The following is a 52,788-nucleotide window of genomic DNA, read 5'->3' on the forward strand; positions in this document are numbered from 1 at the left end:
CCGCTCGTCCATGATGCCAGTCTCTCGCCAAACCATCGCCGGTCCTCCGGCGAGGGAGAAAACTGTCACCTATGCTATCGGTCCATTCTGTTACCTATCTATCCGGGTCGGACACCGCCACCTTCTCCCCGTATAGTGACGGGGAGAAGGAGACTGGCCGCCGTGCCGCACTGGCTCCTTCGACGTTGGCGAAATCATCGGTGACGGCGTTCTTTCTCCCCGTCACTATACAGGGAGAAATGCCCGGCAGGGCAATGAGGGGCGGCGCTGGCCTACGATGTGAAACAGCTAAAGCACACCATAAGCGGCCACGCGCATGCCTGAATGGGCGTGCTTAAAACCTACTGGACCGCGCCTACCAGCACTTGCTGGCCACCGCGGATCGAAACCCAGCGGCCGGTGTTGTCGATCGCTTGCCGCTTGAGGAAGCGGTAGCCGGTGGCGTCCCAGATCTTGACCTTGTCGGTAAGATTGTCGAGGACGTAATCGCCCTTGTCTGTGCGCACCGTCAGCACGGCATGGCCTTCGCCGTCCGGCTTGCGCACGACGGTGATCAGGAGATCGGCCAGCGACACGCCCGAGCGGGAGAGCTGGCGACGCTTTTCCAGCACATAGTCCTCGCAGTCGCCGACGCCCTTGTCGGGATAGGCCCAGACTTCGTCCTTGCCGTAAATGTCGTAGTCGCTCATCGGCTTGACGGCGGCGTTGACCCTTGACGTCACGTTGATCAGCTTGCGCATGAACGCGTCGGTCATCTCGGCCGGGTTGAGATTGCTTGGCCGGATCGAGCATTCGCCTGGATGGGACTTGCAGAAATCATAGTGGCCGATCGGCTGCGAGGTCATGCCGCCGGTCGCCATGGCGCCGCCCGCCGATGCCGGCGCCGCCCAGCATCCCAAAACCGCAAGCCCTGTTGCCGCACACAAGCGCAGCGTCCGTGCCATCGCTGAGGAAGTCATTGTCCCCGTTCGCCCTTGTTGTTAACGAAAGGTTAAAGGGGATTTACAGTCCGTGTCAATTATGGGGGGAGCGAGATTCATCGGCATGGTTACCCGCGCCCGCCCAACAGCGTCTATTGTGCAACAGAACGCCTCTGGCGTGCAAAGTCGCCCTGCTGTTGCAGGCAATGCACGCCACAGCTGTATCGAGCCTCAGCCCTTGGCGGAGCGAACCAGCCTCGGCTTGACCGCCACGCGGTTCTGGCGGCCGTAGCTGGTGATGAAATCGACGATGCGCGGCACGATCTCGGAGCGGAAGCGCGAACCGTTGAAGACGCCGTAATGGCCGACGGCCGGCTGCATGTAGTGGGCATGCCGGTCGGCCGGAATGTTGGGGCAGAGGTCGTGCGCGGCCTGGGTCTGACCGAGCCCGGAAATGTCGTCGTTCTCGCCTTCGACCGTGAACAGCGCGACGTTGCGGATCGCCTTGGTGTCGACGATTTCGCCGCGATGCATCATCTCGCCCTTGGGCAGAGCATGGCGCACGAACACCGTGTCGACGGTCTGCAGATAGAACTCCGCCGTCAGGTCCATCACCGCCAGATATTCGTCGTAGAAATCGCGGTGCTTCTCGGCATTGTCGCCGTCATGCTTGACTAGGTGCATGAAGAAGTCCTTGTGGGCGATGATGTGGCGGTCGAGGTTCATGCTCATGAAGCCCGACAGCTGCAGGAAGCCCGGATAGACCTCGCGGCCGAAGCCCGGCACCGGCCACGGTGCGTTCATGATCACATTGTCGCGGAACCAGTCGATGCCCTTTTCCTTGGCCAGAAGGTTGACCGCGGTCGGGTTGCGGCGGGTGTCGATCGGCCCGCCCATCAACGTCATGGTCGAGGGCACGAAGGGATCGCCGCGCTTTTCCATCAGCGCCACCGCCGCCAGCACCGGCACCGAAGGCTGGCACACCGCCATCACATGGGTGTCCGGCCCCAGCGCATGCAGCATGGCGATGATGTAGTCGATGTAATCGTCGAGGTCGAAATGGCCGTCCGTCACCGGCACCATGCGGGCATCGACCCAGTCGGTGATGTGCACGTCGGCATAGGGCAACATCGCCTCGACCGTGCCGCGCAGCAGCGTCGCGTAATGGCCCGACATCGGCGCCACGATCACAAGCTTCGGGTCGGCCTTGCGCCCGGCAGGCACGGACCGTTCGAAGCGGGTTAGGTTGCAGAACGGCCGCGACCACACCGTCCTTTCGTTGACCTCGACGCTCTTCCAGTCGACCACGGTCTTGGTCAGGTCGAAATGCGGCTTGCCGTAACGGCGCGTCGTGCGCTCGAACAGTTCGGCGGTCGCAGCCACAGAGCGGCCCCATGGCGTGTGCGAAAACGGATTGAGCGGATTGGTGTAGAATAGCCGCACCGCATCGGCATAGAGCCGCGCGGGCTGCAGGGCGGCATGGTTCATTTCATAGAGCTGGTAGAACATCAGGTACTCCGCAGCTGTCGTGACTGAAGGACGACGAGCAGCGCCGAGCCTTGAATGTCTCGCGCGGAGGTTAACAAGATATTGCTGCGATGCAATACGTCACGTGGCGTGACATATGCCATTCTTTGGTCCAAGGCCTTGAGAATCCGCTTTGAACGGAGGCAGCCGGCTCAATGTGCAGCTGCGAAGCGCGCAGCTGTTGGATTATACGGGCAGGATGCGCCCGGCCCGGATGGGCCGGACTTGGACAGATTTAGACGCGCGCCATGCAGACGGAGGTATGGCCCGAGCCGATGAAGCCGAGCTGGCCGGCGGCGCCCTTCGACAGGTCGAGCACGCGTCCCTTGATGAACGGGCCACGGTCGTTGATGCGCACGATGACGCTGCGGCCATTGTTCTGGTTGGTCACCTTCAGCCTGGTGCCGAAGGGCAGGCTGCGATGCGCGGCGGTCATTGCCGACGGGTTCATGCGCTCGCCATTGGCGGTCCGGGAGTGCAGCGCGTACCAGGAAGCACGGCCGCATTGGGCGGCGGCGGAGGAGGCGGATGCGCCGACCATCAGGCCAGCCGCGATCGTTACCGCGACAAGCGCGGTTTGGTTCTTCTTGTTCATTTAGGGAGGCTCCTTTTACAGACCCCAGCCGTTAAGTGTCGAATAAGGCAGGAAATGCGGCAGGTATCTGGCGGTTCCGTGGCGCTGACACACGTTTGGAGTCACTGGGAAACAGTTTGTCAGGGGTTTTTCGCGATGCGCTGGGGTATTTCAGGCGGCTTTCGCGACGATCTTGCAGATACCTTCAGCAAGATAAGGCGTTATTATACAAGTAAAAACACGCGCGACTGGACCTCTTCCTTTCGCTCTTTCATCACGGCCATGGCACAGTTGACGATCGACTTGGGAAAGGAATCTCGGCGATGAGACTGTTCAGATATCTGCTGGCCCTGATTGTGCTGGCTATCGGCGCGCTGTGGTCGCTGCAGGGCATCGGCGTGGTCGGCGGCAGCTTCATGACCGGCCAGCCGCAATGGCTCTATATCGGCATCGTCACCATACTGGTCGGCCTGCTGGGCCTGGCGTGGGCGAGCCGCTCGCCGAGGTGAGCTTCGACGAAAGCTCGACCCCCACTCCGTCGAGCTTCGCTCGCCACCTCTCCCCCGATCGACGGGGGAGAGGAAAGGCGCGAGCTTATACTGGGAGGCTCCTTTCCTCTCCCTCCGGAGGGGGGAGAGGTGGCTCGGCGAAGCCGAGACGGAGTGGGGGAAGCCGCTGGTCAATCGCGCCGCCGCCGCAAGACAGCCCCTACCCGAACAGCTGATCCAAAATCCTGCCTTCCAGGCGGGCGAGCTCGACGGAGCCGCGCCGGCGCGGCCGCGCCACCGGCACCTCGAGGTCGAGCGCGATCCGACCCTCGTCGATCACCACCACCCGGTCGGCAAGCGCAACCGCCTCGGCGACATCATGCGTGACCAGCACGGCGGTGAATTTCTGCTCCAGCCAGATGCGCTCCAGAAGCTGCTGCATTTCGATCCGGGTCAGCGCGTCGAGCGCGCCGAGCGGCTCATCCAGCGCCAGGATCTGCGGCTGGCCGATCAGCGCGCGCGCCAGCGCCACGCGCTGCTTCTGGCCGCCGGACAGCACAGAGGGCCACTCATCGGCGCGGTCGGCAAGGCCGACTTCGCCCAGAATAGCGAGCGCGCGCCGCCTGGCTTCCGCGCCGGCGGCAATGCCGGTCAGCCCGACCTCGACGTTTTTGACCACGCTGGCCCAGGGCAGGAGCCGAGGTTCCTGGAACATGAAGCGCGTGCGGTTCTCTTCCCCGGAGCCGGTCTTTGCTTCCGTCCCGAATGTCAGGGATCCGGCGGTTGGCCGGTCGAGCCCGGCCAGCAGCCGCAAAAGCGTGCTCTTGCCGCAGCCGCTCTTGCCGATGACGGCAACGAACTGTCGGACCGGCACGTCGAGATCGATGCCGTTGAGCACGACCTTGTCGCCAAAACGCTTTTCCACGCCCTTGAAGGCGAAGGCGCGCGGGCTTTCGACTGACACCGCCGGCCGCGTCGGTATCGGCGTGGCGACCAAGGAGCGGACGGCGGCGAGGCTGGCGGCGGGCATCGATACCTCAGGCGTTCTGGAAGGCGGGATGCCAGCCGAGCGACAGCCGCTCGAGCAGGCGGGCAAGGCTGTCGGCAAGCTTGCCGAGCAGCGCATAGATCAGGATCGACAGCACGACGACGTCGATCAGCAGGAATTCGCGCGCCTGCATGGCCATGTAGCCGAGGCCGGAACTGGCCGAGATGGTTTCGGCGACGATCAGCGTCAGCCACATGATGCCCAAGGCATAGCGCAGGCCGACGAAGATCGCCGGCAGCGCACCGGGCAGGATGACCTGAAAAAACAGCGCGCGCCGGTCCATGCCGTAGACCCGGCCCATCTCGACAAGCTGCGGGTCGACGCTCTGGATGCCGAGCAGCGTGTTGACATAGATCGGGAAGAACACGCCGAGCGCCACCAGGAAGAGTTTTGCTTCCTCGTCGATGCCGAACCACAGGATGACCAGCGGGATCAGCGCCAGATGCGGAATGTTGCGGATCATCTGCAGCGTCGTGTCGGTCAGGCCGCGGCTCAGCGCCGACAACCCATTGGCAAGGCCGAGCGCAAAGCCGATCGAGCCGCCGATGGCGAAGCCGGCCAGCGCGCGCAGCGTGCTGACGCCGATGTTTTCGATCAGCTCGCCAGACAGCGTTAACCGCCAGAAGGCCTCGGCCACCGCACTCGGCGCCGGCAGCACATTGGCCGGCATGACGCCCACGCGGCTGGCGGCTTCCCAGCCAACAATCACCGACGCCGGCAACACCCAGCCTATGCCGTTCTTGCGGATGCGCTCAGCAAAGCTCATGACGAGGCCTGCAGGCGGTTGGCGCCGTGGAAGCCGACCGCGAACTCGTTGGCGATGTTCTCATGCGCACGCGCCCGTTTGGTGCCGAGGCCGAGACGCGGGAACAAAAGCTCGGCAACGCGGTAGGCTTCCTCGAGATGCGGGTAGCCGGAGCCGATGATGGTGTCGATGCCGATCGCCTGATACTCGCGGATGCGCTCGACGATCTGCTCTGGCGAGCCGACCAGCGCGGTGCCGGCGCCGCCGCGCACCAGCCCGACGCCGGCCCACAGATTGGGCGACACCACCAGCCGGTCGCGGCGGCCGCCATGCAGTTCTGCCATGCGCCGCTGGCCGACCGAATCCATCTCCTTGGTGAAGCGGGCCTGAGCGTTTTCGATCTGCGCATCGGTGACGTGGCTGATCAGCCGGTCGGCGGCGCGCCAGGCCTCTTCCTCGGTCTCGCGCACGATGAAATGCAGCCTGATGCCGAAACGCAGTTTTCTGCCGCGCCGTTCGGCTTTCCTACGCGCAGCAGCCAGCTTTTCGGCGACCTGCGCCGGCGGCTCGCCCCAGGTCAGATACATGTCGACCAGGTCGGCGGCGAGCTCCTGGCCTGCATCCGACGAGCCGCCGAAATAGAGCGGCGGCCGCTCTTGGCTCGGCAGAAGGTCAAGCCGGCCATTGTCGACGCGGTAGTATTTGCCGTTGAAATTGACGCTCTGGCCCGACACCAGCGCACGCCAGATGGTCAGGAATTCCTGCGCCTGGGCATAGCGCTCGTCATGCGGCAGGAAGACGCCGTCGCCGGCGAGTTCGGTCGGATTGCCGCCGACCACGACATTGAGCAGCAGCCGGCCATTGCTCAGCCGGTCGAGCGCCGCCGTCTGGCGCGCCGCGAAGGTCGGCAGTGTCACGCCGGGCCGCAGCGCCACCAGGATTTTGAGCTTTTCCGTCAGGGCCGCAAGGCCAGAGGCGGTGATCCAGGAATCCTCGCAGTTCTGCCCGGTCGGCAGCAGCACGCCGGGAAAGCCGAGCCGGTCGACCGCTTGCGCGATCTCCTTGAAATAGGCGAACTCCGGCGGCCGCTGCTGCTGCTCGGAACCGAGATAGGAGCCGTCGCCATGCGTCGGGATGAACCAGAAGAAATCGAGTGGCCCGGCTTGCGGATTGGCTTGAGCGGTCATGGCGAAATCCTTGAAGCGGAAACGGCAAAGGCGCCGGACGTTTCCGCCCGTCGCCGCGCGAGAAAAATCAATTGCCCGGTGCGGTCCACACGGCGTCGGAAATGCGAACCGCGTTCGGGATCAGCTTGAGCTTGTAGAAGCGGTCGGCGGTCGCCTGCTGGCCGGCGATGATCTCGTCGGTGATCGGGAAGATGCCGAACTTGGTGCGGTTGGCGGCGATCGTCTGCGCGTCGAGCGGCACGCCGGTCACTTCGTGCAGGGCGGCGGCCACCTTGTCGCGGTTCGCGTCCGCCCATTTCGCCGCGACGCCGAGCGCCGCTATCGTCGTGGTGATGGCCTCCGGATGCGCCTTGGCAAAATCCTTGTTGGCGAGGAAATAGGTGTTCACCTTGAGCACCTCGCTGGAGCGCGCCAGCACGCGCGGCTGGTAGCGCGTCTCGGCGATGGCGAAGAACGGATCCCAGACAGCCCAGGCATCGATCTGGTCGCTGGCGAAGGCTGCCGCAGCATCGGCCGGGCTGAGGTAGACCGGCGTGATCTGGTCGAAGGGGATGCTTGCCTTTTCGAGCGCCGCGACAAGCAGATTGTGGGCGCTGGTACCCTTGCCGACGCCGATCCGCTTGCCCTTGAGATCGGCGAGCGACTGGATCGGCGATGCCGGCTTGACGAAGATCGCTTCGCCGTCACCGTTTGCCGGAAGTGCGGCGGCATAGACGATGTTGGCGCCGGCCGACTGGCCGAAGATCGGCGGCGCGTCCCCGGTCCAGCCGACATCGATGGCGCCGACATTGAGCGCTTCGACCAGCGGCGGGCCGGCGGTGAATTCGACCCATTTCACCGCGACACCCTTGTCGCTCAGCGCCTTCTCGATCACCTGCTGCTGCCGGGCGATGACCGGCAGGCCGGTCTTCTGGTAGCCGATGTTGAGCTGCTTCAGCTCCTGCGCCGAGGCGCTAAACGACAATGCGGCGCTCGCCGCCAAAAGGCCGAGGCCGAAAACGCGTCTGGTCAGGCTGAACATGATCCCTCGCTGCGAATAGGCGCCCGGAAAACCCGCGCGGCCGGTTGATTGAGGAATTAGGTTAGGTAGGTCTATAAATTTAGTAGAGAAACGATTTTGCGAGTTGAATCCGAGAAGAGGAACCATTTTCCATGCTTGGGCGCGAAGGAACGCGATGCTCGATCAGCCTCGCTGCTTTCGTGTGCCAATCACCACCCCTCACTGCGACCAGTACTGCCAGGCCCAGTAAAACCCTTCGTCGCGCGGCGGCAGGCGGTCGCGCTCGGCGTCGAGCGGCACTGGCGCCGGTGATTTCGGCTGCGGCTCAAGCCGAGGGTTCTCCCTCCAGGCAAGCAGCCAGTTGCCGAGATGGGCGAACAGCACGGCGGTGGATTGGGTCATGACATCACTCCTTCTGTCCTGCGAAGCGAAAGCGGCCAGTCAAACTGGCGGGCTCTGTAGTCATTCGCGTCCCGCCCACGGAACCAGCTGACGCTCGATCCGGCGGATGATGAATTCCAGCACGAAGGCTATTGTCGCGATCACCAGAATGCCCATCACCACGACATCGGTGACCAGGAACTGCGCCGCCGACTGGATCATGAAGCCGAGGCCGCGTGTCGCCGCCACCAGTTCGGCGGCGACCAACGTCGACCAGCCGGCGCCGAGCGCGATGCGCAGGCCGGTCAGGATCGACGGCAGCGCGCTGGGCAGGATGACGTGGCGCACCACTTGCGCCCGCGTCGCGCCGAGTGAGCGCGCCGCATTGATGCGCTCCTTTGAGACGCCGCGCACGCCCGAAGCCGTCGACAGCGCCACCGGCGCCAGCATGGCGAAGGCGATCACCAGGATTTTTGACGGCTCGCCGATGCCGAACCAGATGATGACCAGCGGCAGATAGGCGAGCGGCGGGATCGGCCGCAGGAATTCGAGCAGCGGATCGAAGATACCGCGCCCGACCGTCGAGATGCCGATGGCCAGCCCGACCGGCACGCCGATGACGATGGCCGCGAGCAGCGCTGCGAACACACGACCAAGGCTGGCGATGATGTGCTGGATGAGTGTGGCGTCGACGAAGCCGTCACGGGCAACGGCAATGAACTTCGCCCACACGGCGGCGGGCGACGGCAGGAATACTGGCGACACGAGTTGCAGGCGGGCGGACAGCGCCCATGCCGCCAGCACGACCAGAATGGTAACGGCGCTGATCACGCGCGATGAAACCGCGCGCCGCTTCCGCGCCGGCCGCGACCACGGGACCGAGATGGCATCGGTCTCGTCGGTCCCAGGGGTTTGCCGCTCGCTGTAGGAGGTGACGCTCATGCCGCCTCTCCCTCGAAGATCGCGTCCGTCAGGTCCGCGCGCGCCGCGGCAAAGGCAGGATCGGCCTTGATGCCTCTGATCGGCTCGCCCGCGGCATAGCGTCGGCTGAAGCCGGTCTCGAACGTCCGCACCACGCGGCCCGGCCCGGGCGCCAGCACGACGATGCGTGTGGCCAGCACCAACGCCTCCTCGATGCCGTGCGTGACCATCAGCACGCCGACCTGGGCTGCCGTCCACAAATCGAGCAGCGTCGTCTGCATACGCTCGCGCGTCAGCGCATCGAGCGCGCCCAGCGGTTCGTCGAGCAGCAAAAATTCCGGTTCGGCGGCGAGCGCGCGGGCCAGGCCGACGCGCTGGCGCATGCCGCCGGACAATTCCCAGATGCGCTTGTCGCCGGCGCCGTCGAGCTTGACCAGCGCCAGCAATTCGTCGGCGCGGCGCGCCCGCTTCGCCTGAGGCACGCCGCGCAGCCTGAGCGCGAAGGCGACGTTTTCACGCGCTGTCAACCAGGGAAACAAAGCATCGTTCTGGAACACCACGGCGCGGTCCGGGCCTGGGCCGGTGATCGGCCTACCGCCGATCGTGGCGACCCCGCGCGCCGGCTCGACCAGGCCGGCGGCGACGTTGAGCAGCGAGGTCTTGCCGCAGCCGGAGCGGCCGACCAGCACGACGAAATCACCCTTGGCGACATCGATCGACACCCGCTCGACGGCCGGCGCTGCCTGGCCGTCATAGTGAACCGAGACCTTGTCCAGGATGAGATGGGGGTCCAGAACGAGATGAGGCATGGGATAGCTCCGGAAGAGATCCGCCTGCCCCGAAACCGCTCCTCGTTCGGCGGTTCCGGGACAGGCAACACGCGGCGTCAGGGAAGAAGAAACCGCGCGTGTTCAGAGCAATTCCAGGAAAAGTGTGAAGCGGTTTTCCCTTGGGAGTTGCGTGAAAACGAAGATCAGTTCGAAGCCAGGGCTTCGGTCACGTATTTCGACGACACATATTTCGAATAGTCAGGCAGCACGGCGTCGATCTTGCCCTGCTGATTGAGGAAAGCCGAAGCCGCCTCGATCGCCTTGACCGTGCCGCCACCAAGGAACTTGTCGGAAGCCTGCTCTTCCAGCGTCGGGAAGACGTAGCCCTTCAACTGCGGCACCTCTTCCAGCTTGGCGCCGGTGATCTTGGCGATCTTGGCCGCTTCCGGCGACGACACCGACCAGGCGTCGGGCTTGGCCAGGAACTGGGCGTAGGACTCGCCGGTCACCTTGACGAAGTCGCGCACGGCTTCCGGGTTCTTCTCGGCAAAGTCGGTGCGCACGATCCAGGCGTCGAAGGTCGGCGCGCCCCAGGCGGCAACCTGCGAGGAATCCAGCACCACCTTGCCTGTCGTCTTGATCTGGCCGAGCGCCGGATCCCAGACATAGGCCGCGTCGATGTCGCCGCGGGCGAAGGCGGCGGCGATTTCCGGCGGCCTGAGATTAAGGATCTCGACCGACTTCGGGTCGACGTTTTCGTGCTTCAGCGCCGCGAGCAGGCTGTAATGCGTGGTCGACACGAACGGCACTGCCACCTTCTTGCCGGCGAGGTCGGCGATCTTCTCGATGCCGGACCCGTTGCGGGCGACCAGCGCTTCGGATTCGCCGATCAGGCCGACGACGAAGATGGTCTGGATCGGCAGTTCGCGGCTGGCGGCTGCCGCCAGCGGGCTCGAGCCGACATAGCCGATGTCGACCGAACCGGAAGCGACAGAGGCGATGACGTCGGCGCCGGAATCGAACTTGCGCCAGTCGATCGTGGCCTTGGTCGCCTTTTCATAGGCGCCGTCGGCCTGCGCTACTTTCGAAGGTTCGACCACCGTCTGGTAGCCGATGGTGATCTTGAGGTCCTGCGCCTGGGCCGGGCCAAGGAAGGCCGCACCCGCCAAGGCTGCCGACGACAGCAGAATAATGCGTCGAGAAATGCTGGACATGAAAGGCTCCATAAAAAGAGAAAAACCGGATGCCTGTTCATAGTCAGCTAATTCTATCGGGTTTGTAGAGTTAAATCCTTCCAAGCAAGACGCGCTTGTTAGAAAAAAGCCACCGGCTGATGCGGGCAGGGAGACATTGATGGTCGGCAGGCCACGTTGAGCGATGGCGGGACAGTGCCGGATTTTCACCGGCTTCCAATAGGCATCGTTCCGCGGCGTGATGTTGCGGACCGACAGCCGCCAACGCATTGTGATTCTCCACGCGCGATCGTGTAAATGCGGCCAAACCACAAAGCCGGTCGTTTCGGCCGGCCGCCAAGAGGCAGCCTTTTCATGCTGGTACGCCTGACCATGATCGGCAGCGGGGCGACGCCCGCCACGCGCAACGGGTCGTTCCCCGTCGACGAGGCGCTGGAGCCGCAATCCCTGGCGCTTGCAGCAACGATGGCCCTGCGCCGCGCCGACCGGGTCTGGACAAGCCCGGCGCTGCGCGCCCGCCAGACCGCCGGGGCGATGGCCCTGCAGCCCTCGGTCGAGCCATTGCTGGCTGAGCAGGATTTTGGCCACTGGGCCGGCAAGAGTTTCGAGGAAATCCAGGCGCTAGAACCGGAAGGCATCGCGGCCTGGTTCGGCGACACTGAGGCCGCCCCGCATGGCGGCGAGTCGATGGCCGATGTGGCGCGGCGCACCGCGCGCCTCATGGATGGCCTGATCCAGACGAGCGGCCACACCATCGCGGTGACGCATGCCAGCGTCATCCGCGCGGCAATCGTCCACGTCCTCGGAGCGCCGCTTTCGGCCTGCCGCAGGATCGATGTCGAGCCGCTGAGCCTCACCGATTTCCGCAGCGACGGAAGCCGCTGGATGTTGCGCTCGACCGGCGTGCCGGTGGCCGCCAAGGTCGTCCGGTCACAGAGCGGCAAGGTGGCGTCCTGACATTGGAGGGTGGCGAGCCGGTTTGTGCAGCTGGTGTTTCCGTCGATCCGCCGGCTGCGACCGAAAATTCCCGGCAAACCCCCGAATGCCGCAAATCCATACTGCAAATGGCAGGTGATTTGAAAACGCGTTCCGCGTGTTCAGAGGTAAGTATAGTAATCTTATCGACATTAGGAACTGGAGCAGCCAACGGTCGCGACAATCGCTTGCTGCTGGCTGTGACCTTAACGGCACAAAGCCTCGTTAAAGTGACCTCCGCAGCGTGAAAACGAAGCAAAATCAAGGTTTCTCGGCTTGTACATCATGTCACTAGAATTTATGTGTCAAAGCAGCTTGCACGCGGCGGGGAGGCACGTCAGGCGTTTCGCAACCGATGGTTCTGAACCATCGCCTGACAGGGAAACGTTCGCTTTATGCTCACCAAAAAAGGCAAGTACGGCCTCAAGGCGCTGGTCCATCTGGCGCAACTGCCGGTCGGTCAGCTCGCCTTCGTCGGCGACATCGCCAGCGGCAACAACATTCCAAAAAAGTTCCTCGACGCCATTCTGGGCGAATTGCGCAATGCCGGTTTCGTCCAGAGCCGCAAGGGCAAGGAAGGCGGCTACCGCCTGGCGCGCCCGGCCGACGAGATCAAGGTCGGCCATGTCGTGCGGGTGCTTGACGGACCGCTCGCGCCCATCCCTTGCGCCAGCCGCACCCAGTATCAGCGCTGTGAAGACTGCAATGAGGCGACATGCCAAGTCCGACATCTGATGCTCGAGGTTCGGCAGGCCATCGCCGAGGTGCTCGACCAGCGCTCGCTGGCCGAGATGCGCGACATCGGCCTCGACGACCTCACGGTCGCGAGGGACGAGCTTGCGCCGACGCAGAAGGTCCTCGCCTGATCCTCAGCGTGCTCGCATGAGTGTCGGGCGCACCAATTCGAGCATCCCCAGTTCGATCATAATCGTCGGCGGCGGCGCCAGCGGCGTCGTGCTTGCCGCGCATCTCCTGAAATCGGCCAATCCGGACCTGCGCGTCACGCTGATCGAAAAGCGTCCGCATTTCGGCCAGGGCATCGCCTATTCGACGCTGCTGTCGGCGCACGTGCTGAATGTCAGCGCCGCCGGCATGAGCGCCTATGCCGACGATCCCGGCAATTTCTGGCGCTGGCTGCAGGCCCGCGGCCTGGTAAGCCAGGAGCAGACGCCGCAGACACCATTCTACGCGCCGCGCAGCGTCTATGCCCGCTATCTCAAGGAACTGCTGGACGAGCTCGAAGCCCGCGAAAAGGAAACCGGCCGTCTCAGGCTGATCCGCGAGGAGAGCCTGTCGATTTCGCCGACTTCCTCCGGCGTCGAGGTGGTGCTGGCCAACGGCACCAGCGTCGTTGCGCATCTGGCGGTGCTAGCCACTGGCCATGACGAACAGCCCGGCGCCGGCCAGGGCCACGCCATCCGCATGGGCACAGAGGCCGACACCGCGCTCGATCCCGACGCCAAAGTGCTGGTGCTGGGCACCGGCCTCAGCATGGTCGACGCCTTCCTGTCGCTCGAGCAGCGCGGCCACAAAGGCGAGATCGTTGCCGTGTCGCGGCGCGGCCTGCTGCCGTCGCCGCACCGCAAGGGCAACCCGATCAAGCTCGATGTCGCCGACATTCCGCTCGGCACCCAATTGTCCTATTTCGTCGGCTGGTTCCGCGACCTGATCCGCGAAAACCAGAGAGCCGGCATCGACTGGCGCGACGTCGTCGATGGTCTGCGGCCCTTCAACCAGAAGATCTGGCAGAACTGGCCGTCCTCGGCCAAGCGCCGCTTCGTCGAGCACACCAAGGCCTGGTGGGACATCCACCGCCATCGGCTGGCGCCGGAGGTGCATGCCCGCGTCACCGAGGCGGTGCGCACCGGCCGTATCCGTCCCGTTGCCGGTCGCGTCGTCGGCATCGAGGCCGGCGATGGCTTCACCATCGACATCCAGACCCGCCACACCCAGGCGCTGGAGACGCTGGAGGTCGCCCGCATCTACGATTGCACCGGCATCGCCAGGGACATTTCGACGACGTCGAACAGCGTCGTGCGCTCGCTGGTCGACCGCGGCCTGGCGCGGCCCGACCCGCTGCGGCTTGGTCTCGATGTCTCGGCCAAATGCGAGATCATCGCCGGCGACGGTGCGGTCTCGGCCAAGATCCTCGCCGTCGGCCCGCTGACCCGCGGCACCTTCTTCGAGATCGACGCCATCCCGGATATTCGCGTCCAGTGCGCGCGGCTGAGCAAGCAATTGCTGGGTTAGAGCAATTCCTAAATCTGACGGACCGTATTCGGTTCGACCCGCGAGCGCCTTCCACGATCGCACCATGGGCTATCCGGCGGCAGGCAAAAGAATGGCCGGTGCGGGGGATGCTTGGGTTGGAAGCGCACCGCACCGGCCATCGCGGGATTAGGCTTGGATTTGGGATCGTCCCCCCGCTATTGGCCAAGTTACATACATATTAGTCATAGCTCAATTAGGACTGAAGTCCCTACCGTCGGGGAACGCCTGGACACCATTCCGGGAAAAGGTGTGAAGCGCTTCCCCGGGAAAAGCGCGTAGCGTTTACCCAGGGGACCGCGCCCAAAGAGAGAGCGCTCAGCCGCCCAATGCCTCGCACACCAGGCGCGCGGTTTCGGCGCCGGAAAAATTCTGCTGGCCGGTGATCAGATTGCCGTCGCGTATGGCGAAACCGCGCCATAGTCCGGCCTGGACATAATTGGCGCCGATCGCCTCGAGCTCATCCTCGATCCGCCACGGCATCAGATGCTTGCCGCGTTCGAGCGCGCCCATCGCCCAGGTCGCCTCGTCGGCGAAATCCTCCTCGGCATTGGCAAAGCCGGTCACCGTCTTGCCGGCTGCGAGCAGCGTTCCGTCAGCGCGCCTGGCATAGCGCAGCAGCGCGGTGCCGTGGCACAGAGCCGCCGCGACTTTGCCGGCTTCGTGGAAGGCGACGAAAATCTGCTGCAGCGTCGTTGCGCGGTCGTAGCTGAACATCGGCGCCTGACCACCGGCGACGACGATGGCGTCGAAACTGTCGACATCGATCTCCGCCACCGGCCGCGTGGTCTCGACCAGCGCGGCGAGCTTCGGGCTGGCAATGAAACCGAGCGAAATGAGATCGGTTTCGGAATAGCCTGAAGCGTCGCGCGGGTCGCTCAGCGCGTCGGCTTCGCATTTGCCGCCATCGGGCGAAAAGATCTCGACGGCATAGCCGCGTTCGGTGAAGGCAAACCACGGGTGGGTAAGCTCGCTCCACCAGAAGCCGACCGGCCAGCCGGTCGTGGTCGAGATGGCCGGATTGGCGATGACGATCGCCACCCGCTTCGGGCTCTTGGCATTGACCGGATTGGGATCCCGAACACTCATTCTCGCTCCTCCTTCGATATTGCCGACAAGCTGCCGGGCCGCAACCCAGCCATCTGGCCGGGCAAATTCCGCTTTCGCCGCCGCAAGGCCTTGCCTAAAATCGGCGCATGACCCAACGCGGAAGACTCTATGGCTGCCCGGTCGAGTTCGCGCTCGACGCGCTCGGCGGCAAGTGGAAAACGGTGATCATCGCGCGCATCAAGCAAGGGCCGCTGCGCTATTCCGAACTGCGGCGGATGATCCCGTCGCTTTCCGACAAGATGCTGACGCAGCGCCTGGCCGATCTGGTCGAGATCGGCTTCGTCGTGCTCGAGACGTCGTCCGACGGCAAGGCGCGCTACGCCTTGACCGGACGCGGCCACGATCTCGCTGGAGCCCTGCAGGCGCTCTATGACTGGGGCAGCGTGCATGGCCGCGCCGAAGGCGTGCGCTTCCGCACCGACATCGACGCCGCCGCCTGACATCAGCCTATTTCCCGCCGAGCGCGCCGCAAAAGCCGGCGACGTCGGTGATGACGGCTTCGCCGAGGAAACGCAGCGTCGCCATGGAACGGTCGCGGGCTTCGCGGTTGCCGAAGCCGCAGGCATCCTCGATCACCACGGCGACAAAACCATTGTCGGTCGCCTGGCGCACGGTCGGCTCGATGCCGATCTCCATGGCGATGCCGGCAAGCGCCACGGCGCGCACGCCGCAATCGTTGAGCGCAAAGCCAAGTGAGGTGGAATCGAAGGCCGACATGGTCAGCTTGTCGAACACCGCCTCGTCGGCGCGCGGCGCAAGTTCGGGCACGATCCCGGTCGCCTCGGCATCGCGCAGAAACCACGGCTCGACGGCATCGGGGCTGTCGCGCCGCTGCCAGGCCATGGCGGTGCGCAATTGCGTCGCCCCCATCCATTTCAGCGGCAGCGACAGATGGCGGGTGAACGCCACCCGCATGCCGGCCGAGCGTGCCGCTTCAAGCACGACACCGGTGCGCTCGATGATATCGGCCGCGCCGGCCACCTGGCGGCAGATGCCGACCTGCATGTCGTAGACGACCAGCGCCATGCGATGGGGGTCACACCATTCCGCCAGGCTGGTCGGGATCTCGATGCCTTCGTTTGAGCGAATCATGCGGCCGTCCGGTCCCAGGGTTGCGTCACGTCGACTGTCGGATCGAACAGATATTCGAGCGGCAGGGGCGCGGAGTCAAAGGCCAGGAAAACCCATTCCAGCAGGCCTGCTTTGGACAGCGGAAAATCGTCGGTATAGCGGCGGGCTTCCTCGACGCTGTCGAGCTCGAAGACGATGATGACGCCGCCGACATCGGCGCGCGCATAGTTCTCGCGCACGATGCCGGCCTTCCACAGCCGCCAGACATTCGACACCTCGTCGCGCAGATAGGGTTTTAGATCGTCAAGGGTGACGCCGGGCTTGAAGTTGTCGTAAGCGATGATCTTCATCGGACATGTCCTTGCATTGGCCCCGCAGCCTTTCGGCTAGCATGCCGGAATCGGCGGCGGCAACGAACGAGATGGTGCGTTGAGATCGAGGCCCAGGCCGCGATTGAGGCGTAATCTCCCCCTCGAGGGACCCCTCGAGGGGGAGATGGCCGGCAGGCAGAGGGGGTCGGTTCGACCGGACTCGGCCTACCTGCTGCAGAAGGAGGTTAGCGCTCCACGCGAAGCGACCCCCTCTGTCGCCTTCGGCGACATCTCCCCCTCGAGGGGGGAGATCAGCCGCTTGGAATTCCGTTCCTCCTCTGGCCAGTTGATTGGCACGATCTACCTTCTTTCCGCCTGCAAACGGCTGGAAAAGAAGCTACGCTGCCGCTCTGCCGGCTGAATCAAAGAAGTAGAGCATGATGTCGTCCGAAAACCGCTCCACACTTTTCGGCATCATGCTCTTGGCGGTCGCTTGATCAAGGGAGCATCTAGATGAGCGAGCACAGCAAAGCTGCTTCAGGCAGCACAACCTCGGACGGCCAAATGTCCCGGCTGCGCCCACCTTATGCCTCGGTGCTCGACCTTATCGGCCAGACCCCGGTGGTCGAGCTGACCAAATTCGACACCGGAAAATGCCGGCTGTTCATCAAGCTTGAAAGCCAGAATCCCGGCGGCTCGATCAAGGACCGCATCGCGCTGTCGATGATCGCGGCGGCCGAGAGAGAGGGCAAGCTCAAGCGCGGCGGCACCATCGTCGAGGCGACGGCCGGCAATACCGGCCTCGGCCTTGCCCAGGTCGGCATCCCCAAGGGCTACCGCATCATCCTCGTCGTGCCCGACAAGATGTCGCGCGAGAAAATCCAGCATCTGCGCGCGCTCGGCGCCGAAGTGCGCATGACACGTTCCGACGTCGGCAAGGGTCATCCCGAATATTATCAGGACATGGCCGAGAAGATCGCCGCGGAAACGCCCGGCGCTTTCTACGCCAACCAGTTCGCCAACCCGGCCAACCCTCTGGCACACGAGACCACCACCGGCCCGGAAATCTTTTCACAGCTCGACGGCAATCTCGACGCCGTGGTCGTCGGCGTCGGCTCCGGCGGCACGCTGACCGGGCTTGGCCGTTACTTCGCCAAGGTGTCGCCGAAGACCGAGATGGTGTTGGCCGATCCTGTGGGATCGGTGCTGGCGCCGCTGATCAAGACCGGCAAGATGGAAGAGGCGGGAAGCTGGACCGTCGAAGGCATTGGCGAGGATTTCGTGCCGCCCAATGCCGATCTCTCACTGGTCAAGAAGGCGTATTCAATCCCCGACAAGCAGAGCATGCTGGCCGTGCGCGACCTCCTCTCCAAGGAAGGCATCCTCGCCGGTTCCTCCTCGGGCACGTTGCTGTCGGCGGCGCTGCGCTATTGCCGCGAGCAGACTGTTGCGAAGCGCGTCGTCACCTTCGTCTGTGACAGCGGCAACAAATATCTGTCGAAAGTGTTCGACGATTTCTGGCTGGCCGAACAGGGGCTGGCCGAACAGGAGCAGCATGGCGATCTGCGCGACCTCGTCATGCGCTCGCACCGCACCGGCGACACCGTCTATGTCGGCCCTGATGAAAGCCTGCTCAACGCCTATGGCCGCATGCGCCGCTCCGATGTCTCGCAGCTGCCGGTGCTGGATGACGGCAAGCTCGTCGGCATCGTCGACGAGAGCGACATCCTGGCCAAGGTCGACGGCCCCTATGACGGCCGCTGGGACCGCTTCAACGGCCCGGTGCGCACGGCGATGACCTCCAATCTGCACACGCTGCAGGCCAGCCAGACGCTGGATGCGCTGCTGCCGGTGTTCGACCGCAACGAGGTCGCCATTATCTTCGATGGCGACGAGTTCGTCGGCCTGATAACCCGTATCGACCTGATCAATCATTTGAGGCGCGCACGATGACCGCACACACCCCGACGGGCAAAAACCGCCTGGCTTTCTCGACCCGCACTATCCATGGCGGCCAGAGCCACGACCCGCTGACCGGCGCGGTGATGGTGCCGATCTATGCGACGTCGACTTACGGCCAGCAGTCGCCCGGCGTGCACAAGGGTTTTGAATATGCCCGCAGCCAGAACCCGACGCGCTTCGCCTTCGAGCGTGCGGTGGCCGATCTCGAAAGCGGCAGCAATGCCTTCGCTTTCGCCTCCGGCCTGGCGGCGATCTCGACCGTGCTCGAACTGCTCGACAGCGGCGCCCATATCGTCGCCACTGACGACATCTATGGCGGCTCGTTCCGGCTGATGGAGCGGGTGCGCAAGCGCTCGGCCAATCTGCAGGTGAGCTTCGTTGACTTCACCGATCTCGCCGCCGTGGAAGCGGCGATCCGCCCCGAGACAAAACTGCTCTGGGTCGAAACCCCGACCAATCCGCTGCTGCGCATCGTCGATCTCGAAGGCGTTGCAGCCCTTGCCAAACGCAAGGGCGTTTTGACGGTCGCCGACAACACCTTTTGCAGCCCGTACATCCAGCGGCCGCTGGAACTCGGCATCGACATCGTCGTGCATTCGACGACAAAGTATCTGAACGGCCATTCCGACATGGTCGGCGGTGTCGCCATCGTCGGCGACAACAAGGATCTCGCCGCCCAGCTGAAATTCCTGCAGAACGCCATCGGCGCCATCTCGGGCCCGTTCGACAGCTTTCTGGCCCTGCGCGGCATCAAGACGCTGGCGCTCAGGATGGAGCGCCATTCGTCGAACGGCCTGAAAATCGCGCAATGGTTGGAAGCGCGCAAGGATGTCCGCCGCGTCATCTATCCCGGCCTGCCCAGCCATCCGCAGCATGCGATCGCCAAAAGGCAGATGCATGCCTTCGGCGGCATGATCTCCGTCGACCTCGATCGCGATCTCGCCGGCACCAAACGCTTCCTTGAACGCACGCAATTGTTCACCCTGGCCGAAAGTCTCGGCGGCGTCGAAAGCCTGATCGAGCATCCGGCCCTGATGACGCATGGCTCTATCCCGGCGGAAAAGCGCGGGGAGATCGGCATCACGGATTCGCTGGTGCGGTTGTCCGCCGGTATCGAGGACGGCGACGATCTGATCGCGGATCTGGAGCAGGCGCTAAGGGGGTAGGCAGCTCTCTGTTTGGTTGCTGGGAACCCGTTGAAGCCGTTGTTTAGGCGTCGTCCGTAGCCAGACGCAAGTCCGCCAGTGAGATCATCAGCGTCATCGGGTCAAGCGGCGAGGGATTGAAGCCGAGCTTTGTGTAAAAGGCCCGCGCGTCCTCAGAAATCGCGTGGACCAGGATGCCTCGTATACCAAGGGTGTCTGCTGCATTCATCACCCGGCGCGCAGCGTCCTGCATGAGCGCCATGCCCAATCCCTGACGCTGATGTGAGGCATCGATGGCAAGGCGAGCAAGAATGGCCACAGGGATTGGATCCGGCATGTTGCGCCTGAAACGACCTGACGCGTAGCTGGCGGCAACGCCGCCCGACGCAAGTGCGTAGTAGGCAACAACTGTATTGCCGTCTCGGCAGGCGACGAACGTACGTGTCGCGCCGCTGTCCTGATTAGCCTGCGCTCGGCGTTTTAGCCAGTCGTCCAGAACCGGCACACCGGACGAAAACGAGGACAGGTCATGGATGCGGTCCAGGGGCTCTGGCGGTCGCAGCGTCATTACAGCGTAGCGCATTCCTTGGATGTTCGAAAATCGATCCGACTCATTCGTCCGTCTCCCAGGGCAAGCGCGAGTTCATCAGCCTGGACAAGCGCTTATCAGGCTTGGCCGGTGCATCGAGCAAAGCGAGGAATTCCGCATAGGCTTCCGGCGAGACTTTGATGAGGGTGCGGTCGAGCAGCGTATCCTCGGCCATGCGGCGCGCTGCATCGAGGATGAAATCCGTTCGCGTTTTTCCAAGCGCGCGCGCAGCCTCGTCGATCAGGCCACGCTCTTCGGGCTTGATGCGAATGTTCAGCGTGCTTCGCTTGGAAGCTTCGGTTGGAGATTCGTGCTTCATCGTTTCAGGGTAGCAGACTGTAATGACGTTGTCATTATAGTTTCAACTCTGCCCGTCAACACAATCGGAAGTCTTTGCTTATCCCTTCGCCGCCATGTCCCGCCCGGGCCTGTCAGCCGACGAAATTCAGGATCCAGTGAACACCGTATCTGTCGGTCAGAAGACCAAAGCGTGTGCCCCAGGGCATGGTTGCAAGGGGCGCCCGCACGCGGCCGCCTTCGGCGAGCCGGCTGAACAGCCGCTCGATCTCGTCCAGGCTTTCGCAATCGATGGAAACGGAAAATCCGTCGCCCTGGATATAGCCGGCGCGCGAAGGCGTGTCGGACGCCATCAGCATCGGCATGCCCTGTCGTGAAAGCTGGGAATGCATCACCGGCGCGTCAGGCGATTTGGACGGCTGGCCGGTTTCATCCGGATAAGCGTTGAGCATCAGCTCGAGGCAGCGTTCTTTCGGCGGCGAGCTTGGTGCTTCGTTTGCGATGTCCGGAGGTGTCATGCGCGTCATCGTGCTGACGTCATTGCATTTCCGACCCGAGGGGATCGGCCTAAGTCACGGCATTCTCCCTGAACAACGCCTCAATCAGTGGGCACGCTGGCAACGTGCCATCCCCGCACTGCTTGACGACATCCTTGAGTACAAGTTCCATGCGCTTCAGATCGGCAATCTTCGCGCGCACGTCCTCAAGGTGGGTCGCCGCAACCGCACGAGCGTCCGCGCAGGGTTGGTCCCGTTCGTCCACAAGCCGGAGCAGCGCGCGGATTTCGTCAAGTGAGAAGCCCAGTTCGCGCGCTCTCAGAACAAAGCGAATGCGTCGCTCGTGTGTCGTGTCGTAGTTTCGATAGCCGCTTTGCGTGCGCGGCGGCTCTGGTAGGAGGCCGACCTTCTCGTAGTATCGCACCGTCTCCAGATTGGTTCCTGTTCGCCGGGCCACTTCGGCCCTTTGCATACCCTTCACCAAGGCGTGATCGCGCATCTCGAAATTTCTCTTGAGCCTGTAGTCGCTACAGACCGCACATTACTCCGGGCACTGGATTTCGGCAATCAGCGAAGGACGCCATGGAAACTTCAGCTTTTGGAAAGACCCGGTCGGCGTCCGCCGATGAGGTCTCGGGCGGCAGCCAAGCTGCACGGCAACGCCTTGTCATCGTTGGCGGCATACTCGGCGCACTCGCGGCGTCTTCGTGCTGCATCGTGCCACTGATCTTGTTCAGTCTTGGGGTCGGTGGCGCCTGGATCGGCAACCTCACCGCGCTCGCGCCATACAAACCGCTATTCGTGACGGCAACGGTTGGCGTCCTCGGCTATGGCTTCTACCTCGTCTACTGGGCTCCCGCGCGAGCCTGCGCAGATGGTGCCGCCTGCGCTCGCCCAATACCCAGCCGGTTCGTCAAACTCGCGCTCTGGTCAGCGACGGCACTTGTCACCGCCGCTTTTGCCTTCGACTACGTCGCGCCCATTCTTCTCGGCGCCTAACAAGGAGATTTGTCCCATGCAGAACCTTTTGAGCGCCCTGTTGATCGGCGGAATAACCGTGACTGCCTCCGCCGCCGCCGCCGCCGAGCGCACCGTCACCTTTGGCGTCGACAACATGACCTGCGGCTCTTGCCCCTACATCGTGAAGGCCTCCATGACGTCGGTAGGTGGCGTCCGCGATGTCGCCATCTCATTAGAGGCGAAGACCGTGACCGTGACCTTTGACGACACGAGGACGACGGCCGAGGCCATAGGCGCCGCCAGCACAAATGCAGGTTACCCGGCTCATCTCCAACAGGGAAGTTGACGGCCTTCCGCGACCTCCCGAACCGGCCGCACTTCAATGAAGGTTTGACCTGATGAGCGACTGCTGTGCACCTAAACCCGCTCCCGATGTTGGTTCAGCAGCCGGTCTGCCCGAGTTTACTGTACGACCAGGCGTGATGTTTCCCGATTGGTCGGTTGTGGCGTCCCCCGTGGTCCGGAGCGCGCTGCTTGCCATGATCGGTTCGGATCACATCCTGCACGGCTGGAGCGGCTACTCAGCCGCCGTGGATCGGGTACGCGCCGCGCTGATCCAGTTCTATGCCGACAATGGCCGGGCGCCGACACTGTTAGCGCTTGCGGCGGAAGTCGGGTTGACCGAAATGGCGTTGCATCCGCTCCTCGATGACCTCAGCGAACGCGACCTTGCGGTTCTCGAGGGTGGCCTGATCGTCGGCGCCTATCCATTCGCCAGCCAGGACACCGGCCACCAGATCAGGTTGGATGGTAACTCCGTCAACGCGATGTGCGCAGTCGACGCGCTTGGCGTCGGCGCAATGCTTGATCGAGACGTTGAGATCATTTCCCGTTGCTGGCACTGCGGTTCGCCAATAAAGGTGTCCACGCGAGACCGTGGCCGGACACTCGACGAAGTCAGCCCTCGGTCAGCGGTCGTTTGGCTGAGCGTGCGCTACGAGGGCGGCTGTGCCGCAAATTCGCTCTGTTCGATGACAGCCTTCTTTTGCAGCGACAACCATCTCGCGGCTTGGCGAAGCAAACGACCCGCCGATGAACCGGGATTTCGGCTTTCCATCGAAGAGGCGCTGGAGGCTGGTCGGGCGATCTTCGGACCGAGCCTGACCGGACTGCGTTCGCAAGGCGATGCCGTCTCCAGTGCAGCCAAAAGTGGTGCCTCGAAACTCACCACTTTCGGCCGTCGCACCCCGAAGAGCAATGTCTATGACCTTGCCGTCATCGGGGCCGGCTCGGCCGGCTTCTCCGCTGCCATCGCCGCCGCTGATCAAGGAGCGCAGGTGGCGCTGATCGGCAGCGGGATCATTGGAGGTACATGCGTCAACGTCGGCTGCGTTCCATCAAAGACCCTTATCCGGGCTGCGGAGACGCTTCACAACGCACGCGCCGCCGCGCGATTTGCAGGCGTCGCTGCTGACGCTGAGGTCGCCGACTGGAGGGCGACCGTCCGTCAAAAGGACGATCTGGTCGGACACTTGCGACAAACGAAGTACGCAGACCTGCTTCCGGCCTACAACGGCATCGCCTATCGCGAGGGGTCGGCGCGCCTCGTCCTCGGCGGAGTGGATGTTGGCGGCACGAGGATCGCGGCGGATCGGGTCATCATCGCGACCGGAGCGCGGCCGACTATCCCGAGCATCCCAGGTATTGAAGCTGTGCCCTGTCTCACCAGCACGTCAGCTTTGGAGCTTCATGATCTGCCGAGAACGCTGCTCGTCGTCGGCGGGGGCTACATCGGCGCCGAACTGGCTCAGTTGTTCGCGCGGGCCGGTGTCAAGATGACGCTCGTCTTTCGCTCACGGCTGTTGCCCGAGGCCGAGCCTGAGATCAGCCGGGCACTGACGGGATACTTTGAAGACGAGGGGATCAACATCGTCTCTGCCGTCGCCTACCGTTCGATCCACACGACAGAGGCCGGTGTTGCACTGTCGGTTGAGCGCGATGGGCAGATTGTGACACTCGACGCCGAGCAAGTTCTCGTCACCACTGGGCGCACGCCCAACACGGAGGCACTCGACCTCACTGGGAACGGTGTCGCTATCACGGCAAACGGTGGCATTGCCGTTGATGACCGCATGCGGACCACCCGCCCCGGCATCTATGCCGGTGGCGACGTGACGGGCCACGATCAGTTCGTCTACATGGCCGCCTATGGCGCCAAGCTCGCTGCCAAGAACGCTCTCAACGGCGACAGCCTGCGGTACGACAATGCAGCGATGCCGGCTGTCGTGTTCTGCGATCCGCAAGTCGCCAGCGTCGGCCTAACCGAAGCCGCCGCGCGCGCCGCAGGACATCATGTCCGGGTCTCGACCATTGCCCTCGACCAAGTGCCGCGTGCGTTGGCCGCACGGGATACCCGAGGGCTCATCAAGCTGGTCGCCGAGGGCGCGACGGGTCGGCTGCTCGGGGCTCACATACTGGCACCCGAGGGCGCTGACAGCATTCAGACCGCAGCCTTGGCGATTACCTGCCGCCTTACGGTCCGGCAGCTCGCCGACACGATCTTTCCTTACCTGACCACGGTTGAAGGTTTGAAGCTCGCCGCTTTGTCGTTCGACAAGGACGTGGCGAGGCTGTCCTGCTGCGCGGGCTGAGGTTCCGTCGAGCCGGCGCATACCGGTCACCCAGCAACCACGCAATGGCCTGTAGGCCGACGAAGTTGAGGATCCACTGAACCCCGTGTATCTGTCGGTCAGGAGGCCGAAGCGTAGGCCCAGGGGATGGTTGCAAGGGGCGCCCGTACGCGCCCGCCTTCGGCAAGCCGGCTGAACAGACGCTCGATCCGCCCGTTAACACAATCGGAAGCCTTTGCTTAACCCTTCGCCGCTATGTCCCGCCCGGGGAGGCATGGCGAGAGTGAGTGTGATGGACAACAGCCCGGAAAAGCGCAACGAATGGCGTGCCATTTTTTATGTGCAGGCCCGCGTGGCCATCCTGTTTGTCCCGGTCGTCGCCAGCCTTCTGGTCATTGCCGCACTTGCCGGCAACGACCGCCATCCCGATGCCATCGACCGCACCGTCACCGGTTCGGTGAAATAGACGCAACTGTCGGCTCGGAGCGACTCTCGGCGCCGCCTCAGAAAAACTTCGGGATCGGGCCGTTCTGCGGCGTCACGTCGCCGTCGAGGTCAATGAACAGCTCGTCGACAAAGCACCAGGCCCAGCCTTCCGGCGGGTCGTAGCCCTCGATGACCGGGTGCTTGGTGGCGTGAAAATGCTTGGTGGCGTGGCGGTTGGGCGAGTCGTCGCAGCAGCCGACATGGCCGCAGGTGCGGCAGAGTCTGAGATGCACCCACATCGAGCCGCTCTTCAGGCACTCCTCGCAACCGAGCGCGCTTGGCGTCACCGTCTTGATGTCGCGCGTGTGCTTGCATTCATCCATTATGCTCTCCTGGCCAGTTCGGGCGCTGCTGCGCTGGGTCGCGCGAGATAGGCGTGCAAGGCCGCCACCACCTGGGCGCCTTCGCCGACGGCGGCCGCCACCCGTTTGACCGAGCCGGAGCGCACGTCGCCGATGGCGAACACGCCGCTGCGGCTCGTTTCCATCAGACCCGACGCGACGTCGGCGCCGGTGCGCACGAAACCCTTGGCGTCCAGCGCCACATTGCACTCGGCCAGCCAGTCGGTGTTCGGGTCGGCGCCGATGAACAGGAAGAGATGCTGGATCGGGCGGCTCTCGACCTCGCCGGTCGCCCCGTTGCGCCAGCGCAATCGGGCAAGATTGCCGCCTTCGCCTTCCAGCGCCTCGATCTCGGTCTCGGCCAGCACCTCGATATTGGGCTGCGCCTCGATGCGCTCGACCAGATAGCGCGACATGGTTTCCCTAAGGCCGCCGCGGCGCGCCAGCATCGTCACCTTGCGCACCTGGCTGGCGAGATAGACTGCCGCCTGCCCGGCCGAATTGCCGGCGCCGACCAGCGCCACCTCTTGCCCGGCGCACAGCCGTGCCTCTATCGGCGAGGCCCAGTAATGCACCGACGTGCCTTCGAATTCGGCCAGATTGGCGATATCGAGGCGGCGGTAGCGCGCGCCGCTGGCGATCACCACCGTGCGTGAGCGCACGGTTTCGCCGTCGCCGACGGCGAGCGTGTAGCCCTCGCTTGCCGCGCCGAGCAGCTTCGCCTCGTCGGGGATCACTATTTCGACGCCGAATTTCTGCGCCTGGTTGTAGGCGCGCGCCATCAGCGCCATGCCGGTAATGCCTGTGGGGAAACCCAGATAGTTTTCGATGCGCGCGGAGGCGCCGGCCTGGCCGCCGAAGGCGCGGCAGTCGAGCACGATGGTGGACAGCCCTTCCGACGCCGCATAGACCGCCGCCGCCAGTCCCGCCGGCCCGGCGCCGACAATGGCGACGTCATAGACCATGTCTGAGTCGATCGGCCGCAGCAGGCCGATGCAGCGGGCGAGTTCGGTCTCGCCGGGATTGTGCATCAGCTTGCCGTTGGGGCAGAGCACAATCGGCAGATGGTGCGGGTCGACATGAAAATGCTCGATCAGTGTTTTCGCGCACGGATCGCTGTCGGAATCCAGCGCCCGGTGCGGCTGGCCGCTGCGGCGCAGAAACCCCTGCAGCCGCAGCGTGTCGCCATTGCCGGCGGGACCGATGACGATCGGCCCGCTGCTGCCGCTTTCCAGGAGACCGACGCGACGCAGGATCAGCGCCCGCATGATCCGCTCGCCGAGACTGGCTTCCTGCACCATCAGGTCGCGCAGCCGCTGCGAGGGAATGACGAAGGCCTCGACCGGCTCGATCGCCTCGGCATTGACCAGCGACGGCCGGCTCGACAACTGCGCCAGCTCGCCGATGAAATTGCCGGGCCCATGGGTGACGATGGTCTCGCGCCGGCCGGGCCCGACATCCTGGGTGATGTCGACCGTGCCGGACAGGATGACGATCAGCCCCGGCGCCACAGCGCCGGCGGTGACGATATGCTCGCCGGCGGCATAGGAACTCGCCTCGCCGAACCGGCGCATGCGCTCGATATCGGCGTCAGCCAGGATGGGAAACATCTGGTCGCGGCGGGCGACGGTGATCGGCTGGGCGGATGGGGCCATGGGTGCGAGCGTAGCGCCACGGCCGCCGGGTTTGAAGCGGTTTGTTGGGTGCCTGACCAGGAGGGGAGGTGGTCCGCCTTCAGTTTGGCATTCGTCGTGTTCGGGCGAGCACCCCCCTTGCCGCAGCGAAGACCAACGGAGCAGAACCGTCGCAACGCTGGCCACTGATCGTCAGACCGAAGTCCTACGCCAATACGACTGAAGGCCCTGTGCAGGAACAAAGGCTTACAGCTGCCGTTGCCCTTCCGAGAAACATTCGGGAGGAAGAAATGGCTGACGGACCAACTGTCGTGAATGCAGGAGGGGGCGCAGGAACGGCAATAGCGATTGTTGTTGCAATCGTCGCAATCCTTGCCCTGCTTTTCGTCACCGGCGTCATCAATCTCAATGGTGGTGATGGAAATGACATCAACGTGAAAATCGACGTGCCCAAGGTTGAGGCGCCTGCCTCAACGCCAAAGCCAGCGGCTCCAGCCCCGGCTCCCGCCAACGGCGGTTGAGCCGATCGGCTGCGGCTCCAGCGCGGCGCGGGAGGAGCGCTGGAGCCAGTTTTCATTAGGGAACAAGACAATGGACGACCCACACAACAGCGTATTGGAAGCCCGGTGGCTTCTTGCCGTGCCTGCTTCGGCGATCTTTGCGGTCTTGTTGGCCGGCCTGATACTGACCTGAAACAATTTTTCAACGCCGATTGGCGCGCCTGGCGAGCCGGCCCATCAGCTTCAAAGAATTTTGGTCACCAGATTGTCCAGCCTGGAGTTCTCGCGGTAAGCCAATCGCACCACAGCGGCCCCCAAGACCCCGGTAACGGCGCCGCCGATTACGTCGGTCAGGTAGTGGGTGCCGATGTAAATTCTCGACCAGCAAATCAGGAATGCCATGATCATGAATGCCAGCGTCCGGCGCGGCAGAGCTTGCATCGCAAAGGCCGCGACGATCGCAACAGATGCCGTCGCGTGGTCGGAGGGGAACGACCAGTCGGCGCTGGGCGCGATCAACAGATGCGTCACGCCGGCATCGTAGGGCCGTATCCTGTGCACGAACAGAAGGATGAACTGGTTGATCGCCAGCCCGAGCAAGAACGCCAGACCGGCCGACAGGGCCGCGTGACGAACATGGTAGCGGTCGGCCTTCGTCCACCATTGCACAACCACAGCCAACACCATGAGCGGAACGCCGATTTGTGAGGCGCCAGTCATTGCTTTATCCAGAACCGGGTGAAGCCCAGCTGCGGCGTTGATCCAGTGGGTGAGAGTTGCATCCATTCTTTGTCGCTTCCGTTGTTGTCGATCGCGAGGTGAATTGTGAAGGCAGTCGACGAACGCCGCATCCATCAGATTTTTGAAGTCAGCGTCTGGCTGAAGGGTGCGCACGCCCTGATCGAATGCCTTGGCGGTGTCCTGCTTTATCTCGTCACCACGGACACCATTGCCTCGTGGGTCAATGCATTCACCCAAGAGGAGTTGATCGAAGATCCGAACGATTTCATAGCTGGCTATCTGTCGCAGATGGCAAGCCATTTTTCGATCGCCAGCAAGGAGTTCTACGCCTTCTACCTGCTCAGCCACGGCCTGATAAAGCTGCTCTTGGTCATAGGCCTTTTGCGAGGCAAACTGTGGTCGTATCCGGCCTCCCTCGCCGCGCTCGGCGCATTCATGGTCTACCAAGTCTACCGCTATTCCTACACCCACTCACCGGGCCTGCTCGTACTGACCGTCTTCGATGCGGTCGTCATGGTGCTGATCTGGCACGAATGGGGCACAATGCGGCGGCACGAGCCTGCATAGCGACGGATTATCGCCCTAGGCTCTGTTCAATGCGCTGGACCGCAGACCAGCATGGCCCAAGCGGAGCCGACACACCAACGGCCGCTAGCTGATGCGGATGCGTCGCAAAGCCCCGCGCTGCAAGGCAAACAGTGCCCCGACCAGCGCGACATTTATCAGGGCGAGCCCGAGCAGCACGGTTAGCAATCCGCGCTCGCCGGTATGTTGCAAGAGCAGCGCGCCGACGGATGGCGCCGCGGCTTGAGCGATCAAGCTCGGCATGGCGAGCCGGCCCATCAGCTTCGCATAGCCGGTGGCGCCAAACAGGGCGAGCGGCAGCGTGCCGCGCGCGATCGATTCCAGGCCGATGCCGGCGCCATAGAAAACCAGAGCTACCGGCAGGACCGGCAGACCGGTCCAGAGCGTCGCCACACCTATGACCACGAACGTCACCGAGGCGAGTTTGGTCCAGATCGGATGATGGTAGCGCGCGATGGCCATCTCGATGGCGCGGGCGCCGACCTGGGAAGGACCGACCAGTGCGCCAAGGCCGACCGCCGCGCCGAGCGCCAGTCCAGTCGACTGTAGCACGGTCAGCAGATGCACCGACAGGGTAGACGATATGACGGCCGACAGCGTGATGCTTGCCGCCAGCGTGGCCATCAGGGGCAGGCTGCGCGGCGCCAGACCGGTTTCCGGCACGGCAGCCGTGTGGGCAGACGCTTCGGCGGGAACGCCGCGCGGCAGGACAAGCAGATAGACGGGCAATGCCACCAGAAGCTGGATTGCCGCATAGACCAGGCATACGCCGCGCCAGCCGAACGCATCGAGCAGAAAGGCGGAAATCGGCCAGCACACCGTGCTGGCGAACCCACCGAACAAAGTGAGGCTGGTGATGGTCGAACGGGCGCTGCGCCCGTACAGGCGTCCGAGCGTGCCGAAGGCGGCATCATAAAGGCCGGCGCCCATGCCAAAACCCATGATCAACCAGCCGGCGACGAAGACGGAAAGGGTCGGCGACGCGGCCACTACCGCCTGGCCGATGCCAAGGCAAACGGCGCTGAAGGCGAGCGTCATGCGCCCGCCGTGTCGTTCGATTGCCGCACCGACATGCGGCGATATCAGGCCCGCGACCAAAAGCCCGAGCGACAGGCTGCCTATCACCCAGGGAAATGGCCAGCCGGTCTGAGCCGAGACGGCGGGCGCGATGACGGCCGGTAGATAGTAGGAAGAACCCCACGCCATGATCTGCGTGAGGCCGAGCGCCGAAACGATAACACGTCGACTTGGGATCACAGGCGTTTCCACTCAGGCATGCCCCCGAAAAGTGAGTGGAGCGGCCAATGTCGGTGCCTTCACGAGCCCATCAAAGCCCGCTATTTCTGATCCCTCAAAAGGAAAGACCTGATGCGCATCGCCGTGTTTGATGAGAATGAAGCAAGGCTTCATGTGCGAGCCCTTGCCGAGCTGCTGACCCAGAGCGTCGAGGACGGCGCGCTCGTTGGCTTCGTGCTTCCTTTCGATGAGCCTCAGGCGCTGACACATTGGGAGGGTGTTTTCCGTTCGGTGAGGGAAGGCGAACGGCTCCTCATCTGCGCCGATATCGACGGCTGTGTCGTCGGCACGGTTCAACTCTATCTGTCGCCGGAGCCGAACGCGCCACACCGGGCCGAAGTCTACAAGCTTCTCGTTCATCGCGACTTCCAGCGGCAAGGCATCGGTCTCGCTCTTATGCAGTCTGTCGAGCGTGAGGCCATGGCTAGAAAACGCTCTTTGCTCCTCCTCGATACGGTCGAGGGCGGGGCCAGCGAGCGACTCTACAGGCGGCTCAACTGGCATGAGGTCGGCTCTGTCCCGCATCACTTTGTTGACCCGCATGGCCAGCCGAAAGTCTCTATCTATTTCATGAAGCATCTGTCGCTTTAGGCCGGTAGGCGACCTTCTCCCGTCTTCTTTCACGAAGTCTCGAACAGGATTGTCGAGGAGAGGCAGCACGGCTTCGGGCAGCGAGCTCACGCGGCAACGCCGCAACCGCACCCACCCCTACCGACGGCTTTTGCTTCGACATCGGCGACGCAGCAGCCATCCGCCTCCTTTGCGGCCGGACCGCCGCAACAGCCTTTGGACGCAGCGCCAAGTGCAGAAGACGGCACCGTACAGACGCCGGTTTCCGGCAGCACGAGTTGCACTGCATCGGCGGAAACCATGTCGCCGGCAAGAGCGGCGGCGACGGAGCGGACCTGCTCATAACCCGTTAGCAGCAGGAAGGTCGGCGCCCGACCATAGCTCTTGATGCCGACCGTGTAGAAATCGGGCTCGGGATGGCTGAGCTCACGGTGGCCATGCGGCGGCACATCACCGCAGGAATGCACGTTGGGATCGATGAACGGCCCCAGCGCCTTGACGCCTTCAAGCCACGGATCGAGGTCGAGGCGAAGCTCCCTGGTTAGCGAGAGGTCGGGCCGCTGCCCGGTTGCGGCGATGATGCGGTCGACAGGGCCGACTTGGCGCAGACCGCCTGCGGTCTCGCCTTCGACGATCAGGCGATTTTCATGCGCGCGGATGGCGACGGTCGCAAATCCTGTCACCAGCGAGACGCGGCCGCTTTCCGCCAGTTCGCGAACATCGGCGCCAAGCTCGCCGCGCGCCGGCAAAGCATCGGCATCGCCGCCGCCATAGATGCGCACGAGGTCGGTGCCGCGCGTTACCCAGATGAACGCCGTGCCGGGCTCGGCATCGGCCAGTCTGGCGAGGTCGAGCAAAGCATTGGCGGCCGAGTGGCCCGAGCCGGCAACCAGCGTGGTGCGGCCGGAATAAAGAGCGCGGTCACGGCCGAGAATATCGGGGATTCCATAGGCGATACGGCCGGCATTCTCTGCCTCGCCCTCGGCCGCGATTCCGCCAGCGCCGAGCGGATTTGGCATCTGCCAGGTGCCGGATGCATCGATGACGGCGCGGGCGCTGTCTCGCCTTGTGCCATTGGCCGTTTCGACCACCAGCATGAAGGGCCGCGTGCCGCGCGCCTTGCTTAGCACCTTGTCGGCGCCCCAGCGCGAGATGCCAACGACGCGGGCGCCGGTTTCGATTGCCGGCGCCAGTTCCGGCAGTTTGGCAAGTGGCTCCAGGTAATGCTCGACAAGCTCGCCGGCGGTGGGGAATGCCTCTGGCGCCGGCATGCGCCAGTCATGGGCTTCGAGCAATTTTCTCGCTGCCTGGTCGATGCAGTAGCGCCAAGGCGTGAACACCCTGACATGGCCCCAATCCCGCAGGTTGGACGCAACGCTGCTGCCGGACTCATAGACCTTCACCGGCAGGCCCTGTTCCAACAGATGGACCGCTGCCGCCAAGCCAACCGGACCGGCGCCGATGACGGCAATGGGTAGATCGCTTTGAGAGGTCATTTCTATACCTTCCATCATTCCGGGATTATCGAAATACCAAGCAAAAAATTATGCCGCTGCCTCGCCTTCGGCCGGATTGCAGGCGGCATCGGCACAGCATTCGTCGACGAGGAAACCGATCATATCCTGCATGATGGGATAGTTGGCGCGGCAGATCAGCGTCGTCGCCTGTCGTTCCTGAGTCACCAGGCCGGTCAGGATCAGCCGGTGCAGATGATGCGACAGCGTCGAGGCGGCGATGCCGAGACTTTCCTGCAGATAGCCAACCGGCCTCCCCGCGGCGCCGGCCCGGACTAGCGTGCGATAGAGATTCAGCCGCGTCGGATTGCCGAGGGCTTCGAGCTGCTTTGCTGCTTGTTCGAGTTTCATGGAAATACCATTAGACCCAAGGCTTCGTGGTGTCAACGCTATTTCGAATAATGTCGAATTACCCAACACCGCCAACATCAAGCGGCAACGGCTTGGTGGCCACGGCCTCTTCCACAGTCGGTCCCCAAACGACGAGTATGAGACCAATAAGGATGATCATGCCTCCAACTACAACGAGCGGCGTGACCGCTTCGCCAAGCAGCACATGTGCCGTCAGCATGCCGAAAATCGGCATCAAGAGGATGAACGGGGCAATTTGATCAACGCGGTGCCGGCGAAGCAGGCCATACCAGATCGAATATGCGGCGACGAAACCTCCCAGCGCCAAGACCGCCACCGCACCCCATTGAGATAGCGTGGCCTGGAGCATAGCCGCCTGCTGCCCGCTTTCCAGAACTAGCGACATGATCAGCAGTTGCGGGGCGGCAATTGCCGCCATCATGCCCATCAGGCGCGCGCCCGAATCCTGGGACTTGGTGCGGATGATCGCTTGGGCGACACCCCAGCAGAGCGTGCCAAGTACGATCAACAGGAGGCCACTGGATTCTCCGACGGAATTGGGCAGCCCGACGACCAGCGCCACGCCTGCCAAGGCAATTATGACACCGGCCAGACGGCGACCGTTTGTCTGTTCCTGGCCGACGAGCCAAGCAGCGAGAACCGCGAACGGCACTTGGGACTGAACGGTGAGAATCGCCATGGTGGCAGGGACGCGGGCGATGCCGCTGAAAATAAGCGCGCTTTGCAAGCTGGCGCCGAGTGTCGCTGCGGCGATCACAGCCCATAGCGGTGTTTGCCGCGGCTGCCACGGCCGATACAATGCGAATGCCGTGACGGCATAGACAATGCTCATGAGAAACAGTGGCGGAAAGCGGTCCATAGCCGGTTTCGCCATCGTATAGGCGATTGCCCATAACACCGGAGGCATGGTCGCAATGAGAGCGTCGCGTGGTCTCATTCGTCGATCCCGCCGCTGGCATGCTGATACTGTCGCATTTCAGGATGCTGATTGTCTGCCTGCTCTGGTGCAGTCGCCGTCCCGTTTGCGCCAGCCACTCGCCTCAAATCGATCGCTGATTTGACTGCTCGGCGACCTCCTCGCGCTTTCAACCCGGCAGTTCTGATCACGAAACGCGCTTGCCGCCCGCGTCAATCACAACTTCACCGTCTTCCTTGGTGAAGGGGCCGATATCCGGATTGGGCAAGATGTCGAGCACCGCTTCCGACGGCCGCGCCAAAAGCACGCCGAGTGGCGTCACCACGATTGGTCGGTTGATCAGGATCGGATGCGCCAGCATGAAATCGAGGATCTCGTCGTCGCTCCATTTGGGATCGCCGAGATTAAGTTCGGCATAGGGCGTGCCCTTTTCGCGCAACAAGTCGCGCGGCCTCGTTCCCATTGCCGCGATCAGTTCGATCAGCTTTTCGCGCGACGGAGGCGTCTTCAGATACTCGATCACCTCCGGCTCCTCGCCGGATTGGCGGATGATGGCCAGCGTGTTGCGCGAGGTACCGCAATCGGGGTTGTGATAGATGGTGATGGTCATTGCGCAGCTTTCATTTCTGGCACGGGTTTCGATTCGGAAAGCAGCCAGCCGGCCAGCGCCATGGCGAGCAGCGCGCCCAGCAGTTCGGCGACGATGAAAGCCGGGACATCGAGCGGCCGGATCCCGGCGAACGTGTTGGAAAACGCGCGCGCAATGGCGACGGCCGGATTGGCAAACGAAGTCGAGGCTGTGAACCAGTAAGCGCCAGTGATGTAGAGCCCGACCAGCCAGGGAATTGCGTCACTGCGAAAGCGCAAGCCGGCAAGGATGGTGAACACCAGGCCGAAGGCGGCCACCAACTCTGCGATCCATTGGCCGCTTCCGGTTCGTACGGTTTCGGAGACCTGCAGGATCGGCAGGTCGAACATCGCATGCGCCAGGAGCGTTCCGGCAAGGCCACCCAGAATTTGGGCGACGACGTAAGCCAACCCTGTGCTGGCTTCGATCTCACGTCGAAGCGCGAACACCAGCGTCACCGCTGGATTGAAATGCGCCCCGGAAATCGGCCCAAGAATGGTGATCAGCACCACCAGCATAGCGCCGGTCGGGATCGTGTTGCCGAGGAGCGAAAGCGCCACATCGTCGGTCAAGCGATCGGCCATGATGCCCGAACCGACAACGGCGGCAACCAGCATGGCGGTGCCGAGCGCTTCGGCGACAAGGCGTCGTGACAAATCAGTGGCCATGCTGTTCAGCCTGCATTGGGGTGATTGCGACCGATCTCATCCAGGCGCTTCTGCAAGGCAAGCTTGTCGAGTGTACTCATCGGCAGGCTTACGAAGATTGAAATCCTGTTATTGAGCATGCGGTAGGCATCGGCGAATGCCAGGTGTTTTTCAGCATCCGTGCCCTCGACGGCTGCGGGATCGGGCACGCCCCAGTGCGCCGTCATCGGCTGACCGGGCCATACGGGACAGGATTCATTGGCTGCGTTGTCGCAGACAGTGAAAACGAAATTCATCTCAGGTGCGCCCGGCACCGCAAATTCCTCCCAGTCCTTCGAACGGGCAAAGGAGGTATCGTGGTTTAGAGTCTTTAGAAGCTGCAGCGTATAGGGATGGACCGCACCCTTCGGATGGGAACCGGCAGAAAAGGCCTTGAACCTGCCTGCGCCGACGCGGTTCAGGATCGCCTCCGCGAGGATCGACCGCGCCGAATTACCGGTGCACAGAAACAACACATTGTATATCTGATCGCTCATTGCTTCCCCCTGGCATTTGTCGGCTTAACACTTGCAAGTCACCGCCTGGATTACCGGCTGGCAAAGCTCCGGCGCACCGTTGCAGCAATCCTCCATGAGGTAAGCAAGCAAGTCGCGAAATCCGGTCATATCGGCGACATAGCGAATGGTGCGCCCCTCGCGCACCGCGCGGACCAGCCCGGCATGGCCGAGTATCTTCAGATGCGCCGACATGGTGTTCTGGACGATGCTTAAGCGCGATGCGACCTCGCCGGCGGGCACGCCTTCAGCGCCGGCCCGAACCAAAAGCCGGAAAACCTCCAGCCTTGTATCCTGGCCAAGCGCTGCAAGCGCGAGAAGGGCGGTCTCTTTGTTCACGTATCCATAAATCCAGATTTATCGTCGTATAGCCAAGGCGTATGACGTTTAGATGACATTCAGGAAACCGGATCGATGGCTGGCTGGACAGCACTTGGCGAGGACAGACTACATCTGCGACGGCAAGAGATGCGCCTGCAAGCTGGATCACCAAAGCAACAAAAAAGCCCGGACGAACCGGGCTTTTTTGTCAGGCGTCTCAACCACGCTAAGCGGCTCGAGACGGGAATTTGGTGCCCAGAAGAGCCGTGCTGCGACTAGCATACGGCAGGCCGCGAAGCCGAGCCAACCGTGTTGGACCGCTACCCCTGAGCCAAACGGCCATGCCCATGGCTCCTGTCCGCCAAAGTCTCGATGACCCGGCATTCCGCCACTCTGCCACAAGCGCACTCATCGACCATGCGCGTCAGCTCCAGTCGCAGGGCGTTCAGGCTCGCGATCCTGCTCTCGACTTCCGCCAGCCGGGCCTTGGCGATCGCATCAGCTGTCGCACAGGATTGGTCCGGGTTGTCTTGAAGCGACAGCAGTGCCCGGATGGCGTCGACCTCGAAGCCCAGCTCGCGGGAGTGCCTGATGAAAGCCAGTCTCGAAACGGCGCCCTTGGCGTAGCGTCTCTGCTGTCCTTCGGTACGCGGTGGCGCCGGCAGCAGGCCGATCTGCTCATAGTAGCGGATGGTGGGGACCTTCACCGCCGTTCGCCGCGAAAGCTCGCCGATTGAGAAATCCATGAAAAACCTCTTGAACCTCTAGTGGCTAGAGGAACTAAGGTGATCGCAAACATGGAGATTTTCAATGGCCGACGATTGCTGCGCCCACGAAACAACGGCTTGCGCAGGCCCGCCGCCTCTGGTGCTGCCGGCCAGGACGGACAAGGCGGAAGCGGCAAGTCATGGCGCGCCGAATGCCTCGTGCTGCTCTGGTGGTGTGGCCGTCTTCGATGGCATGGACATCAGCTACAAACGCGTGCTTTGGGCCGTCATTGCGATCAACGGCGCGATGTTCCTTACCGAGATGGTCGCCGGACAGCTCGCCGGATCGCAAGCCCTCAAGGCCGATGCCCTGGACTTCCTGGCCGACACCGTCACCTATGGCCTGAGCCTCGCCGTGATCGGTGCAACCCTGCAAACACGCGCGACTGCCGCCTTGTTCAAGGGGCTGTCGCTGTTCGTCATGGCGCTGTGGGTGTTCGGCTCGACGGTCTACCAGACCTTGATCCTTGGTGTTCCGAGCGCGGAGGTCATGGGGGTCATCGGCTTTATGGCGCTGGCTGCGAACCTCGGCTCCGTGCTGCTGCTGCGCCCCTATAAGGACGGGGATGCAAATGTCCGCTCGGTCTGGCTTTGCTCGCGCAACGACGCCATTGGCAATGTGGTGGTGATGGCTGCCGCCATAGGGGTTTGGGGCACAGCCACCGCCTGGCCGGATCTCGTCGTCGCCGCGCTGATGGCGGGAATATTTCTGACCTCTTCCGTTCAGATCCTGAGGCAGGCCTGGGTTGAGTACAGCCAGGGCCGCCAGCTTGCTGCCGCGGAATAACAAAAAAGCCTGGACGAACCGGGCTTTTTCCGGGATCTATTTTCCCTCCAGAAGCCGGACATTCGACCCAACCAGCGCTTATGACCCAAGACCGACGTACAGAGTTAGGATTTCAAAAACGGTAGCATTGGTAGGTATTCCGGACATCCAGCGGTCGGGCACCGTCATGAGGCCCGGGCTGAGCGACCCGGCGTTATTGCGCCGATGGCAGCTTGGGCGACATCCTGGGCAGAAGCAGCCTAGCCCTCGGAAGGGCAGCGTCCCCGGCACGAGACCCAGCCTAAGAGCGGTGGACGAGCACTGGGATTTTGCTGTGGGTCAGCACCTTGCCCGTTTCGCTCCCAAGCACGATCGCCAAGATTCCGCGCCGCCCGTGCGATGCCATGACGATGAGATCGCAGCCCCTGACCTGTGCCGTGTCAATGATAGCCGCATAGGGATGTTCATGCTCGGCGTGGATGGTTTCGCAGGCGACATGCCTCTCTGCCGCAGCCGCCGCAGCCGCGTCCAGATATTCCTTTGCCTGTCCGTGCAGGTAGTCATGGACGAAAGCCTCGGCCCCGGGAATATCGACGACGGGTGTAGGGTCGGACATAATGCAGTGAAGCGGGGATGTAACCGCAAGGATACTTACTCGGGCATTTAGCACCGCAGCGAGCGCGATGCCATGCATGATCGCGTTCTTGGACGTTTCGGACCCGTCCGTGGGGAGCAGGATGTGCTTGTACATTGTGCTAAACTAAGGAGTGACGCTGAGGGCAATCACATAGCCGGCTCAGCGGACGCCACGGACGTTAGTGCCAGGATGGCACCAGCCGACAGGATCAAAAGTCTGCTCATTGCCTACTCCTCTCCTCATGATCGAATTAACGTCTGAAATTCTACTCGTTATCTCCTCTCCTAGCAATTCGCTGCTTAAGTTCCGCAAGTCCTCCTTCGTAGGCATAGAGGGCTAGACCCGCATCATGAAGAAGAAAAGCCGCGTCGAGTATAAACCCCTCTAGTGGATTCAGATCATAGTCTTGTCCCACAATTACTCCTGCAACGTCCCATAGCTGATCGGCGTGTCGCAGGTCGTGAACAGTTAGTCCTGTCAGAGCGTGATGGGTCTGTGAAAGAATAGGCTCAACTCGGGTAGCCAAAGTACGGTAGGCATCCAAGAGAACTTGACGGTCATCTGTCTGGGAACGGGTACTGTCGGGGCCGAATGTCTTTTGAAGAGGTCGGTTGTCATTGAAGCTCTCGTGATGCGACTGCAATGCCGAGCATCACAGCTGCACACTTGTGCATGGAAAAGAGCATGCTGGTATTCCTTGTAGCTTCCACCACTCAAGGCGCAGGAATACCTGCATAGACGGACGCCAGGCACAAAAAAGCCCGGATGAACCGGGCTTTTTCTGAGAAACCATCACCAGTCCTCCTTCGCCAAGGCTTCGGAGGACACTCCTTCGTCTAACGACTTCGGGTGGCCTGCCACCCGAAGCTCGAAGAGCGAAGGGTGGTGCCCAGAAGAGGACTCGAACCTCCACTCCTTGCGGAACACGGACCTGAACCGTGCGCGTCTACCAATTCCGCCATCTGGGCTGGTGCGGGCTCATGTAAGCGGGCAAGCGACGGGTGTCAACGCGCTTTTTCAGACCATGATCCCGAAAAGTGGGAACCGGTTTTCGGAAAAGATCATGTCAATCAAGAAACACCCGCTCGGCGACGCGCCGGCTCAGTTTTCCAGCACGTCCTTCGACGCCACGGTGGAATCGGCGTTGAGCTTGTAGATCACCGGCACACCGGTGCCGAGTTCGAGCTTGACGATCTCCTCGCCGCTCTTGCCGTCCAGCGCCATGATCAGCGCGCGCAGCGAATTGCCGTGCGCGGCGACCAGCACGGTGCCGCCCCTCAGGACATGGGACTGCATGTCGTGGAGATAATAGGGCCAGACGCGGGCGCCGGTGTCCTTCAGGCTTTCGCCGCCGGGCGGCGGCACGTCGTAGGAGCGGCGCCAGATGTGCACCTGGTCTTCGCCCCACTTCTTGCGGGCGTCATCCTTGTTGAGGCCGGAGAGGTCACCATAATCGCGCTCATTCAGCGCCTGGTCTCGGATCGTCTTCAAATCGCTCTGGCCGACGGCGTCGAGAATGTGCTGGCAGGTCTTTTGCGCCCGGATCAGCGCCGAGGTGAAGGCGATGTCGAATTTCAGCCCGCGCGCCTTGAGCTTCTGGCCGGCTTCCTTGGCCTCCTTGTGGCCCAGTTCGGTCAGGTCGACATCGCGCCAGCCGGTGAACAGGTTCTTCAGGTTCCATTCGCTCTGGCCGTGGCGCACGAGCACGAGAGTTCCCGACATGTTTGCTCCTTCAAAATTATGGATATCTCAGGCTAAGCCCAGCACGTCCCGCATCGAATAAAGACCAGGCTTCTTGCCGCGTGCCCATAGCGCTGCCTTGACCGCGCCGCGGGCGAAGATCGCGCGGTCCTCGGCATGGTGCGACAGCGTGATGCGCTCGCCGGTGCCGGCCAGGATCACGCTGTGGTCGCCGACCACCGAGCCGCCGCGCAGCGAGGCAAAGCCGATCGTTCCGGGCTTGCGCACGCCGGTATGGCCCTCGCGTGACCGCACATCGTTGCCGGCAAGGGAAATGCCGCGTCCCGCCGCCGCCGCTTCGCCGAGCAGCAATGCGGTGCCCGACGGCGCGTCGACCTTGTGCTTGTGGTGCATTTCGAGGATCTCGATGTCGAAATCGTCGGCGTCGAGCGCCCGCGCCGCCTGTTCCACCAGCACCGCCAGCAGATTGACGCCGAGGCTCATATTGCCGGATTTGACGATCGTCGCATGGCGCGCCGCGGCCTCGATCCTGGCGTTGTCTTCCGCCGAACAACCGGTGGTGCCGATGATATGGGCAATGCGCGCCTGCGCGGCATAGCCGGCGAATTCCACAGTCGCCGCCGGCATGGTGAAATCGAGCACGCCGTCGGCCTTGGCGAACACCGGCAGCGGGTCGTCGCCGATTGTCACATTGATGATGCCGATGCCGGCAAGTTCGCCCGCATCCTTGCCGAGATAGGGCGATCCGGTCCGCTCGACCGCGCCGACGACGCGCGCGCCGGGGATCGAATGGATGGCGCGGATCAGCGTCTGGCCCATGCGGCCGGCCGCCCCCACCACCACCAGGCCCATATCGCCGGTTTCGCTCATACGGTCCTCCCAACCACCTTCTTTCCACGCGAACGCGGCAGCGGAGTTTGGATTGGCTTGGCGTCGTCGACAAGCCCCAGCCCCTTCTTGCCCTGCACCCGGTGGAAGCGGGCATAGACACTGTGCGGATCGGCCATCAGCGAGGCGTGCGTGCCTTCCTCGACCAGCCGGCCCTGCTCCATGACGATGATATGGTCGGCATTGACCACGGTCGACAGCCGGTGCGCGATCACGATGGTGGTGCGGCCGGCCATGATTTGGGTGAGCGCTTCCTGGACCCGGGCTTCAGCCTCGTTGTCGAGCGCCGAGGTTGCTTCGTCGAGCAGCAGGATCGGCGCATTGCGCACGATGGCGCGAGCGATCGAGACGCGCTGGCGCTGGCCGCCAGACAGCGTCGCGCCGCTTTCGCCGACCGGCGTGTCGTAGCCTTGCGGCTGCTGGCGGATGAAGTCGTCGGCCGCGGCTTGGATCGCTGCCTGCTCGATCTCGGCGTCGGTGGCCGAAAGCCGGCCATAGCGGATGTTGTCGCGGATGGTGCCTTCGAACAGATAGGGCGACTGCGAGACATAGGCGATCGAGCTTCGCAGCGAGTGCTTGGTGACTTTGGAAATGTCCTGGCCGTCGATTTCGATCGTGCCTGCATCGACGTCGTAGAAGCGTTGCAGCAGCGCCACCAGCGTCGTCTTGCCGGCGCCCGAGGCGCCGACGATGGCCGTCATCTTGCCGGCGGCGGCGGTGAAGCTTAGATCCTGCAGCACCGGCACTTCCTCGACATAGCGGAAGGACACGTTGTTGAACCGCACTGCGCCGGTGGTGAAATGCGCCTCTGCGGCGCCTGGCGCGTCGCCTTGCTTCGGCTCACGGTCGAGCAGCTCGTAGATCATGCGCGCATTGACCAGCGCCCGCTCCATGCCGACCTGCATGCGCGCCAGACGTCGCGCCGGGTCATAGGCCAGGATCAGTGCGGTGATGAACGAAAACACCGCGCCCGGCGGCTGGCCGAGCACCAGTGCCCGATAGCCGGAATAACCGATGACCGCGGTCACCGCGAGGCCGGCCAGCATGTCGGAGATCGGCGACAGCCGTTCTGAGACGCGGGCGATCTTGTTGCTGCGCTGTTCGGCGCTGGCGGCGAGGTCGCCGATGCGGCGCGACAGCTCCTCCTCCATGGTGAAGGCCTTGACGATGGCGATGCCTTGCGTCGCTTCCTGCACGGCCCCGATCAGCCGGGAATTGATCAGCACCGATTCCCGGTTGATCTTGCGTACCCGGCGCGTGATGTAGACGACGGCCCAGATCAGCGGCGGTCCGATCAGCAGCGAACTCAGCGACAGCACCGGATCCTGGTAGATCATGACGCCGACAAGGCCGACCAGCGTTACCGCGTCGCGGGTGATCGAGACTATGGTCAACGACAAAAGGTCGCGAATACCGCCGACATTCTCGTTGACCTGCGCCGCCAGCCGGCCCGAACGCGTGTCGTTGAAGAAATCGACGCCGAGCTTCATCAGATGATCGAAGATGCGTCTCTGGTAGCGGGCGACCAGATTGTTGCCGATGGTGGCCAGCGCCACCGCCTGACCGTAACCAGCGAAGCCTCGGATCATGAAGGCGCCCATGAAGCCGGCACAGATCCACAAGACGGCGCCGCCCTGCCGTTCGTAGAATATCTGGTTGACCATTGGCGCCATGATCCAGGCGCTGAAGGCGGTCGTGCCCGAAACCAGCAGTGAGCAGGCGATGGCGACGGCATAGGACCTGCGATAGTCGTGGCTGTTTTCAGTCAGGATGCGGCGCAATACCGCCGTGACCTCGGCCGGTCTCACCTTCGCTCTGCTTGGGCTTTGAAGTGTCAAATCTGCTGCGTTTCGTCGGTTTCCGCATCGTAAGCGGGCTGGAATTCGGCCCCCCTCTTAACGCCCCGGCCGTGGCTTGCCTATGGCCAAGGCGGCGAAACTTCGTCGCGGCTCAGTTCACGATTGAGAGTTGGTCGCCACTTTGCGGATGCGGATCACGCCCGCCAGCGCCGCCCCGCGGTCTGGACGCCGAACAGCGAGGGGTTGCGGGCATAGGCGGCAAGGCCGGAAAGTGCCGCCAGCGGGTGGGTGATGACATAGACCGGCATCGAGGCCATCAGCGCGCTATGCGGCGCCTTGTCCTCGAAGGCGGCGCGGAAATTGCCTTCCTTCAGCGCCGGCACGATCTTTTGCGCGATGCCGCCGGTCAAAAACACGCCGCCGCGGCTCATGAACACCAGCGCCAGGTCGCCGGCGGTGCGGCCGAGGCAGGTGACGAACAGCGCCAGCGCTTCCTCGGCAACCGGATCGGTCTTGGCCAGCGCCGCCCCGGTGACCTCGGCCGGCGTGGTGAATGGCGAAGGCTTGCCGTCGGCCTTGGCCACCGCCCGATAGACATTGACCAGGCCGCGCCCGCACAGGATCTGTTCGCCCGAAATGCGGCCTTCGAGCTTCTCGATATGCGGGAAAACAGCGAAATCGCGCTGAGACCGCGGGCCGATATCCATATGGCCGCCTTCGCCGGGCACCGGTATCCAGTGGTTGAGCGCATGGACCAGCCCGGCGACGCCGAGCCCGGTTCCGGGGCCAAGCACGACGCGCCCGGCATTGGGCTCCGGCGTGCCGCCGCCGATCTTTTCCATATGCTCTTCGCCGAGCGCCACAACGGCCAGCGCCTGCGCCTCGAAATCGTTGAGCACGACGATGTCGCTCAGGCCCAGGTTGGAAAACATCTGCTTCGGCTTCACCACCCATGGACAGTTGGTGAGCGGGATCTCGTCGCCATCGACCGGCCCGGCGATCGCCAGCACCGCCGAATTCGGCCGGATGGACGAGCGGTCGAGCACCGCCGCCTGGATTGCCTCGTCGATGGTGTTGAAATTGGCCGTCTGCACGATATGCGGCTCGCCGGCGTCCGAATTCGCGTCGAGCACAATCGAAAAGCGCGCATTGGTGCCGCCGATGTCGCCGATCAGCACTGGAAACCGCAACGCTGCGTCGTCGTCGCCTGACATGCCTTGGTCGTCCCCTTTGTGGCGACGTTGCGCCGTTTCAATCGATTGACTAGCGCATGGCCCTGGAAAGGGGAAGCGTCAGTTCGCCATTACTGTCCGACGTTTGCCGGTGGCCGTCGCCTCGGCAGGGGAATGCCGATCTCCGGCGTGGCGGTGAAGGCGTTAACGGCGTTTGGCAGTCCGGCCGCGTTGCCGGTGATGGGCGGCAAAGGCGCGTCGGGTTCCGGCGCCCTGGCCGCGATCGGCACGCCGCCGCCACGATAGGTGACGGCTTCCGCCGAGTCGGCATCCGGCTGATCGAGCACAAACCGGCATTGTTTCGGCAGGTTCGCCATCGTCATCACGTCGCGCGCCTTGGGCGCGTCGGGGTTCTTGTTGGGACGCCACGGCTCTTCGGTGAACCACCAGGCCAGCGGCTTGCCGCAGCCATCGTCGTCGGGCGTCGCTTCCTGTCCCTTGCAGTTCGGCGAGCCCGGCTGGCAGCCGATGCGGATGTGGAAATGATAGTCATGGCCCCAGAACGGCCGGATCTTGCGCAGCCAGGAGCGGTCGCCGGTGACGGTGTCGCAGAGCTTCTTCTTGATGCCGGGATTGACCAGGATGCGCTCGACTTCCGAGTAGCTCGCCGCGCGCTTCAACAGCTGCGTATGCATCGGCTTCCACAGCCGGTCCTTCACCAGATGCGTCTTGTCGTCGACCATCAGCGTGGCGCTGATGTTTTCGCGCTCCTGGGTCGTGAGCTTGCGGTCGGGCATCGGCGTCAGCCAGATGTCGGCGTCGAGGCCGATCTGGTGCGAGGCATGGCCGGTCAGCATCGGCCCGCCGCGCGGCTGCGAGATGTCGCCGATTAGAAGCCCGGGCCAGCCGTCGGCGGCGGCATCGCGCGACAGTTTCTCGATCAACGCGATCATCGTCGGGTGACCCCAGCGCCGGTTGCGCGAGGGACGCATCACCTCCCAGTTCATGCCATCCATGGGCAGCGCGACGCCGCCGGTGAAGCAGCCCTTGGAATAGAAGCCGAAGGATTGCGCCGCTGCCACCGCCGGCAGCTTCTTGGCGCCGAACAGGTCTTTTGCCCGCGGCTCGGCCGTGATTGCGCCCGCGGCCAGCCCGGCCAGCGCCACGATCGCCAGCGCCGCCGTCAGGAACGGTCGTCTGCCGGGCAAGGATCGCATTGAAATCGTCATGAGCCCCCTCTGCAACAGGCCGCGCAACTCGGCGAATCATACCACGCTTGGCGCCGCGTTTCGATTATTCACCCTTCATCGGGCTGCGCGGCTCGCCGTCGCGCCAGCTGCCGTCAGCCCACATAAGGTCGAACGCCTGGCGGTAGTCCGGAAAGCGGAACCGGTAGCCGGCCGCCTTGATCGCTTTGTTGGCGACGCGCTTGTTCTCGCCATAGAAGGACCGCGCCATGGGCGAAAGTTGGGCGGTCTCGAAAGGAATTTCGGGCGGCGGCTCAATTCCCATCAGCGACGCGGCATAGGTGACGACATCCTGAGGCGGCGCCGGTTCGTCATCGGTGACGTTGAATATGCCGCCTGTATTGCCGCCGATGAGATGCCAGAGCGCGCCGGCGATATCGTCGCAATGGATGCGGTTGAAGACCTGGTCTGGCTTGACCAGCCGCCTTGCGGTGCCGTTCTCCAGATTGACCAGTGCATTGCGGCCCGGCCCGTAAATGCCGGAAAGCCGCAGGATTGCAGTGGGCTTGCCAATTTCGCGGCCGAGCTGCAACCAGTCCTGCTCGGCCGCCACCCGCATTGCCGAGCGCTTCGACACCGGCCGGCATGCGGCTGTTTCATCGACCCAGGCGCCGTCATAATTGCCGTAGACGCCGACGGTCGAGAGATAGCCGATCCAGCGAAGCGCCGGCATGGCCGTGATCGCCTGGCGTGCAGCGAGAAGCACCGGGTCGCCGGCCTCCTCCGGCGCTACGGAGACGATCAGGTGGGTGGTTTTCTGCAGTGCGTCGCGGATCTCAGGTGTCAGCGCGCCGTCGAACAGCAACGGCGCAATGCCTGTCTGCCTGAGCGATTCGACCTTCTCCGGCGTGCGCGTGGTGCCGAAAATCGCCGCCTTTTCCTTGTTCGCCCGAGCAAACGCTTTCCCGGAATAGCCGGCGCCGAAGATGAAGATCTGCTTTTCGCTCATGCATGCGCCTCTGTTGGCAATGCGGACAGCCACTCGTCGCGCACTGTCGCGTCGATTTCGGTTTTCAAGCTGATAGCGGCCAGCTCGCTGAATTCGGCCTCCGGCACCAGCCGCGCCAGCGCCCAGACAGCCGCGCCGCGCACCAGCGGAGACGGATCACCCAGCAAGGCACGGACCGGGCCAGCCAGCGAAATATCACTAGAATTACCGGCGGCGGTCAGCACATTGCGGACAAAGCGATCGCGGCCGATGCGCTTGATCGGCGAGCCCGAGAAGAAAGACCGGAACGCCGCGTCGTCCAGCAGCAAGAGCTCCACCAGTGGTGGCTCGCGCAATTCGTCGCGGGCGGCGAGCTTGGCCTCCGAGGCGGCGCGGGCGAACTTGTTCCACGGGCAGGCGGCGAGGCAATCGTCGCAGCCATAGATGCGATTGCCGATCTTTTCGCGGAATTCGCGCGGGATCGGCCCCTTGTTCTCGATGGTGAGATACGAAATGCAACGCCGGGCATCGAGCCGGTAAGGCGCCGGAAAGGCATCGGTCGGGCAGGCGTCGAGGCACGCGCGGCACGAGCCGCAATGGTCTACCTCGGCTGTATCGGGCGCCAATTCCGCCGTGGTGAAGATGGTGCCGAGAAACAGCCAGGAGCCGTGCTCGCGGCTGACCAGATTGGTGTGCTTGCCTTGCCAGCCGAGCCCGGCAGCCTCAGCCAGCGGCTTTTCCATCACCGGCGCCGTGTCGACAAAAACCTTCACATCGCCGCCGGCACGCGCCACGATCTTGCCGGCGATCTCCTTCAGCCGGCCCTTCATCACCTCGTGATAGTCGCGGTTTTGCGCATAGACCGAGATCGCGCCGCGGTCGCGCCTTGCCTGCAGCGCACGCGGATCGTGATCGGGGCCGTAATTCATCGCCAGCACGATGATCGAGCGCACGTCCGGCCACAGCGTCGAGGGTTCGCTGCGGCGCTCGAGCGTCTCGGCAATCCACGCCATCGAGCCGTGAAACCCGTCGGCGACGAATTCGGCCAATCTGGCTGGCGCCAGCGGGATGGCATCGGGTGTGGTGACGGCGACCGCATCGAAGCCGGCGCGCCGCGCCTCGGCGTCGACCAGCGCGCGCAAGGTTTGGCTTTTAGAAGTCGAGGTCCGCATAATGCGACACCGGCGACAGGCCGCGCACCCGGTCGGAGAGCAGCGGCCGGAATGAGGGCCGCGATTTCACCCGCGTGTACCATTCGCGCGCCGCGGCATGCTCGCGCCAGTCGATCTCGCCGAGATAGTCGAGCACCGACAGCGCCGCCGCCGCCGCCAGGTCGGCATAAGTTACCTTGCTGCCGGCCAGCCAATGGCGGGTGCCGGCCAGCCAATTGGTGTATTTCATATGCTGGCGGATGTTGGCGCGCGCGGCGCGGATCGCCGCCGAATCGGGCGAACCGCCGCCCGCCGTTTCCGGCATCACCGGCTTCAGCACGCGTTCGCGCACCAGATGCCGGGTCACTTCGCCTTCGGCCTTGTTGAGATACCAGTCGGTCAGCCGGCGGATTTCGGCGCGCTGCATCGGGTCTTCGGCAAACAGCCTCTTGTCGCGCTTCAGGACGCCGCGCGTCTCGTCGAGATATTCGGCGATGACCATTGCGCCGACGATCGGCACGTCGCCTTCGGCAAGTAGGATCGGCAAGGTGCCGGCCGGGTTCAGCGCCAGGAACTCCTTGCGCCGCGTCCACGGTTTTTCCTCGATCAGCGCCAGCTCCTCGCCATACTCGCCAAAGGCGAGGCGAACGAAGCGGCAGGTGGCGAACATCGGGTGATGGAAAAGCGTCAGCATGGTTCCGCGATAATTCAGCGCACTGGCGAATCGCAGGGCGCACCGGTAAGTCTTGGCGGCCCGTCATGCGGCCGTCACGGTGTTGCGACCTATAGGGGGACTTCCACGCCGTGACAAGCAAGCCATTTGCAAGCCGCTTCCTTCCGTCACTTGAATGCCGAGGTTGCCATGGATAGCCACACCATTGTCGAAGCCCTGCTGCTCGGCCTGCTCGAGGGGCTGACCGAGTTCATTCCGGTCTCCTCGACCGGCCATATCCTGCTTGCCGGCCATTTTCTGGGCTTCCATTCCACCGGCAAGGCCTTCGAGATCCTGATCCAGCTCGGCGCCATCCTGGCGATCCTCAGCGTCTATTTCCGCCGCCTGTGGCAGATGCTGCTCGATCTGCCGCACGACCGGCTGACGCGGCATTTCGTCATCGGCATCCTGATCGCCTTCCTGCCGGCGGCCGTCATCGGCGCGCTGGCGCATGATTTCATCAAGACGGTGCTGTTCGAATCGCCAAGGCTGATCTGCATCATGCTGATTATCGGCGGTGTCGTGCTGCTGGTCGTCGACCGCATGAAGCTGCAGCCTGTCTACCGCGACGTCGAGCGCTTCCCGACCCGGCTCTACCTTCAGATCGGCCTGTTCCAGTGCCTGTCGCTGATCCCCGGCACGTCGCGCTCCGGTTCGACCATCGTCGGTGCGCTGCTGCTGGGCGTCGACAAGCGGGCGGCGGCGGAATTTTCGTTCTTCCTCGCCATCCCGACCATGGTCGGCGCCTTCGCCTTCGACCTGTTCAAGAACCGCAACGTGCTGACCACCGCCGACCTGCCAATCATCGCCATCGGCTTCGTCGCCGCCTTCGTCACCGCGCTGTTCGTCGTCCGCTTCCTGCTCGATTACGTCTCGCGCAACGGCTACTCGCTGTTCGGCTGGTGGCGCCTGGTGGTTGGTGGCGTCGGGCTGGTGGCGTTGATGATTTGGGGGTGAGCCCCTTACGCGGTTTCGTCGAGTTCCTTCGCGCCCCCCTCTGTCCTGCCGGACATCTCCCCCACTTGGGGGGAGATTAGCAGCCCCACGGGCGGCGCTTTACCTTGCAACGCCGGTGATTGGCGAAATCCGACGTCGCAGCTGATCTCCCCCCAAGTGGGGGAGATGGCCGGCAGGCCAGAGGGGGGCGCTGTCCCGCTGTAGTCTCGCCGGGATCGCTTAGCGATCCCGCTAATTTCTCCCATAAAACGCATTCTCGACATGCACCGGCCAGCGCCAGGGCAGCACCGCCACCATATCGAAACGCATCGACAGCTTTCCATAATCCGGTTGCCGTGACAGCCAGATGTCGGCGGCGCCCTCGATGCGCCGCTCCGATTCGTGGCCGATCGCCTCCATCGCTTCCATCAGCGTGCGCCGCGCCTTGACCTCGACGAACAGCACCAGGTCGCCGCGCCTGGCGATGAGGTCGATCTCGCCGAAGCGCGTGCGATGGCGGCGGGCAAGGATGCGGTAGCCCTTCAACATCAGCGCCGCTGCCGCCAGCCATTCGCCGCGATGGCCGCGCCGATAGGCCTTTTGGCGGCTGGCGCTCTGGCGCTCAGCCACCGCTGCTGTTTCCTTGTTTGACCATGATCTTTTCCGAAAACCGGGTTCCACTTTTCGGGATCATGGTCTGTCCTTGAGCTCCAGCAGTCGCCGGTAAAGCGCCTGTTTCTGCCCGCCGGTCATTTTCGCGGCTTCCGCCGCTGCCTTCGAGGCCGGCATTTCTGTGGCAAGCGACAGGAGCAGCCGGTCGATGTCGGCGGGTTCGTCGGCCTTGGTCTCGGCCGGGCCGACGCAGATGACGATTTCGCCCTTCGGCGTGTCGGCCGCCGCATAGTGATCGGCCAGCCCCTGCAGCGTGCCGGTGCGCATTTCCTCAAAGGTCTTGGTCAGCTCGCGGCCGATCGCGGCTTTCCGCTCACCGCCCAGCGCCTCGACCATGGCGACCAATGTCTCGGCCAGCCGGCGCGGCGATTCGAAGAAGATCAGCGTCGCCGGCACCGCCCTGAACGTCTCCAGCTTGGTCAGCCGCTGCCCTGATTTCACCGGCAGAAAGCCGGCGAACAGGAAGGCGTCGGATGGCAGGCCGGACGCCGTCAGCGCTGCCAGCGGCGCCGATGGGCCGGGGATCGGCACCACGCGCAGGCCGCGCTCCTGCGCCTCGCCGACCAGCCGGTAGCCGGGATCGGAGATCAGCGGCGTGCCGGCGTCGGAGATCAGCGCCACGCTCTGTCCGGCCTCGAGCGCTGCGATCAGTTTCGGCCCGGCCTCGCCGGCATTGTGTTCGTGATAGGCGGTGGTGCGGCGGCGGATGCCGTAGCGGTCGAGCAGTACGCGCGAGACGCGGGTGTCCTCGCAGGCTACGATGTCGGCTGCGGCCAGCGTTTCCAGCGCGCGCAGCGTGATGTCGGAGAGATTGCCGATCGGCGTCGCCACCAGATACAGCGCCGGCTCGAGCGGCCGTGCCGGCATCTCGGTCTGGCCGATCACATAGCTGCGTTTTTCGCCGGTCACCGCTTACATCTCCATTCAGCCCTGTTTGGCACGGCGCAGGCGCGGTTGCAAAAATGCCCGGTCTCACGCCCCCAAATCTCACGCGGATGTAATCCGGCCGCCATGTCTTTGCCATAGTAGGGAACGAAACCGTGGCCAGCGGATTGAATGCCTGAGTCTCTTGAGGAGGAGGACAGGATGGAAAGCCTGAAACTGCAGGACGTTTTCGAGCCCTATTATGCCGGCCGCAAGCGCTTCGCCGCGCCGCGCGACAAAAGCCAATCCGCTGAAGCCCGGGACGAGGCTATCCGCAGGGAAGCTGGAAAGCGGCTTCTGCGCTGTGTGCTCGCCGAGGCCCGCACCGAAATCGAGATCGACACCGAAAGCACGACGGAGCACTGACCGGACGATGCCCAACCGCTTCGATATCTTCATCACCCGTCTTGAAACCAAAAGCGCCCGCGAAGGCGCTCCGCCAAATCCGATGAACGACCAGCACAGCGTCCGCCGCGACAAGGCCGATGCCAAGCCGGCCCGGACCGGAGAGGCGCATGCCGAAAAGGACCGCGGCAAGCGCCGCTTCAAGCACGACGCCTGACCCTTCGCGATTGGCGAGGACAACCCTCGAAGGCGCGGGTGCCAACGCCCCGCACTTATTCAACCGAGATACCGCGACACCTTCACTTCCAGCAATCGCACCAGCACCGGATCCATGAATTCGCAATCATCCGGGATGTCGAGGCAGATCACCCGGGCCTTCTTCAGGCTGTCCCGGAATTTCTTCTGCAATTTGGTGCGGTGCGCCTTTTCCATCACGAATATGATGTCGGCCCAGGCCACCAGCTCATGCGTCAGCGGCGTGTCGGCATCGTGGTTGGTGCCCCGCCGACGCGACTTCGATATCCCGGCGTTTTGAAAACATCTGCTCGGCGGTCGGGCTGCGCAAGCGGTTCTGGCTGCAGACGAACAGCACATTCTTCATCGTTGCGGCTATCTCGCGAGATCCGCGACCACGGCATCGAGCACGATCATGCCGGCCGGCGTGGCGCGCAGCCTTGCATTGCCGATCGACGCCACCAGCCCCTCATCTTGCAGCACGGTCAGTCGCGCGCTCGACAGGCCGCGCCCGGAAAACGCTTCGTAGCGGGAAAGGTCGATGCCCTCGGCCAGCCGCAGCCCCATCAGCAGGAATTCGTCGGCCTCTTCGGAGCGCGTCAGGATCTCGCCGCCGGTGACGCCATGGCCCTTCGCCTCGACCAGATTGGCCCAGGTTTCCGGCATCCGCTCGGCGATGGTGACGGTGCGATGGCCGTTCTCGATGAAGCGGCCATGCGCGCCCGGTCCGACGCCGACATATTCGCCATAGCGCCAATAGGTCAGATTGTGCCGGCTCTCGGCGCCCGGCCTGGCGTGATTGGAAATTTCGTAAGCCGGCAGACCATGCGCCGCCGTGACCTCCTGCGTCAGCGCATAGAGATCGGCCGCTTGGTCATTGTCGGGAATGGTGAATTTGTGCGCCGCGTGCAGCTGATAGAACGGCGTGCCTTCCTCGATTGTCAGCTGGTAGAGCGACAGATGGTCGGCGGCGTGACCGATCGCCTGTTCAAGCTCCGCCTGCCATGCGTCCAGCGTCTGGCCGGGACGGGCGTAGATCAGGTCGAAGGAGAGGCGCGGAAAGATTTCGCGGGCGAGCCCGATCGCATGCAGCGCCTCGTCGACATTGTGCAGCCGGCCGAGGAAGCGCAGATCCTTGTCGTTCAGCGCCTGCACGCCGAGCGACACACGGTTGACGCCGGCGGCGCGGTAGCCGCGAAAGCGCTCGGCCTCGACCGAGGACGGATTGGCTTCCAGCGTCACCTCGATGCCATCCGGTACTGTCCAGTTCTTCGCCACCGCGTCCAGCACCGCCGCCACCGTTTGCGGCTGCATCAGCGACGGCGTGCCGCCACCGAGAAAGATGCTGGTCACCTCGCGCGGCCCGGTGCGTTCGCGCATTGTCGCGAGTTCGGTCTCGAACGCGCGGGCAAAGCGCTCCTGGTCGACCGGCTGGTGGCGGACATGGCTGTTGAAGTCGCAATACGGGCATTTGGCCGCGCAGAACGGCCAATGGATATAAACGCCGAAGCCCGGGCTGCGGTCCAGCGACATCTCAGGCCGAACCAAGCCGTGCGCGGGCGAATTTCTGGAAGGCGCGGGCGCGGTGCGACAGCGCCTTCGGCTGGCCGGGCTTCCAGCCGTGCTTTTCCTCGGCACTCATCTCGCCAAAAGTCTTGTCGAAACCGTCGGGCAAAAACACCGGGTCATAGCCGAAGCCGAGCACACCGCGCGGCGGCCAGACCAGCGTTCCCTCGGCCTCGCCGCGATAATATTCGGCCTCGCCGTCGGGGAAGGCGAGGCAGATGACGGCAACGAAGCGGCCCTTGCGCTGCGCCGGCTGGGCGGCGCCAACTTCCTGCAAGGCCACTTCTGTGCGCTGCATGGCCATGCCGAAATCGCGAGTGCCTTCCGGGGTTTCGGCCCAGTTGGCGGTGTAGACGCCGGGCGCGCCATCAAGCGCATCGACGCACAGGCCGGAATCATCCGACAGCGCCGGCAGGCCGGTGGCTTCAGCCGCGGCAAAAGCCTTGATGTAGGCGTTTTCCTCGAAGGTGGTGCCGGTCTCGTCGGGTTCCGGCAGGCCGTAGTCCTTGGCCGATTTCGCCTCGAAGCCGAACGGCCCGATCAAATCGGCAAACTCACGCAGCTTGCCCGCATTGTGGCTGGCGACGACGATCTTCTTTCCATCGAGAGAATGCATCAAAGGCCCCAGATCCGTGGCTCGGCGAATTCGATCGAATTGCCCGAGGGGTC

At 63.6% G+C, this 52,788-nt stretch carries 63 protein-coding genes, 1 tRNA gene and 1 pseudogene (1 of these 65 only partly in view); 18 read left to right on the plus strand and 47 right to left on the minus strand.

Going from position 1 to position 52,788, the window contains the following annotated elements; all coding sequences use genetic code 11:
- Positions 1-341 precede the first annotated feature (341 nt).
- The 3 genes from AC1DYO_RS25210 to AC1DYO_RS25220 all read right to left on the minus strand — a co-directional run bounded on the left by AC1DYO_RS25210 (position 342) and on the right by AC1DYO_RS25220 (position 3,042).
- Entirely contained in the window at positions 342-959 is a 618-nt protein-coding gene (locus AC1DYO_RS25210; RefSeq protein ID WP_477267141.1) for a transglutaminase-like cysteine peptidase, read from the minus strand.
- Between the two features lie 192 nt (positions 960-1,151).
- Complete coding sequence (locus tag AC1DYO_RS25215) at positions 1,152-2,429, minus strand: polyhydroxyalkanoate depolymerase (RefSeq protein WP_477267142.1); 1,278 nt, start codon at positions 2,427-2,429, stop codon at positions 1,152-1,154.
- Positions 2,430-2,682: 253 nt separating this feature from the next.
- Entirely contained in the window at positions 2,683-3,042 is a 360-nt protein-coding gene (locus tag AC1DYO_RS25220; protein WP_477267143.1) for a septal ring lytic transglycosylase RlpA family protein, read from the minus strand.
- A gap of 302 nt (positions 3,043-3,344) precedes the next feature.
- Here AC1DYO_RS25220 and AC1DYO_RS25225 point away from each other — a divergent pair, with 302 nt between their 5' ends.
- Complete coding sequence (locus tag AC1DYO_RS25225) at positions 3,345-3,530, plus strand: hypothetical protein (protein ID WP_477267144.1); 186 nt, start codon at positions 3,345-3,347, stop codon at positions 3,528-3,530.
- A 199-nt stretch (positions 3,531-3,729) separates the two neighbouring features.
- Here the strand turns inward: AC1DYO_RS25225 and AC1DYO_RS25230 are convergent, their stop codons facing one another.
- The 8 genes from AC1DYO_RS25230 to tauA form a co-directional block, all read right to left on the minus strand.
- The gene (locus tag AC1DYO_RS25230) at positions 3,730-4,539 is read right to left on the minus strand and encodes an ATP-binding cassette domain-containing protein (RefSeq protein ID WP_477267145.1); all 810 of its coding nucleotides are present in this window, start codon (positions 4,537-4,539) and stop codon (positions 3,730-3,732) included.
- Positions 4,540-4,546: 7 nt separating this feature from the next.
- On the minus strand, positions 4,547-5,323 hold the full coding sequence (locus tag AC1DYO_RS25235) for an ABC transporter permease subunit (protein ID WP_477267146.1): 777 nt from the start codon (positions 5,321-5,323) through the stop codon (positions 4,547-4,549).
- Positions 5,320-6,489, minus strand: a complete 1,170-nt coding sequence (gene ssuD, locus AC1DYO_RS25240) for an FMNH2-dependent alkanesulfonate monooxygenase (protein ID WP_477267147.1) — start codon at positions 6,487-6,489, stop codon at positions 5,320-5,322. The genes AC1DYO_RS25235 and ssuD overlap by 4 nt, the downstream gene beginning before the upstream one ends.
- Before the next feature lie 67 nt (positions 6,490-6,556).
- A complete protein-coding gene (locus AC1DYO_RS25245) occupies positions 6,557-7,510 on the minus strand; it encodes a sulfonate ABC transporter substrate-binding protein (RefSeq protein WP_477267148.1) in 954 nt (317 codons plus the stop codon).
- Between the two features lie 198 nt (positions 7,511-7,708).
- Positions 7,709-7,891 (minus strand): hypothetical protein, encoded by a 183-nt coding sequence (locus AC1DYO_RS25250; RefSeq protein WP_477267149.1) that lies wholly within the window; start codon positions 7,889-7,891, stop codon positions 7,709-7,711.
- A 60-nt stretch (positions 7,892-7,951) separates the two neighbouring features.
- Positions 7,952-8,812 (minus strand): taurine ABC transporter permease TauC, encoded by an 861-nt coding sequence (gene tauC / locus AC1DYO_RS25255; protein WP_477267150.1) that lies wholly within the window; start codon positions 8,810-8,812, stop codon positions 7,952-7,954.
- Positions 8,809-9,600, minus strand: coding sequence for a taurine ABC transporter ATP-binding protein (locus AC1DYO_RS25260; RefSeq protein ID WP_477267151.1), 792 nt, complete (start codon positions 9,598-9,600; stop codon positions 8,809-8,811). Before AC1DYO_RS25260 ends, tauC begins: the two co-directional genes overlap by 4 nt.
- Before the next feature lie 164 nt (positions 9,601-9,764).
- Positions 9,765-10,775, minus strand: coding sequence for a taurine ABC transporter substrate-binding protein (gene tauA, locus AC1DYO_RS25265; protein ID WP_477267152.1), 1,011 nt, complete (start codon positions 10,773-10,775; stop codon positions 9,765-9,767).
- Between the two features lie 333 nt (positions 10,776-11,108).
- Here tauA and AC1DYO_RS25270 point away from each other — a divergent pair, with 333 nt between their 5' ends.
- From AC1DYO_RS25270 to AC1DYO_RS25280, 3 genes are all read left to right on the plus strand, one after another.
- Entirely contained in the window at positions 11,109-11,711 is a 603-nt protein-coding gene (locus AC1DYO_RS25270) for a histidine phosphatase family protein (RefSeq protein WP_477267153.1), read from the plus strand.
- Between the two features lie 413 nt (positions 11,712-12,124).
- Entirely contained in the window at positions 12,125-12,595 is a 471-nt protein-coding gene (locus AC1DYO_RS25275) for an RrF2 family transcriptional regulator (protein ID WP_477267154.1), read from the plus strand.
- Between the two features lie 16 nt (positions 12,596-12,611).
- The gene (locus tag AC1DYO_RS25280; RefSeq protein ID WP_477267155.1) at positions 12,612-13,979 is read left to right on the plus strand and encodes an FAD/NAD(P)-binding protein; all 1,368 of its coding nucleotides are present in this window, start codon (positions 12,612-12,614) and stop codon (positions 13,977-13,979) included.
- A gap of 336 nt (positions 13,980-14,315) precedes the next feature.
- On the opposite strand, the gene AC1DYO_RS25285 is transcribed toward AC1DYO_RS25280, so the two are convergent.
- Positions 14,316-15,086, minus strand: coding sequence for a type 1 glutamine amidotransferase domain-containing protein (locus AC1DYO_RS25285; RefSeq protein ID WP_477267156.1), 771 nt, complete (start codon positions 15,084-15,086; stop codon positions 14,316-14,318).
- Positions 15,087-15,193: 107 nt separating this feature from the next.
- Here AC1DYO_RS25285 and AC1DYO_RS25290 point away from each other — a divergent pair, with 107 nt between their 5' ends.
- A complete protein-coding gene (locus tag AC1DYO_RS25290) occupies positions 15,194-15,547 on the plus strand; it encodes a winged helix-turn-helix transcriptional regulator (protein WP_477267157.1) in 354 nt (117 codons plus the stop codon).
- 7 nt (positions 15,548-15,554) lie between these two features.
- On the opposite strand, the gene AC1DYO_RS25295 is transcribed toward AC1DYO_RS25290, so the two are convergent.
- Both AC1DYO_RS25295 and AC1DYO_RS25300 read right to left on the minus strand, forming a co-directional pair.
- Positions 15,555-16,199 (minus strand): cysteine hydrolase family protein, encoded by a 645-nt coding sequence (locus AC1DYO_RS25295; RefSeq protein WP_477267158.1) that lies wholly within the window; start codon positions 16,197-16,199, stop codon positions 15,555-15,557.
- A complete protein-coding gene (locus AC1DYO_RS25300) occupies positions 16,196-16,528 on the minus strand; it encodes a hypothetical protein (protein ID WP_181059977.1) in 333 nt (110 codons plus the stop codon). The genes AC1DYO_RS25295 and AC1DYO_RS25300 overlap by 4 nt, the downstream gene beginning before the upstream one ends.
- 474 nt (positions 16,529-17,002) lie before the next feature.
- Between AC1DYO_RS25300 and AC1DYO_RS25305 the strand changes: the two genes are divergently transcribed.
- Positions 17,003-18,442, plus strand: a complete 1,440-nt coding sequence (locus tag AC1DYO_RS25305; protein WP_477267159.1) for a pyridoxal-phosphate dependent enzyme — start codon at positions 17,003-17,005, stop codon at positions 18,440-18,442.
- Positions 18,439-19,617 carry a cystathionine gamma-synthase gene (locus tag AC1DYO_RS25310; RefSeq protein WP_477267160.1) on the plus strand — a complete coding sequence of 393 codons (1,179 nt, stop codon included), beginning with the start codon at positions 18,439-18,441 and terminating at the stop codon, positions 19,615-19,617. Before AC1DYO_RS25305 ends, AC1DYO_RS25310 begins: the two co-directional genes overlap by 4 nt.
- Positions 19,618-19,660: 43 nt before the next feature.
- Here AC1DYO_RS25310 and AC1DYO_RS25315 read toward each other — a convergent pair whose 3' ends face one another.
- From AC1DYO_RS25315 to AC1DYO_RS25330, 4 genes are all read right to left on the minus strand, one after another.
- Positions 19,661-20,164, minus strand: coding sequence for a GNAT family N-acetyltransferase (locus tag AC1DYO_RS25315; RefSeq protein ID WP_477267161.1), 504 nt, complete (start codon positions 20,162-20,164; stop codon positions 19,661-19,663).
- A gap of 43 nt (positions 20,165-20,207) precedes the next feature.
- The gene (locus AC1DYO_RS25320; RefSeq protein ID WP_477267162.1) at positions 20,208-20,504 is read right to left on the minus strand and encodes a type II toxin-antitoxin system TacA family antitoxin; all 297 of its coding nucleotides are present in this window, start codon (positions 20,502-20,504) and stop codon (positions 20,208-20,210) included.
- 112 nt (positions 20,505-20,616) lie between these two features.
- Positions 20,617-21,000 (minus strand): VOC family protein, encoded by a 384-nt coding sequence (locus AC1DYO_RS25325; RefSeq protein WP_477267163.1) that lies wholly within the window; start codon positions 20,998-21,000, stop codon positions 20,617-20,619.
- A gap of 49 nt (positions 21,001-21,049) precedes the next feature.
- Positions 21,050-21,478, minus strand: a complete 429-nt coding sequence (locus AC1DYO_RS25330; RefSeq protein ID WP_477267164.1) for a MerR family transcriptional regulator — start codon at positions 21,476-21,478, stop codon at positions 21,050-21,052.
- Positions 21,479-21,561: 83 nt separating this feature from the next.
- Between AC1DYO_RS25330 and AC1DYO_RS25335 the strand changes: the two genes are divergently transcribed.
- The 4 genes from AC1DYO_RS25335 to AC1DYO_RS25350 all read left to right on the plus strand — a co-directional run bounded on the left by AC1DYO_RS25335 (position 21,562) and on the right by AC1DYO_RS25350 (position 25,035).
- Positions 21,562-21,978, plus strand: a complete 417-nt coding sequence (locus AC1DYO_RS25335) for a mercuric transporter MerT family protein (RefSeq protein WP_477267165.1) — start codon at positions 21,562-21,564, stop codon at positions 21,976-21,978.
- A gap of 16 nt (positions 21,979-21,994) precedes the next feature.
- The gene (locus AC1DYO_RS25340; RefSeq protein ID WP_477267166.1) at positions 21,995-22,285 is read left to right on the plus strand and encodes a heavy-metal-associated domain-containing protein; all 291 of its coding nucleotides are present in this window, start codon (positions 21,995-21,997) and stop codon (positions 22,283-22,285) included.
- Between the two features lie 52 nt (positions 22,286-22,337).
- Positions 22,338-24,590, plus strand: a complete 2,253-nt coding sequence (gene merBA, locus AC1DYO_RS25345) for a bifunctional organomercurial lyase/mercury(II) reductase MerBA (protein WP_477267167.1) — start codon at positions 22,338-22,340, stop codon at positions 24,588-24,590.
- Between the two features lie 262 nt (positions 24,591-24,852).
- Positions 24,853-25,035: a hypothetical protein gene (locus tag AC1DYO_RS25350; RefSeq protein ID WP_477267234.1), complete on the plus strand. Its 183-nt coding sequence runs from the start codon at positions 24,853-24,855 to the stop codon at positions 25,033-25,035.
- Between the two features lie 37 nt (positions 25,036-25,072).
- Here AC1DYO_RS25350 and AC1DYO_RS25355 read toward each other — a convergent pair whose 3' ends face one another.
- A complete protein-coding gene (locus AC1DYO_RS25355) occupies positions 25,073-25,378 on the minus strand; it encodes a UBP-type zinc finger domain-containing protein (protein ID WP_477267168.1) in 306 nt (101 codons plus the stop codon).
- A complete protein-coding gene (locus AC1DYO_RS25360; protein ID WP_477267169.1) occupies positions 25,378-27,051 on the minus strand; it encodes an FAD-dependent oxidoreductase in 1,674 nt (557 codons plus the stop codon). Before AC1DYO_RS25360 ends, AC1DYO_RS25355 begins: the two co-directional genes overlap by 1 nt.
- A gap of 269 nt (positions 27,052-27,320) precedes the next feature.
- On the opposite strand from AC1DYO_RS25360, the gene AC1DYO_RS25365 reads away from it, so the two are divergent.
- A complete protein-coding gene (locus AC1DYO_RS25365; RefSeq protein WP_477267170.1) occupies positions 27,321-27,551 on the plus strand; it encodes a hypothetical protein in 231 nt (76 codons plus the stop codon).
- A gap of 222 nt (positions 27,552-27,773) precedes the next feature.
- Here the strand turns inward: AC1DYO_RS25365 and AC1DYO_RS25370 are convergent, their stop codons facing one another.
- Complete coding sequence (locus AC1DYO_RS25370) at positions 27,774-28,316, minus strand: phosphatase PAP2 family protein (protein ID WP_477267171.1); 543 nt, start codon at positions 28,314-28,316, stop codon at positions 27,774-27,776.
- Between the two features lie 39 nt (positions 28,317-28,355).
- On the opposite strand from AC1DYO_RS25370, the gene AC1DYO_RS25375 reads away from it, so the two are divergent.
- Complete coding sequence (locus AC1DYO_RS25375) at positions 28,356-28,838, plus strand: DUF2127 domain-containing protein (RefSeq protein WP_477267172.1); 483 nt, start codon at positions 28,356-28,358, stop codon at positions 28,836-28,838.
- Positions 28,839-28,922: 84 nt separating this feature from the next.
- Here AC1DYO_RS25375 and AC1DYO_RS25380 read toward each other — a convergent pair whose 3' ends face one another.
- Complete coding sequence (locus tag AC1DYO_RS25380) at positions 28,923-30,062, minus strand: MFS transporter (protein ID WP_477267232.1); 1,140 nt, start codon at positions 30,060-30,062, stop codon at positions 28,923-28,925.
- Between the two features lie 162 nt (positions 30,063-30,224).
- On the opposite strand from AC1DYO_RS25380, the gene AC1DYO_RS25385 reads away from it, so the two are divergent.
- Entirely contained in the window at positions 30,225-30,743 is a 519-nt protein-coding gene (locus AC1DYO_RS25385; protein ID WP_477267173.1) for an N-acetyltransferase family protein, read from the plus strand.
- An 86-nt stretch (positions 30,744-30,829) separates the two neighbouring features.
- Here AC1DYO_RS25385 and AC1DYO_RS25390 read toward each other — a convergent pair whose 3' ends face one another.
- The 8 genes from AC1DYO_RS25390 to AC1DYO_RS25425 form a co-directional block, all read right to left on the minus strand.
- A complete protein-coding gene (locus AC1DYO_RS25390) occupies positions 30,830-32,218 on the minus strand; it encodes an NAD(P)-binding protein (RefSeq protein WP_477267174.1) in 1,389 nt (462 codons plus the stop codon).
- A gap of 48 nt (positions 32,219-32,266) precedes the next feature.
- Positions 32,267-32,587, minus strand: coding sequence for an ArsR/SmtB family transcription factor (locus tag AC1DYO_RS25395; RefSeq protein ID WP_477267175.1), 321 nt, complete (start codon positions 32,585-32,587; stop codon positions 32,267-32,269).
- Between the two features lie 58 nt (positions 32,588-32,645).
- Positions 32,646-33,545, minus strand: a complete 900-nt coding sequence (locus AC1DYO_RS25400; protein ID WP_477267176.1) for a DMT family transporter — start codon at positions 33,543-33,545, stop codon at positions 32,646-32,648.
- Positions 33,546-33,711: 166 nt separating this feature from the next.
- On the minus strand, positions 33,712-34,134 hold the full coding sequence (gene arsC, locus AC1DYO_RS25405) for an arsenate reductase (glutaredoxin) (protein WP_477267177.1): 423 nt from the start codon (positions 34,132-34,134) through the stop codon (positions 33,712-33,714).
- On the minus strand, positions 34,131-34,820 hold the full coding sequence (locus AC1DYO_RS25410) for an aquaporin (RefSeq protein ID WP_477267178.1): 690 nt from the start codon (positions 34,818-34,820) through the stop codon (positions 34,131-34,133). Before AC1DYO_RS25410 ends, arsC begins: the two co-directional genes overlap by 4 nt.
- Positions 34,821-34,825: 5 nt before the next feature.
- Positions 34,826-35,335, minus strand: a complete 510-nt coding sequence (locus AC1DYO_RS25415; RefSeq protein ID WP_477267179.1) for an arsenate reductase ArsC — start codon at positions 35,333-35,335, stop codon at positions 34,826-34,828.
- 24 nt (positions 35,336-35,359) lie between these two features.
- Entirely contained in the window at positions 35,360-35,692 is a 333-nt protein-coding gene (locus AC1DYO_RS25420) for an ArsR/SmtB family transcription factor (protein WP_477267180.1), read from the minus strand.
- A gap of 302 nt (positions 35,693-35,994) precedes the next feature.
- Complete coding sequence (locus tag AC1DYO_RS25425; protein WP_477267181.1) at positions 35,995-36,420, minus strand: MerR family transcriptional regulator; 426 nt, start codon at positions 36,418-36,420, stop codon at positions 35,995-35,997.
- A gap of 64 nt (positions 36,421-36,484) precedes the next feature.
- On the opposite strand from AC1DYO_RS25425, the gene AC1DYO_RS25430 reads away from it, so the two are divergent.
- Positions 36,485-37,228: a cation efflux transmembrane domain-containing protein gene (locus tag AC1DYO_RS25430; protein WP_477267182.1), complete on the plus strand. Its 744-nt coding sequence runs from the start codon at positions 36,485-36,487 to the stop codon at positions 37,226-37,228.
- A 280-nt stretch (positions 37,229-37,508) separates the two neighbouring features.
- On the opposite strand, the gene AC1DYO_RS25435 is transcribed toward AC1DYO_RS25430, so the two are convergent.
- The 11 genes from AC1DYO_RS25435 to AC1DYO_RS25485 form a co-directional block, all read right to left on the minus strand.
- Positions 37,509-37,958, minus strand: a complete 450-nt coding sequence (locus tag AC1DYO_RS25435) for a universal stress protein (RefSeq protein WP_477267183.1) — start codon at positions 37,956-37,958, stop codon at positions 37,509-37,511.
- Positions 37,959-38,109: 151 nt separating this feature from the next.
- Entirely contained in the window at positions 38,110-38,487 is a 378-nt protein-coding gene (locus AC1DYO_RS25440; protein WP_477267184.1) for an HD domain-containing protein, read from the minus strand.
- 240 nt (positions 38,488-38,727) lie between these two features.
- Positions 38,728-38,812, minus strand: a tRNA-Leu gene (locus AC1DYO_RS25445).
- Positions 38,813-38,945: 133 nt separating this feature from the next.
- Positions 38,946-39,566: a 2,3-bisphosphoglycerate-dependent phosphoglycerate mutase gene (locus tag AC1DYO_RS25450; protein ID WP_477267185.1), complete on the minus strand. Its 621-nt coding sequence runs from the start codon at positions 39,564-39,566 to the stop codon at positions 38,946-38,948.
- A 27-nt stretch (positions 39,567-39,593) separates the two neighbouring features.
- Entirely contained in the window at positions 39,594-40,415 is an 822-nt protein-coding gene (gene dapB, locus AC1DYO_RS25455; RefSeq protein WP_477267186.1) for a 4-hydroxy-tetrahydrodipicolinate reductase, read from the minus strand.
- A complete protein-coding gene (locus AC1DYO_RS25460) occupies positions 40,412-42,271 on the minus strand; it encodes an ABC transporter ATP-binding protein (RefSeq protein WP_477267187.1) in 1,860 nt (619 codons plus the stop codon). The genes dapB and AC1DYO_RS25460 overlap by 4 nt, the downstream gene beginning before the upstream one ends.
- A gap of 155 nt (positions 42,272-42,426) precedes the next feature.
- Complete coding sequence (locus AC1DYO_RS25465; RefSeq protein ID WP_477267188.1) at positions 42,427-43,446, minus strand: glucokinase; 1,020 nt, start codon at positions 43,444-43,446, stop codon at positions 42,427-42,429.
- 89 nt (positions 43,447-43,535) lie between these two features.
- A complete protein-coding gene (gene mepA / locus AC1DYO_RS25470; protein ID WP_477267189.1) occupies positions 43,536-44,633 on the minus strand; it encodes a penicillin-insensitive murein endopeptidase in 1,098 nt (365 codons plus the stop codon).
- A 64-nt stretch (positions 44,634-44,697) separates the two neighbouring features.
- Positions 44,698-45,600 carry an SDR family oxidoreductase gene (locus AC1DYO_RS25475; RefSeq protein ID WP_477267190.1) on the minus strand — a complete coding sequence of 301 codons (903 nt, stop codon included), beginning with the start codon at positions 45,598-45,600 and terminating at the stop codon, positions 44,698-44,700.
- A complete protein-coding gene (gene queG, locus AC1DYO_RS25480) occupies positions 45,597-46,751 on the minus strand; it encodes a tRNA epoxyqueuosine(34) reductase QueG (protein WP_477267191.1) in 1,155 nt (384 codons plus the stop codon). The genes AC1DYO_RS25475 and queG overlap by 4 nt, the downstream gene beginning before the upstream one ends.
- Positions 46,732-47,424, minus strand: coding sequence for a glutathione S-transferase family protein (locus AC1DYO_RS25485; RefSeq protein WP_181059947.1), 693 nt, complete (start codon positions 47,422-47,424; stop codon positions 46,732-46,734). The genes queG and AC1DYO_RS25485 overlap by 20 nt, the downstream gene beginning before the upstream one ends.
- Before the next feature lie 168 nt (positions 47,425-47,592).
- Between AC1DYO_RS25485 and AC1DYO_RS25490 the strand changes: the two genes are divergently transcribed.
- Complete coding sequence (locus AC1DYO_RS25490; protein WP_477267192.1) at positions 47,593-48,399, plus strand: undecaprenyl-diphosphate phosphatase; 807 nt, start codon at positions 47,593-47,595, stop codon at positions 48,397-48,399.
- Positions 48,400-48,630: 231 nt separating this feature from the next.
- On the opposite strand, the gene AC1DYO_RS25495 is transcribed toward AC1DYO_RS25490, so the two are convergent.
- Both AC1DYO_RS25495 and rsmI read right to left on the minus strand, forming a co-directional pair.
- Positions 48,631-49,008, minus strand: coding sequence for a YraN family protein (locus tag AC1DYO_RS25495; RefSeq protein ID WP_477267193.1), 378 nt, complete (start codon positions 49,006-49,008; stop codon positions 48,631-48,633).
- A gap of 60 nt (positions 49,009-49,068) precedes the next feature.
- Complete coding sequence (rsmI, locus tag AC1DYO_RS25500) at positions 49,069-49,959, minus strand: 16S rRNA (cytidine(1402)-2'-O)-methyltransferase (RefSeq protein WP_477267194.1); 891 nt, start codon at positions 49,957-49,959, stop codon at positions 49,069-49,071.
- 177 nt (positions 49,960-50,136) lie between these two features.
- Between rsmI and AC1DYO_RS25505 the strand changes: the two genes are divergently transcribed.
- Positions 50,137-50,340 (plus strand): hypothetical protein, encoded by a 204-nt coding sequence (locus AC1DYO_RS25505; protein WP_477267195.1) that lies wholly within the window; start codon positions 50,137-50,139, stop codon positions 50,338-50,340.
- A gap of 7 nt (positions 50,341-50,347) precedes the next feature.
- On the plus strand, positions 50,348-50,536 hold the full coding sequence (locus AC1DYO_RS25510) for a hypothetical protein (protein WP_477267196.1): 189 nt from the start codon (positions 50,348-50,350) through the stop codon (positions 50,534-50,536).
- Positions 50,537-50,595: 59 nt separating this feature from the next.
- On the opposite strand, the pseudogene AC1DYO_RS25515 reads toward AC1DYO_RS25510, so the two are convergent.
- The 4 genes and pseudogenes from AC1DYO_RS25515 to AC1DYO_RS25530 all read right to left on the minus strand — a co-directional run.
- A pseudogene (locus AC1DYO_RS25515) lies at positions 50,596-50,920 on the minus strand (low molecular weight protein tyrosine phosphatase family protein).
- Between the two features lie 8 nt (positions 50,921-50,928).
- Positions 50,929-52,086 (minus strand): radical SAM family heme chaperone HemW, encoded by a 1,158-nt coding sequence (gene hemW, locus AC1DYO_RS25520; protein ID WP_477267197.1) that lies wholly within the window; start codon positions 52,084-52,086, stop codon positions 50,929-50,931.
- Position 52,087: 1 nt separating this feature from the next.
- The gene (gene rdgB, locus AC1DYO_RS25525; protein WP_477267198.1) at positions 52,088-52,735 is read right to left on the minus strand and encodes an RdgB/HAM1 family non-canonical purine NTP pyrophosphatase; all 648 of its coding nucleotides are present in this window, start codon (positions 52,733-52,735) and stop codon (positions 52,088-52,090) included.
- A protein-coding gene (locus AC1DYO_RS25530; RefSeq protein ID WP_477267199.1) for a VOC family protein crosses the window boundary here: on the minus strand, positions 52,735-52,788 show its 3' end. It continues 357 nt past the right edge of the window; 54 of the gene's 411 nt are visible here — the last part of the coding sequence; its start codon lies off the right edge, out of view — the gene reads right to left on this strand; its stop codon occupies positions 52,735-52,737. Before AC1DYO_RS25530 ends, rdgB begins: the two co-directional genes overlap by 1 nt.

Source organism: Mesorhizobium sp. P2_F5 (assembly GCF_056403715.1).

Bases quoted from the DNA above. Each gene is read 5' to 3' on its own strand.
- AC1DYO_RS25210 (WP_477267141.1), bottom strand. From the start codon at position 959: ATGACTTCCTCAGCGATGGCACGGACGCTGCGCTTGTGTGCGGCAACA.
- AC1DYO_RS25215 (WP_477267142.1), bottom strand. From the start codon at position 2,429: ATGTTCTACCAGCTCTATGAAATGAACCATGCCGCCCTGCAGCCCGCG.
- AC1DYO_RS25220 (WP_477267143.1), bottom strand. From the start codon at position 3,042: ATGAACAAGAAGAACCAAACCGCGCTTGTCGCGGTAACGATCGCGGCT.
- AC1DYO_RS25225 (WP_477267144.1), top strand. From the start codon at position 3,345: ATGAGACTGTTCAGATATCTGCTGGCCCTGATTGTGCTGGCTATCGGC.
- AC1DYO_RS25230 (WP_477267145.1), bottom strand. From the start codon at position 4,539: ATGCCCGCCGCCAGCCTCGCCGCCGTCCGCTCCTTGGTCGCCACGCCG.
- AC1DYO_RS25235 (WP_477267146.1), bottom strand. From the start codon at position 5,323: ATGAGCTTTGCTGAGCGCATCCGCAAGAACGGCATAGGCTGGGTGTTG.
- ssuD (WP_477267147.1), bottom strand. From the start codon at position 6,489: ATGACCGCTCAAGCCAATCCGCAAGCCGGGCCACTCGATTTCTTCTGG.
- AC1DYO_RS25245 (WP_477267148.1), bottom strand. From the start codon at position 7,510: ATGTTCAGCCTGACCAGACGCGTTTTCGGCCTCGGCCTTTTGGCGGCG.
- AC1DYO_RS25250 (WP_477267149.1), bottom strand. From the start codon at position 7,891: ATGACCCAATCCACCGCCGTGCTGTTCGCCCATCTCGGCAACTGGCTG.
- tauC (WP_477267150.1), bottom strand. From the start codon at position 8,812: ATGAGCGTCACCTCCTACAGCGAGCGGCAAACCCCTGGGACCGACGAG.
- AC1DYO_RS25260 (WP_477267151.1), bottom strand. From the start codon at position 9,600: ATGCCTCATCTCGTTCTGGACCCCCATCTCATCCTGGACAAGGTCTCG.
- tauA (WP_477267152.1), bottom strand. From the start codon at position 10,775: ATGTCCAGCATTTCTCGACGCATTATTCTGCTGTCGTCGGCAGCCTTG.
- AC1DYO_RS25270 (WP_477267153.1), top strand. From the start codon at position 11,109: ATGCTGGTACGCCTGACCATGATCGGCAGCGGGGCGACGCCCGCCACG.
- AC1DYO_RS25275 (WP_477267154.1), top strand. From the start codon at position 12,125: ATGCTCACCAAAAAAGGCAAGTACGGCCTCAAGGCGCTGGTCCATCTG.
- AC1DYO_RS25280 (WP_477267155.1), top strand. From the start codon at position 12,612: ATGAGTGTCGGGCGCACCAATTCGAGCATCCCCAGTTCGATCATAATC.
- AC1DYO_RS25285 (WP_477267156.1), bottom strand. From the start codon at position 15,086: ATGAGTGTTCGGGATCCCAATCCGGTCAATGCCAAGAGCCCGAAGCGG.
- AC1DYO_RS25290 (WP_477267157.1), top strand. From the start codon at position 15,194: ATGACCCAACGCGGAAGACTCTATGGCTGCCCGGTCGAGTTCGCGCTC.
- AC1DYO_RS25295 (WP_477267158.1), bottom strand. From the start codon at position 16,199: ATGATTCGCTCAAACGAAGGCATCGAGATCCCGACCAGCCTGGCGGAA.
- AC1DYO_RS25300 (WP_181059977.1), bottom strand. From the start codon at position 16,528: ATGAAGATCATCGCTTACGACAACTTCAAGCCCGGCGTCACCCTTGAC.
- AC1DYO_RS25305 (WP_477267159.1), top strand. From the start codon at position 17,003: ATGAGCGAGCACAGCAAAGCTGCTTCAGGCAGCACAACCTCGGACGGC.
- AC1DYO_RS25310 (WP_477267160.1), top strand. From the start codon at position 18,439: ATGACCGCACACACCCCGACGGGCAAAAACCGCCTGGCTTTCTCGACC.
- AC1DYO_RS25315 (WP_477267161.1), bottom strand. From the start codon at position 20,164: ATGACGCTGCGACCGCCAGAGCCCCTGGACCGCATCCATGACCTGTCC.
- AC1DYO_RS25320 (WP_477267162.1), bottom strand. From the start codon at position 20,504: ATGAAGCACGAATCTCCAACCGAAGCTTCCAAGCGAAGCACGCTGAAC.
- AC1DYO_RS25325 (WP_477267163.1), bottom strand. From the start codon at position 21,000: ATGACACCTCCGGACATCGCAAACGAAGCACCAAGCTCGCCGCCGAAA.
- AC1DYO_RS25330 (WP_477267164.1), bottom strand. From the start codon at position 21,478: ATGCGCGATCACGCCTTGGTGAAGGGTATGCAAAGGGCCGAAGTGGCC.
- AC1DYO_RS25335 (WP_477267165.1), top strand. From the start codon at position 21,562: ATGGAAACTTCAGCTTTTGGAAAGACCCGGTCGGCGTCCGCCGATGAG.
- AC1DYO_RS25340 (WP_477267166.1), top strand. From the start codon at position 21,995: ATGCAGAACCTTTTGAGCGCCCTGTTGATCGGCGGAATAACCGTGACT.
- merBA (WP_477267167.1), top strand. From the start codon at position 22,338: ATGAGCGACTGCTGTGCACCTAAACCCGCTCCCGATGTTGGTTCAGCA.
- AC1DYO_RS25355 (WP_477267168.1), bottom strand. From the start codon at position 25,378: ATGGATGAATGCAAGCACACGCGCGACATCAAGACGGTGACGCCAAGC.
- AC1DYO_RS25360 (WP_477267169.1), bottom strand. From the start codon at position 27,051: ATGGCCCCATCCGCCCAGCCGATCACCGTCGCCCGCCGCGACCAGATG.
- AC1DYO_RS25365 (WP_477267170.1), top strand. From the start codon at position 27,321: ATGGCTGACGGACCAACTGTCGTGAATGCAGGAGGGGGCGCAGGAACG.
- AC1DYO_RS25370 (WP_477267171.1), bottom strand. From the start codon at position 28,316: ATGGATGCAACTCTCACCCACTGGATCAACGCCGCAGCTGGGCTTCAC.
- AC1DYO_RS25380 (WP_477267232.1), bottom strand. From the start codon at position 30,062: ATGGCGTGGGGTTCTTCCTACTATCTACCGGCCGTCATCGCGCCCGCC.
- AC1DYO_RS25385 (WP_477267173.1), top strand. From the start codon at position 30,225: ATGCGCATCGCCGTGTTTGATGAGAATGAAGCAAGGCTTCATGTGCGA.
- AC1DYO_RS25390 (WP_477267174.1), bottom strand. From the start codon at position 32,218: ATGACCTCTCAAAGCGATCTACCCATTGCCGTCATCGGCGCCGGTCCG.
- AC1DYO_RS25395 (WP_477267175.1), bottom strand. From the start codon at position 32,587: ATGAAACTCGAACAAGCAGCAAAGCAGCTCGAAGCCCTCGGCAATCCG.
- AC1DYO_RS25400 (WP_477267176.1), bottom strand. From the start codon at position 33,545: ATGAGACCACGCGACGCTCTCATTGCGACCATGCCTCCGGTGTTATGG.
- arsC (WP_477267177.1), bottom strand. From the start codon at position 34,134: ATGACCATCACCATCTATCACAACCCCGATTGCGGTACCTCGCGCAAC.
- AC1DYO_RS25410 (WP_477267178.1), bottom strand. From the start codon at position 34,820: ATGGCCACTGATTTGTCACGACGCCTTGTCGCCGAAGCGCTCGGCACC.
- AC1DYO_RS25415 (WP_477267179.1), bottom strand. From the start codon at position 35,335: ATGAGCGATCAGATATACAATGTGTTGTTTCTGTGCACCGGTAATTCG.
- AC1DYO_RS25425 (WP_477267181.1), bottom strand. From the start codon at position 36,420: ATGGATTTCTCAATCGGCGAGCTTTCGCGGCGAACGGCGGTGAAGGTC.
- AC1DYO_RS25430 (WP_477267182.1), top strand. From the start codon at position 36,485: ATGGCCGACGATTGCTGCGCCCACGAAACAACGGCTTGCGCAGGCCCG.
- AC1DYO_RS25435 (WP_477267183.1), bottom strand. From the start codon at position 37,958: ATGTACAAGCACATCCTGCTCCCCACGGACGGGTCCGAAACGTCCAAG.
- AC1DYO_RS25450 (WP_477267185.1), bottom strand. From the start codon at position 39,566: ATGTCGGGAACTCTCGTGCTCGTGCGCCACGGCCAGAGCGAATGGAAC.
- dapB (WP_477267186.1), bottom strand. From the start codon at position 40,415: ATGAGCGAAACCGGCGATATGGGCCTGGTGGTGGTGGGGGCGGCCGGC.
- AC1DYO_RS25465 (WP_477267188.1), bottom strand. From the start codon at position 43,446: ATGTCAGGCGACGACGACGCAGCGTTGCGGTTTCCAGTGCTGATCGGC.
- mepA (WP_477267189.1), bottom strand. From the start codon at position 44,633: ATGACGATTTCAATGCGATCCTTGCCCGGCAGACGACCGTTCCTGACG.
- AC1DYO_RS25475 (WP_477267190.1), bottom strand. From the start codon at position 45,600: ATGAGCGAAAAGCAGATCTTCATCTTCGGCGCCGGCTATTCCGGGAAA.
- queG (WP_477267191.1), bottom strand. From the start codon at position 46,751: ATGCGGACCTCGACTTCTAAAAGCCAAACCTTGCGCGCGCTGGTCGAC.
- AC1DYO_RS25485 (WP_181059947.1), bottom strand. From the start codon at position 47,424: ATGCTGACGCTTTTCCATCACCCGATGTTCGCCACCTGCCGCTTCGTT.
- AC1DYO_RS25490 (WP_477267192.1), top strand. From the start codon at position 47,593: ATGGATAGCCACACCATTGTCGAAGCCCTGCTGCTCGGCCTGCTCGAG.
- AC1DYO_RS25505 (WP_477267195.1), top strand. From the start codon at position 50,137: ATGGAAAGCCTGAAACTGCAGGACGTTTTCGAGCCCTATTATGCCGGC.
- AC1DYO_RS25510 (WP_477267196.1), top strand. From the start codon at position 50,348: ATGCCCAACCGCTTCGATATCTTCATCACCCGTCTTGAAACCAAAAGC.
- hemW (WP_477267197.1), bottom strand. From the start codon at position 52,086: ATGTCGCTGGACCGCAGCCCGGGCTTCGGCGTTTATATCCATTGGCCG.
- rdgB (WP_477267198.1), bottom strand. From the start codon at position 52,735: ATGCATTCTCTCGATGGAAAGAAGATCGTCGTCGCCAGCCACAATGCG.